The 57,671-nt window shown below is 63.6% G+C and carries 42 protein-coding genes and 1 pseudogene (1 of these 43 running past the window's edge); 10 read left to right on the top strand and 33 right to left on the bottom strand.

Annotated elements, in window-relative coordinates:
- The 3 genes from CKJ85_RS08240 to CKJ85_RS08230 form a co-directional block, all read right to left on the bottom strand.
- On the bottom strand, positions 1-8,559 hold the 5' portion of the coding sequence (locus CKJ85_RS08240; RefSeq protein WP_095554021.1) for a hypothetical protein. Its footprint begins 462 nt before the window's first position; 8,559 of the gene's 9,021 nt are visible here — the first part of the coding sequence; it begins with the start codon at positions 8,557-8,559; the stop codon falls past the left edge of the window.
- Positions 8,560-9,215: 656 nt separating this feature from the next.
- Entirely contained in the window at positions 9,216-10,298 is a 1,083-nt protein-coding gene (locus CKJ85_RS08235; protein WP_095554020.1) for an ATP-grasp domain-containing protein, read from the bottom strand.
- A 65-nt stretch (positions 10,299-10,363) separates the two neighbouring features.
- Positions 10,364-11,653: an adenylosuccinate synthase gene (locus tag CKJ85_RS08230; RefSeq protein WP_095554019.1), complete on the bottom strand. Its 1,290-nt coding sequence runs from the start codon at positions 11,651-11,653 to the stop codon at positions 10,364-10,366.
- Positions 11,654-11,703: 50 nt separating this feature from the next.
- Between CKJ85_RS08230 and CKJ85_RS08225 the strand changes: the two genes are divergently transcribed.
- A complete protein-coding gene (locus CKJ85_RS08225) occupies positions 11,704-12,627 on the top strand; it encodes a hypothetical protein (protein WP_095554018.1) in 924 nt (307 codons plus the stop codon).
- 381 nt (positions 12,628-13,008) lie between these two features.
- Entirely contained in the window at positions 13,009-13,887 is an 879-nt protein-coding gene (locus CKJ85_RS08220; protein WP_095554017.1) for a PRC and DUF2382 domain-containing protein, read from the top strand.
- Positions 13,888-13,979: 92 nt separating this feature from the next.
- Here CKJ85_RS08220 and CKJ85_RS08215 read toward each other — a convergent pair whose 3' ends face one another.
- The 8 genes from CKJ85_RS08215 to CKJ85_RS08175 form a co-directional block, all read right to left on the bottom strand.
- Entirely contained in the window at positions 13,980-15,173 is a 1,194-nt protein-coding gene (locus CKJ85_RS08215; protein ID WP_095554016.1) for an aromatic acid exporter family protein, read from the bottom strand.
- Positions 15,174-15,270: 97 nt separating this feature from the next.
- The gene (gene fbaA / locus CKJ85_RS08210; protein WP_095536080.1) at positions 15,271-16,305 is read right to left on the bottom strand and encodes a class II fructose-bisphosphate aldolase; all 1,035 of its coding nucleotides are present in this window, start codon (positions 16,303-16,305) and stop codon (positions 15,271-15,273) included.
- Positions 16,306-16,358: 53 nt separating this feature from the next.
- Positions 16,359-17,549: a glycoside hydrolase family 76 protein gene (locus CKJ85_RS08205; protein ID WP_233127003.1), complete on the bottom strand. Its 1,191-nt coding sequence runs from the start codon at positions 17,547-17,549 to the stop codon at positions 16,359-16,361.
- A gap of 104 nt (positions 17,550-17,653) precedes the next feature.
- Positions 17,654-18,319, bottom strand: a complete 666-nt coding sequence (locus tag CKJ85_RS08200; protein ID WP_095554014.1) for a TrmH family RNA methyltransferase — start codon at positions 18,317-18,319, stop codon at positions 17,654-17,656.
- The gene (gene pyrE, locus CKJ85_RS08195; RefSeq protein WP_095554013.1) at positions 18,312-18,845 is read right to left on the bottom strand and encodes an orotate phosphoribosyltransferase; all 534 of its coding nucleotides are present in this window, start codon (positions 18,843-18,845) and stop codon (positions 18,312-18,314) included. The genes CKJ85_RS08200 and pyrE overlap by 8 nt, the downstream gene beginning before the upstream one ends.
- Positions 18,838-20,100 (bottom strand): hypothetical protein, encoded by a 1,263-nt coding sequence (locus CKJ85_RS12020; protein WP_158221633.1) that lies wholly within the window; start codon positions 20,098-20,100, stop codon positions 18,838-18,840. The genes pyrE and CKJ85_RS12020 overlap by 8 nt, the downstream gene beginning before the upstream one ends.
- A 58-nt stretch (positions 20,101-20,158) precedes the next feature.
- On the bottom strand, positions 20,159-21,001 hold the full coding sequence (locus CKJ85_RS08180; protein WP_095554011.1) for a sulfurtransferase: 843 nt from the start codon (positions 20,999-21,001) through the stop codon (positions 20,159-20,161).
- A 48-nt stretch (positions 21,002-21,049) separates the two neighbouring features.
- A complete protein-coding gene (locus CKJ85_RS08175) occupies positions 21,050-21,463 on the bottom strand; it encodes a DUF4265 domain-containing protein (protein ID WP_095536075.1) in 414 nt (137 codons plus the stop codon).
- A gap of 146 nt (positions 21,464-21,609) precedes the next feature.
- Between CKJ85_RS08175 and adhP the strand changes: the two genes are divergently transcribed.
- Positions 21,610-22,641, top strand: a complete 1,032-nt coding sequence (gene adhP / locus CKJ85_RS08170) for an alcohol dehydrogenase AdhP (protein WP_095536074.1) — start codon at positions 21,610-21,612, stop codon at positions 22,639-22,641.
- A gap of 69 nt (positions 22,642-22,710) precedes the next feature.
- Positions 22,711-23,533, top strand: a pseudogene (panB, locus tag CKJ85_RS08165) (3-methyl-2-oxobutanoate hydroxymethyltransferase).
- A 3-nt stretch (positions 23,534-23,536) separates the two neighbouring features.
- Here the strand turns inward: panB and panC are convergent.
- The 5 genes from panC to CKJ85_RS08140 form a co-directional block, all read right to left on the bottom strand.
- Entirely contained in the window at positions 23,537-24,334 is a 798-nt protein-coding gene (panC, locus tag CKJ85_RS08160) for a pantoate--beta-alanine ligase (RefSeq protein WP_095554010.1), read from the bottom strand.
- A 28-nt stretch (positions 24,335-24,362) separates the two neighbouring features.
- Positions 24,363-24,857 carry a DUF4411 family protein gene (locus CKJ85_RS08155; protein WP_095275659.1) on the bottom strand — a complete coding sequence of 165 codons (495 nt, stop codon included), beginning with the start codon at positions 24,855-24,857 and terminating at the stop codon, positions 24,363-24,365.
- Positions 24,857-26,011 carry an ImmA/IrrE family metallo-endopeptidase gene (locus CKJ85_RS08150; protein WP_095554009.1) on the bottom strand — a complete coding sequence of 385 codons (1,155 nt, stop codon included), beginning with the start codon at positions 26,009-26,011 and terminating at the stop codon, positions 24,857-24,859. Before CKJ85_RS08150 ends, CKJ85_RS08155 begins: the two co-directional genes overlap by 1 nt.
- A gap of 233 nt (positions 26,012-26,244) precedes the next feature.
- Entirely contained in the window at positions 26,245-28,800 is a 2,556-nt protein-coding gene (gene clpB, locus CKJ85_RS08145) for an ATP-dependent chaperone ClpB (RefSeq protein WP_095554068.1), read from the bottom strand.
- A 119-nt stretch (positions 28,801-28,919) separates the two neighbouring features.
- A complete protein-coding gene (locus CKJ85_RS08140; protein ID WP_095537514.1) occupies positions 28,920-30,245 on the bottom strand; it encodes a sodium/glutamate symporter in 1,326 nt (441 codons plus the stop codon).
- 52 nt (positions 30,246-30,297) lie between these two features.
- Between CKJ85_RS08140 and CKJ85_RS08135 the strand changes: the two genes are divergently transcribed.
- Entirely contained in the window at positions 30,298-31,506 is a 1,209-nt protein-coding gene (locus CKJ85_RS08135) for a hypothetical protein (RefSeq protein WP_143340184.1), read from the top strand.
- Here CKJ85_RS08135 and CKJ85_RS08130 read toward each other — a convergent pair.
- Positions 31,503-32,660: an HNH endonuclease signature motif containing protein gene (locus CKJ85_RS08130; RefSeq protein WP_158221632.1), complete on the bottom strand. Its 1,158-nt coding sequence runs from the start codon at positions 32,658-32,660 to the stop codon at positions 31,503-31,505. The two genes, CKJ85_RS08135 and CKJ85_RS08130, sit on opposite strands and share 4 nt — an antisense overlap.
- A 414-nt stretch (positions 32,661-33,074) precedes the next feature.
- Complete coding sequence (locus tag CKJ85_RS08125) at positions 33,075-33,905, bottom strand: carbon-nitrogen hydrolase family protein (protein ID WP_095554006.1); 831 nt, start codon at positions 33,903-33,905, stop codon at positions 33,075-33,077.
- 321 nt (positions 33,906-34,226) lie between these two features.
- Here CKJ85_RS08125 and CKJ85_RS08120 point away from each other — a divergent pair, with 321 nt between their 5' ends.
- Together CKJ85_RS08120 and CKJ85_RS08115 are read left to right on the top strand one after the other, a co-directional pair.
- Entirely contained in the window at positions 34,227-35,390 is a 1,164-nt protein-coding gene (locus tag CKJ85_RS08120) for an alpha/beta hydrolase (RefSeq protein ID WP_095554005.1), read from the top strand.
- Between the two features lie 48 nt (positions 35,391-35,438).
- On the top strand, positions 35,439-37,208 hold the full coding sequence (locus tag CKJ85_RS08115; protein WP_095554004.1) for a pyruvate dehydrogenase: 1,770 nt from the start codon (positions 35,439-35,441) through the stop codon (positions 37,206-37,208).
- Positions 37,209-37,270: 62 nt separating this feature from the next.
- Here CKJ85_RS08115 and CKJ85_RS08110 read toward each other — a convergent pair whose 3' ends face one another.
- The 7 genes from CKJ85_RS08110 to CKJ85_RS08080 all read right to left on the bottom strand — a co-directional run bounded on the left by CKJ85_RS08110 (position 37,271) and on the right by CKJ85_RS08080 (position 45,971).
- The gene (locus CKJ85_RS08110; protein ID WP_095554003.1) at positions 37,271-37,681 is read right to left on the bottom strand and encodes a heat shock protein transcriptional repressor HspR; all 411 of its coding nucleotides are present in this window, start codon (positions 37,679-37,681) and stop codon (positions 37,271-37,273) included.
- A gap of 12 nt (positions 37,682-37,693) precedes the next feature.
- Complete coding sequence (gene dnaJ / locus CKJ85_RS08105) at positions 37,694-38,881, bottom strand: molecular chaperone DnaJ (protein ID WP_095554002.1); 1,188 nt, start codon at positions 38,879-38,881, stop codon at positions 37,694-37,696.
- Positions 38,882-39,018: 137 nt separating this feature from the next.
- Positions 39,019-39,675 carry a nucleotide exchange factor GrpE gene (grpE, locus tag CKJ85_RS08100; protein ID WP_095546650.1) on the bottom strand — a complete coding sequence of 219 codons (657 nt, stop codon included), beginning with the start codon at positions 39,673-39,675 and terminating at the stop codon, positions 39,019-39,021.
- An 18-nt stretch (positions 39,676-39,693) separates the two neighbouring features.
- Complete coding sequence (gene dnaK / locus CKJ85_RS08095) at positions 39,694-41,541, bottom strand: molecular chaperone DnaK (protein ID WP_095536061.1); 1,848 nt, start codon at positions 41,539-41,541, stop codon at positions 39,694-39,696.
- A 191-nt stretch (positions 41,542-41,732) separates the two neighbouring features.
- On the bottom strand, positions 41,733-42,533 hold the full coding sequence (locus CKJ85_RS08090) for a hypothetical protein (RefSeq protein WP_095554001.1): 801 nt from the start codon (positions 42,531-42,533) through the stop codon (positions 41,733-41,735).
- An 87-nt stretch (positions 42,534-42,620) separates the two neighbouring features.
- Positions 42,621-44,141, bottom strand: coding sequence for an aldehyde dehydrogenase family protein (locus tag CKJ85_RS08085; RefSeq protein ID WP_095554000.1), 1,521 nt, complete (start codon positions 44,139-44,141; stop codon positions 42,621-42,623).
- A gap of 102 nt (positions 44,142-44,243) precedes the next feature.
- Positions 44,244-45,971, bottom strand: a complete 1,728-nt coding sequence (locus tag CKJ85_RS08080; RefSeq protein ID WP_095546647.1) for a DUF5635 domain-containing protein — start codon at positions 45,969-45,971, stop codon at positions 44,244-44,246.
- A 307-nt stretch (positions 45,972-46,278) separates the two neighbouring features.
- Between CKJ85_RS08080 and CKJ85_RS08075 the strand changes: the two genes are divergently transcribed.
- Entirely contained in the window at positions 46,279-47,577 is a 1,299-nt protein-coding gene (locus CKJ85_RS08075; RefSeq protein ID WP_095554067.1) for an AI-2E family transporter, read from the top strand.
- A 69-nt stretch (positions 47,578-47,646) separates the two neighbouring features.
- Positions 47,647-48,171 (top strand): type 1 glutamine amidotransferase domain-containing protein, encoded by a 525-nt coding sequence (locus CKJ85_RS08070; RefSeq protein WP_095537503.1) that lies wholly within the window; start codon positions 47,647-47,649, stop codon positions 48,169-48,171.
- Positions 48,172-48,174: 3 nt separating this feature from the next.
- On the opposite strand, the gene CKJ85_RS08065 is transcribed toward CKJ85_RS08070, so the two are convergent.
- From CKJ85_RS08065 to CKJ85_RS08035, 7 genes are read right to left on the bottom strand one after another with little or no spacing between them, the layout of a single operon-like run.
- Complete coding sequence (locus CKJ85_RS08065; protein WP_095553999.1) at positions 48,175-49,116, bottom strand: sulfite exporter TauE/SafE family protein; 942 nt, start codon at positions 49,114-49,116, stop codon at positions 48,175-48,177.
- The gene (locus CKJ85_RS08060; protein ID WP_095553998.1) at positions 49,109-49,798 is read right to left on the bottom strand and encodes a sirohydrochlorin chelatase; all 690 of its coding nucleotides are present in this window, start codon (positions 49,796-49,798) and stop codon (positions 49,109-49,111) included. Before CKJ85_RS08060 ends, CKJ85_RS08065 begins: the two co-directional genes overlap by 8 nt.
- A 12-nt stretch (positions 49,799-49,810) precedes the next feature.
- Positions 49,811-51,100, bottom strand: coding sequence for a sulfate adenylyltransferase subunit 1 (locus tag CKJ85_RS08055; protein ID WP_095553997.1), 1,290 nt, complete (start codon positions 51,098-51,100; stop codon positions 49,811-49,813).
- A complete protein-coding gene (gene cysD, locus CKJ85_RS08050) occupies positions 51,100-52,032 on the bottom strand; it encodes a sulfate adenylyltransferase subunit CysD (protein WP_095546642.1) in 933 nt (310 codons plus the stop codon). Before cysD ends, CKJ85_RS08055 begins: the two co-directional genes overlap by 1 nt.
- A 36-nt stretch (positions 52,033-52,068) precedes the next feature.
- Positions 52,069-52,851: a phosphoadenylyl-sulfate reductase gene (locus CKJ85_RS08045; protein WP_095553996.1), complete on the bottom strand. Its 783-nt coding sequence runs from the start codon at positions 52,849-52,851 to the stop codon at positions 52,069-52,071.
- The gene (locus CKJ85_RS08040) at positions 52,848-53,114 is read right to left on the bottom strand and encodes a hypothetical protein (RefSeq protein WP_095546640.1); all 267 of its coding nucleotides are present in this window, start codon (positions 53,112-53,114) and stop codon (positions 52,848-52,850) included. Before CKJ85_RS08040 ends, CKJ85_RS08045 begins: the two co-directional genes overlap by 4 nt.
- A complete protein-coding gene (locus tag CKJ85_RS08035; protein ID WP_095553995.1) occupies positions 53,111-54,784 on the bottom strand; it encodes a nitrite/sulfite reductase in 1,674 nt (557 codons plus the stop codon). Before CKJ85_RS08035 ends, CKJ85_RS08040 begins: the two co-directional genes overlap by 4 nt.
- A gap of 283 nt (positions 54,785-55,067) precedes the next feature.
- Here CKJ85_RS08035 and CKJ85_RS08030 point away from each other — a divergent pair, with 283 nt between their 5' ends.
- Positions 55,068-56,444, top strand: a complete 1,377-nt coding sequence (locus tag CKJ85_RS08030) for an FAD-dependent oxidoreductase (RefSeq protein ID WP_095537495.1) — start codon at positions 55,068-55,070, stop codon at positions 56,442-56,444.
- Between the two features lie 290 nt (positions 56,445-56,734).
- Here the strand turns inward: CKJ85_RS08030 and CKJ85_RS08025 are convergent, their stop codons facing one another.
- On the bottom strand, positions 56,735-57,367 hold the full coding sequence (locus tag CKJ85_RS08025) for a response regulator transcription factor (protein ID WP_233127002.1): 633 nt from the start codon (positions 57,365-57,367) through the stop codon (positions 56,735-56,737).
- Between the last annotated feature and the right edge of the window lie 304 nt (positions 57,368-57,671).

Below are 57,671 nucleotides of genomic sequence, written 5' to 3'. Positions count from 1 at the left end.
GTTGTCGTCGATACCCGCAGCGTGGCCCAAAACCGGTACCTCAACTGTTGCCGGCTCATCCAGGGACGGATCCTCAACAGTCACGGTAATCGGACCATCAACGCCCTCACCCGGCGTCACGAGGACTTCACCGGTCTCCGGGTCAATCTTGACCGGAACACCCTTACCGTCCTCATCCTTGGCGGTCACCGTGGTCTTACCCGTCGGATTCTCTACCTTCACACCGGTCGACTGCTCATCATCAGTCGGCTCGACGGTGTTGGGCTCACCGGTTCCAACGACGGAAACCTTCGGCTGCTCGGCACCATCTTCGTCCTTAGCGGTCGGGTTGGTGCCGGCCTTGACTTCGTCACCGTCGTTGGTGTTGTCGCCGTCGGTATCAGCCGCATTCGGGTTGGTGCCAATCTCAATCTCGGTACGGTCAGTCAGACCATCACCATCAGAGTCAGCCTTGGTCGGATCCGTCGGCTGGTTGTCGTACTTACCGTTCTCGGAACCATCCAGCTCCTGCTTATCGGAAAGGCCATCACCGTCGGTATCAGCCTTGAGAGGATCAGTACCAAGCTCCTTTTCCTTGGCGTCAGTCAGGCCATCACCATCGGTGTCAGCCTTCAACGGGTCGGTGCCATTCTTGACCTCCTGGCCATCCTCGACTCCGTCGTCATCGGAATCGGCCTTGTTCGGATCGGTACCGCGATCCTTCTCCTCACCATCACTCAGACCATCACCATCGGAGTCAGCCTTGGTCGGGTCGGTGCCGTCAGCAGCTTCCTGCTCATCGGAGACACCATCGCCATCGGAGTCCTTCGCAGGCTCCTCCGGGGTTTCGTTTGCGGCGGTCGGGTTGGTGCCGGCCTTAACCTCGTCACCATCGTTGACGCCGTCACCGTCGGTATCAGCCTCATTCGGGTTGGTACCGATCTCAATCTCAGTACGGTCAGTCAGACCATCACCATCAGAGTCAGCCTTGGTCGGATCCGTCGGCTCATTGTTGTACTCACCGTTCTCGGAACCATCCAGCTCCTGCTTATCGGAAAGGCCATCACCGTCGGTATCGGCCTTGAGAGGATCAGTACCCTTCTCCTTCTCCTCGCCGTCGCTCAGACCATCACCATCGGTGTCAGCCTTCAACGGGTCGGTGCCATCGGTGACCTCATCACCATCGTTGACGCCATCGTCGTCAGAATCAGCCTTGGTCGGATCGGTGCCGCGCTCCTTCTCCTCACCATCAGTCAGGCCATCACCATCGGAGTCGGCCTTGGCCGGGTCAGTACCGTCAGCTGCCTCCTGCTCATCGGAAACACCATCACCATCAGAATCCTTCTCCGACTCATCGGTCGGGTCGGTCGGGGTGCCGCCAGTGCTCTCGGAGTCGCTATCGTCCCGGTCCTTCTCGTGGCCCTGAACCGGTACCTCAACTGTTGCCGGCTCATCCAGGGACGGATCCTCAACAGTCACGGTAATCGGACCATCAACACCCTCACCCGGGGTAACGAGAATCTCGCCGGTTGCCGGGTCAATCTTGGCAGGAACACCCTTACCGTCCTCATCCTTGGCGGTCACCGTGGTCTTACCCGTCGGATTCTCCACCTTCACACCGGTCGACTGCTCATTGGCAGTCGGCTCAACGGTGTTCGGCTTATCAGCACCGTCGACGGAAACCTTCGGCTCCTCAGGAGCATCCTCGTCCTTAGCGGTCGGGTTGGTGCCGGCCTTGACCTCGTCACCGTCGTTGACGCCGTCACCATCGGTATCAGCCGCATTCGGGTTGGTGCCAATCTCAATCTCGGTACGGTCAGTCAGGCCGTCACCATCGGAGTCGGCCTTGAGCGGATCCGTCGGCTTGTTGTCATACTCGGTGTTCTTCGAACCGTCCAGCTCTTCCTTATCGGAAAGGCCATCACCGTCGGTATCAGCCTTGGTCGGATCGGTACCCAGCTCCTTTTCCTTGGCGTCAGTCAGACCGTCACCGTCGGTGTCAGCCTTGGTCGGATCAGAACCAAGCCCCTTTTCTTCACCGTCGTTCAGGCCGTCACCGTCAGTATCAGCCTTCAGCGGGTCGGTGCCATCGGTAACCTCCTGGCCATCCTCGACACCATCACCGTCAGAGTCGGCCTTCGTCGGATCGGTACCGCGCTCCTTCTCCTCACCGTCGCTCAGGCCGTCACCGTCGGAGTCGGCCTTGTTCGGATCAGTACCGTCAGCTGCCTCTTGCTCATCGGAGACACCGTCACCATCAGAGTCCTTGGCAGGCTCTTCAGGAGTCTCATCCTTCACGATCGGGTTAGTGCCGGCCTTGACCTCATCACCATCATTGACGCCGTCACCGTCAGTATCCGCCACGTTCGGGTTGGTACCAATCTCAATCTCAGTACGGTCAGTCAGACCATCACCATCGGAATCCGCCTTAGTCGGATCCGTTGGCTTGTTGTCGTACTTAGTGTTCTTAGAACCGTCGAGCTCTTCCTTATCACTCAGGCCATCGCCATCGGTATCGGCCTTGAGAGGATCAGTACCCTTCCCCTTTTCCTCACCGTCATTCACGCCATCACCATCAGAATCAGCCTTCAGCGGGTCGGTGCCGTCCTCAATCTCCTGGGCGTCATCGACACCGTCGCCATCGGTATCAGCCTTGTTCGGATCGGTACCGCGCTCCTTCTCCTCACCATCAGTCAGGCCATCACCATCGGAGTCAGCCTGGTTCGGATCAGTACCGTCAGCTTCCTCCTGCTCATCGGTAACACCATCGCCATCGGAGTCCTTGGCAGGCTCTTCAGGAGTCTCATCCTTCACGATCGGGTTAGTGCCGGCCTTGACCTCATCACCATCATTGACACCGTCACCGTCAGTATCGGCCTCATTCGGGTTGGTACCAATCTCAATCTCAGTACGGTCAGTCAGACCATCACCATCGGAATCCGCCTTAGTCGGATCCGTCGGCTTGTTGTCGTACTTAGTGTTCTTAGAACCGTCGAGCTCTTCCTTATCACTCAGGCCATCGCCATCGGTATCGGCCTTAAGAGGATCAGTACCCTGCTCCTTCTCCTCGCCGTCGCTCAGACCATCACCATCGGTGTCAGCCTTCAACGGGTCGGTGCCATCGGTGACCTCATCGCCATCGTTGACGCCGTCACCGTCGGAATCAGCCTTGTTCGGATCAGTACCGCGCTGCTTCTCCTCACCGTCGGTCAGGCCATCACCATCAGAGTCAGCCTCGTTCGGATCGGTACCGTCCTTGACTTCCTGCTCATCGGAGACACCGTCACCATCAGAGTCCTTCGCAGGCTCAGAGTTGTTATCATCCTGGCCTTTCTCGTGGCCCTGAACCGGTACCTCAACTGTTGCCGGCTCATCCAGGGACGGATCCTCAACAGTCACGGTAATCGGACCATCAACACCCTCACCCGGGGTAACGAGAATCTCGCCGGTTGCCGGGTCAATCTTGGCAGGAACACCCTTACCGTCCTCATCCTTGGCGGTCACCGTGGTCTTACCCGTCGGATTCTCCACCTTCACACCGGTCGACTGCTCATTGGCAGTCGGCTCAACGGTGTTCGGCTTATCAGCACCGTCGACGGAAACCTTCGGCTCCTCAGGAGCATCCTCGTCCTTAGCGGTCGGGTTGGTGCCGGCCTTGACCTCGTCACCGTCGTTGACGCCGTCACCATCGGTATCAGCCGCATTCGGGTTGGTGCCAATCTCAATCTCGGTACGGTCAGTCAGGCCGTCACCATCGGAGTCGGCCTTGAGCGGATCCGTCGGCTTGTTGTCATACTCGGTGTTCTTCGAACCGTCCAGCTCTTCCTTATCGGAAAGGCCATCACCGTCGGTATCAGCCTTGGTCGGATCGGTACCCAGCTCCTTTTCCTTGGCGTCAGTCAGACCGTCACCGTCGGTGTCAGCCTTGGTCGGATCAGAACCAAGCCCCTTTTCTTCACCGTCGTTCAGGCCGTCACCGTCAGTATCAGCCTTCAGCGGGTCGGTGCCATCGGTAACCTCCTGGCCATCCTCGACACCATCACCGTCAGAGTCGGCCTTCGTCGGATCGGTACCGCGCTCCTTCTCCTCACCGTCGCTCAGGCCGTCACCGTCGGAGTCGGCCTTGTTCGGATCAGTACCGTCAGCTGCCTCTTGCTCATCGGAGACACCGTCACCATCAGAGTCCTTGGCAGGCTCTTCAGGAGTCTCATCCTTCACGATCGGGTTAGTGCCGGCCTTGACCTCATCACCATCATTGACGCCGTCACCGTCAGTATCCGCCACGTTCGGGTTGGTACCAATCTCAATCTCAGTACGGTCAGTCAGACCATCACCATCGGAATCCGCCTTAGTCGGATCCGTTGGCTTGTTGTCGTACTTAGTGTTCTTAGAACCGTCGAGCTCTTCCTTATCACTCAGGCCATCGCCATCGGTATCGGCCTTGAGAGGATCAGTACCCTTCCCCTTTTCCTCACCGTCATTCACGCCATCACCATCAGAATCAGCCTTCAGCGGGTCGGTGCCGTCCTCAATCTCCTGGGCGTCATCGACACCGTCGCCATCGGTATCAGCCTTGTTCGGATCGGTACCGCGCTCCTTCTCCTCACCATCAGTCAGGCCATCACCATCGGAGTCAGCCTGGTTCGGATCAGTACCGTCAGCTTCCTCCTGCTCATCGGTAACACCATCGCCATCGGAGTCCTTGGCAGGCTCTTCAGGAGTCTCATCCTTCACGATCGGGTTAGTGCCGGCCTTGACCTCATCACCATCATTGACACCGTCACCGTCAGTATCGGCCTCATTCGGGTTGGTACCAATCTCAATCTCAGTACGGTCAGTCAGACCATCACCATCGGAATCCGCCTTAGTCGGATCCGTCGGCTTGTTGTCGTACTTAGTGTTCTTAGAACCGTCGAGCTCTTCCTTATCACTCAGGCCATCGCCATCGGTATCGGCCTTAAGAGGATCAGTACCCTGCTCCTTCTCCTCGCCGTCGCTCAGACCATCACCATCGGTGTCAGCCTTCAACGGGTCGGTGCCATCGGTGACCTCATCGCCATCGTTGACGCCGTCACCGTCGGAATCAGCCTTGTTCGGATCAGTACCGCGCTGCTTCTCCTCACCGTCGGTCAGGCCATCACCATCAGAGTCAGCCTCGTTCGGATCGGTACCGTCCTTGACTTCCTGCTCATCGGAGACACCGTCACCATCAGAGTCCTTCGCAGGCTCAGAGTTGTTATCATCCTGGCCTTTCTCGTGGCCCTGAACCGGTACCTCAACTGTTGCCGGCTCATCCAGGGACGGATCCTCAACAGTCACGGTAATCGGACCATCAACACCCTCACCCGGCGTAACGACAATCTCACCGGTTGCCGGGTCAATCTTGGCAGGAACACCCTTACCGTCCTCATCCTTGGCGGTCACCGTGGTCTTACCCGTCGGATTCTCCACCTTCACACCGGTCGACTGCTCATTGGCAGTCGGCTCCACCGGGGTCTTGGAGGACTCGTCGACAGCTACCTGCGGACCTGCTGGCTTATCATTCGCATCGTTCGGATTGGTGGGGGCAGGGTTACCGTTGGCATCCTGGTTGTTGACCTCGTCGCCGTCGTTAACGCCATCTTCATCACTGTCGGCATTAGTCGGATCGGTCGGCTCGCCGTTGTTCTTGGAGCCGTCAACCTCTTCCTTATCGGTCAGACCATCACCATCGGTGTCGGCCTTCTTCGGATCAGTACCCTTCTCGGCTTCTTCCTTGTCCGTCAGACCATCCTTATCGGAGTCCGCGGAGGCGTCCTTGATCACGAGCGGGAAGGTCTGGGTACCGGTGCTGTCACCATCGGTGACCTTGACGGTCACGTTGTAGACGGCCTCGCCGTCCTCGGTCACAATGTCAGCGGTGTCCTTGTTATAAGCAGGGGTACCGGTGATCTTGCCGTTTTCATCGATGGTGATTCCCTCAGGTGCACCAACGAGCTCGTACGTGGGGTTGGACAGCTCCGCATCGTCAGCCGTCTTGGCAGAAACCTGAATCGGGTCGATGGCCTCATCGGACCAAGCCTCTTGACCTTGAATCTTGTCAACGACCAGATCCTTAGCAGCCGGCTTCTCATCACCAGCTGGTACCTGAACAACGATGGTGTCGGTGAACTCTTCGCCGTCGATAGTGGCGGTAACCGGCAGCTCAAAGACCTGAGCCGGGACACCCGGTTCCTGCTTCGGAACGGTGATGGTTGCAACACCATTCTCATCGAAGGTCACCTTTGTGCCCTCAGGGGCGTTGGTGGTATCTGCCGTGAACTTAGATCCCTCAGGCAAGGTATCCACGGGCTCACCGTTGAGAGTCAGCTTCGGAGAAGCCGTAGCAGTGGTGTTCTCGCCGTCCACGGCAAGGTTCTGCAGTGCCGGGTAGTCAACGCCGTAGGTCTTATCGGCCTCAGGGTCGGTTGGGGTCTCCGGCTCAGATGCGTCCGCAGCCTCAACCGTTACGGTTGCCGGCTCCGACGGCTTCTTACCATCCTCAGTTGCCACGGCCTTAATCTCATCATCGGCCTTGAGTTCTTCGCCCGCAGGAATATCTGCAGTGAAGGTGCCCGGCTTGTCCGCATCCTCAGTAGCGGTGACTTCCTTACCAGACGGCAGGGTTACCTTCACCTCGCTGCCTGCAGGAGCCGTGACAGTGACCTTGGTGTCATCAGCCTTTACCGGCTCGATGGACGGGGTCTCGGTTGCTTCGGTCGGGGCATTCGAGGTTGCCTTGAAAGCGCCACCCTTGGTGCGCTCGCCATTCGGGGACTCCGCAACAAGGGTGTACTCCGTACCGTCTTGCAGTTCAAGCTTGCCGGATTTGAACTCGCCCTTTTCGATGGCGGCGGCGTCATCAAGCGACGCAACGGCAATAGCGTCAGCATCCTCATAGTTCAGGTTGCCGTCTTCGTCTTCGCCCAGCTTGCCAGTCGGCACAGCCACAATCTTGACCGGTGCGGCGTCAGCATTCGTGACATCAAGCAGCGGGATGTCCTTGCCCTGAGTGTCCTTATCCTGCTCACGCTTAATGGTGCCCGACAAAGATTCGGGATTGAGAGGAACTTCCTTCTTAGACGGCTGCGGAGCGGCAGGGAGGAAGGACTTCGCGTCTACCGGATCGGTGTCATCGGTAAGAACCTCGACATCGTCGCGGACACCATCGCCGTCGGTATCCGCAGCCGACGGGTCGGTACCCAAGTCACGCTCGTAGTCGTCGGTGAGCCCATCCCCATCGGAATCCGCGATGTTGAGGAAGTCGGACTTCAGCGTGTTCTTCAGCAGCGTCGGCTTAGCACCGCCGTCTTGCTTTTTGTCGTTCGGCAGGGCCTTAGGCCACTTGTCCGTAAAGTCCACCGAGATCCAGGAGGTGGTGTCGATGCGTTTGCCGTCCGACGAGTTGGCGAGATTCTCTGCGCCCTCTTCAAGCTGGTACGCGATCGTATAGCTTCCGAAAGCGTTCATACCAAATCCGAAGGTGTTGTCCACACCCCTCCACACAGCGTCTTTAGTTTGCGCGTCAATACCGGGCTCGTGTGGGAGATAGGACAGTTCAGGGCGATTGGCGGTGGTCGCGAAACCAGTTTCCTTATCGAAGTCCACCTTCCACTTCGTCGCACCCTGAAGTGGATTACCTTCCTCGTCAGACTTGTAGATCGTCACGTCGGTGACGTATTTAGCAACATCGGGGCTGATCTGCTCGTTAAAAATCCAGTTCCAATATCCGTTTGCGGAATATCCGCCGTCCATAAACGATGCCGTAGTGGTGGACTTAATGGTTCGGTTGTCCTGATCGTACTTCAGCTGCTTGGCAAGACCTCGTTGGAAAATGTTCGCATTGTCGCCTTCAAAGGTTTCGGAAGGGACACCAGCTTCCTGAGCAAGCCGCTCCGGATCAATCATATTCACGTGCTGGACGGAGGTGTTGAAAATTCGACCATCTTCGCGGATCCAGTAGTAGTCAACCTGCGAACCTTCACTCGGCAAGTCGAGTTCGGAAATCGCCTTGCCGTCCTTCAGGAAAATCTGAATATACGAGGCGTACACACGTCCTGCAGCGCCCGGGAAATTGGGGGTATCAGCAAACTTCAAGCCCCACTCTGAGCCGTTGGGGTCACGCTTGGTAAATGACCCCTGTGGGTCGCCATTGTAACCAACCAATTCGATGCGGTCGATCTGGGAGTAGAGGTTCTCGTCGCGGAAACGGATGAACTGGCTGCTCGTGTCAAGGTCCCCCTCGGGAGCTTTCCCACCATTCCAATCAACCGTATGCCTATGAGGAACTTGGAAGACGTACTGCGGGTTATTTTGCTGCGCGTCCACGAACTCTGGAATGAGACCAGCGTATCGGAGGCCCTCTGATTGTCCATTGTCATTGATTCGCCCAGCATCCGCCGGAATGTAGTTACCGTCGGCGTCGATAATGTCGGCGGCCTGAGCCACCTGAACGGTGTTCGGTGCAGCGACCGGCTGCGCAAATGGAGCGACAAGCGCAAGCGAAAGCGCTGCTGCCGCGATCGACGTCCCGCGGCGGCGGGCAACATTGTGCTTCTTCATACTGTGAAATCTTCCTTCCACGAAGATGTTCTGAACAACTAGAAAGTCAGAGAGTGCGTAGGCACAACTCCCGTGTCAGCTCACAGCGGAAAACGCCACGCAGACTTTCACACCTGTCAATCTAGTGAAAAACACCCGTGCTAGGTCCAGATGTCCCCCACCGGACGTCCAGGCTCTAAGGTGCAATTATTTGGACGTTCAATTACCGACAAAAGGGCAACATTCATCATTGAGCTGCATTTTTGGGGCAGGGACACGTCTATACCAAAGGTCCACGAGCAAGATCCCTTTCGGCTATTACCAAGGTCGAGTACCCCCAAAAAACTCAGCAAAGCACTCAGCAAACATTGCGATATTGTTCGACTGGGTAAACCCCTCTCGTTCACCCGAAAGAAAAATATAGCCCGCTTTGGCGTTCTCTATACCCCCAGCCTAACTGCCACCATCGCCAACTGGCACGGTCAATGTGAGCCCCCATAGATACACAAATGTAGCAATACCAATTTTTCTAGACGAACGTTCAATATCCGAAGACTGTTCGAACTTAAATGTTGCCAAGAATTTTTGACTTAGCCACTTGGAATGCCCCCTTTAGTGGGAACAGCGAGGGAATCGAGTGCCACCGCCCCTCGCGGAACACTCCACAAATGCGCGAGCTACCGCTCCACTTCCAACTGCTTCGCTGCCTCTGCGGCGCGCTCGTGGGCCTCGTCGATCGTGTCCGCGGTGGCAAGCACCATTACGGCGTCTTCGTGAACCTCAACCGTCACCTCGTCGACAGCCATCGCCTGCGCAATCTGTGCGGTGGTGGGGTTCACGCCGTGGAGGAAGGCGGCGGCGCCGGGGGAGGTGAGCGTGACGTCGATAGGCAAACCTGCGGTCGCGCGCGCATGCAGATCGAACTGGTCCACACGCTGGGTACCCCGAGTGAGCAGGCCGTCCGCGTCTGGGCGGGGCGTGGCCTGGGAGAAGTAGACCTCGTCGCCGTCGACAAAGAGCTCGATGGAGTACACGCCGCGCCCGGCGATCGCACCGCTGATGCGCGCTGCGATCGAGCGGGCGTTGTCAGCCGCGGCCTGGGACAACGCCGCCGGCTGCCACGTCTCTACAAGCTTGCCGTGCTCGTGGCGGGTACCAATCGGCTCGCAGAACCACGTGGCCATAGCGCCCGTAGCCGGGTCAATCGAGCGGACGGTAAGGATAGTGACCTCGTAGTCAAAGTCGATGTACTGCTCCACCGCTACCGGCTCGCGCTCACCCGACTTGGATTCGGAAACGCTCTGCGCCTTGGAAAACGCTGCGCGTAGCTCCTTCGACTCGCGCACCACGGACTGGCCCTCGCCGGCGGTGGAGCGGCCTGGCTTGACCACCAGCGGGTAGCCCACCTGCTCCGCGCACGCCTCGAGGTCTTCCACGGTGTCGACGAACTTGTACGCCATCGTCGGCAAGCCAAGCTCTTCGGCCGCGGTGCGCCGCACGCCCTCGCGGTTGCGGGTCATCCGGCACGCCTCCACCGTGGGGAAAAGCTCGCAGCCCGAGGTATCCACCAGCTCACGCAGCTTGGCCAGGTCCGTGCCCTCTCCCGCCACGGTAATGTCCGGGGTCATCGCACCCGGCGCGCCCTGCTCAAACGTGCCCACCTGCGCTTCGTAGCCTAGGCGACGGAAGGAGGTTGCAAGCTCCTCCTCCACCGCGGACGTGCCAAGGATGAGCACCTTCGAGCGCTTCGCCGTATTCATAGGCGCCTACTTTATGTCCCGGCACTGCCCTGGGCAAACAGGCGCGCTGGGGAAACGGTGACGAGTTACCGCTCCATGACGTTGTTACGCACGATCGTCTGGTCGCGGCCCGGGCCAACACCGATGTAGCTCATCGGCGCACCGGAGAGCTCCTCGAGGCGCAGCACGTAATCCTTCGCCTTCTGCGGTAGCTCGTCGAACGTGGTGCAGCCGGTGATGTCCTCGTCCCACGCGGGCATGGTCTCGAAGATGGGCTCTGCGTGGTGGAACTGGGACTGGGTCAGCGGCATTTCGTCGAGGCGCTGGCCGTCCACGTCGTAGGCCACGCAGATCGGGATCTCGCCGATGCCGGTGAGCACGTCCAGCTTGGTCAGGAAGAAGTCCGTGAAGCCGTTGACGCGGGCAGCATAGCGGGCCACCACCGAGTCGTACCAGCCGCAACGGCGCTTACGGCCGGTGTTCACGCCGACCTCACCGCCGACTTCCTGCAGGTAGTCGCCCCACTTGTCAAACAGCTCCGTGGGGAACGGGCCCGCACCCACGCGGGTGGTGTACGCCTTCACAATGCCCAGCGACGCCGTGATCTTGGTCGGGCCAATGCCCGCACCCACACACGCGCCGCCGGCAGTGGGGTTGGAGGAAGTGACAAACGGGTATGTGCCGTGGTCCACGTCCAGCATGGTGGCCTGGCCGCCCTCCATGAGCACGTGCTTGCCCTCGTCCAGTGCCTTGTTCAGGGTGTACTCGGCGTCAATCACCATCGGCTTAAGGCGCTCGGCGTAGGACATGAAGTACTCGAAGATTTCGTCCGCCTCGATGGCCTTGCGGTTGTACATCTTCACCAGCATCTGGTTCTTCACATCCAACGCGGACTCGATCTTCTGGCGCAGGATCGACTCGTCAAAGATGTCCTGCACGCGCAATCCCACGCGCGCCACCTTGTCGGCATAGGTGGGGCCGATGCCGCGGCCAGTGGTGCCGATGGCACGCTTGCCCAGGAAGCGCTCCTGCACGCGGTCCAGCGTCTGGTGGTACGGCGCAACCATGTGGGCGTTGCCGGAAATGCGCAGGCGCGAGGCGTTCGCACCCCGAGCTTCAAGCCCGTCGATCTCCTCAAACAGCGCCTGGAGGTTGACCACCACGCCGTTGCCAAGGATCGGGGTGGCGTTCTCGCTGAGCACGCCGGCGGGCAGCAGTTTCAGCTCGTACTTCTCGCCGCCAACGACGACGGTGTGTCCGGCGTTATTGCCGCCATTCGGCTTGACCACGTAGTCAACCTTGCCGCCGAGAATGTCGGTGGCCTTCCCCTTGCCCTCGTCGCCCCACTGGGCGCCCACAATGACGATGGCGGACATTTTCACTCCTTATATAGGCAGTAATCCGCGCTTATTGTAGCGTGACCCCTATGCGGCTGATCCATTGCGCGTGCGCAACCACCACTTCAATCCCCGGTGCCGAGCACCACCAGCTCCCCGCCGTACCGACGCGCAAGGACCTGCGCTTCCTCGACGCCGCGGCGAAGGAGTGCCTGCCGGAAGACCCCACTCCGTCGCTCGCGGAGATCCAGGCCTCCCCCAACGTCGCGCACCTTGGCCAGCCGGCGCCTGCGCCGCAGCAGCCCGACCAGCGCTTGCGCATCGTCGTCTCCGGCACCGACAAGGCGCTCGCCGCCGTCCTCACCCGGATGATGCGCGGCGACTACCTATGGACGGAGATCGCTTACCTCCCCGTCGATCCCTCCTCGCCCGCAGCGGTGGCGTGGGGATTGAGCGGGCTCGACCGCGACGCTCTCATCTCCCTTGCCACCTCTGGGCCAGTCGTGCCGTCGCCGTGCGTGCGCACCGACACCGGCGAAGTGGTCGCGGGGGCAGCCGCGATCTACCACGACGACGGCGCAAGCGAGTACGTCGGCGAGATCGTCGTCGACTCGGAGCAGCTCCTCTACCGCAGCGGCTCCGAGCCCTCCGCGCGCTTCTACGGGCAGTTCGGCGCGCGCCTGGTACCTACCCCCGGCGCCCCGGGAATTGCATCCTCCGCCCTGACAACTCCGCTGGTGCCCACCGGGCCTGTCTCCAGGCGCTCACCGGCGCAACTAGAGCGGTTGCACCGCCTCCCCCTCCTCCGCGGACTCACCCGCAACGCGGGCGTTGCGCCCGGTCAGACGGATTCCTCGCGCGTCCTCACCGGCCGCGCGCTGCAGTCCGGTGGCGACGCCATCACCGTCGAGCTCGACGGGGTGGTACGCCCCCGCACGGTGGAGCGGGTGACCTTTTATCGGCACCTCCGCGACATCCAGAGCGTCAAAATGGGGGCAAATTCTGGGATGTGACACATCTCACATAGGCGATTTCTTTACGCCCATACTGAGGTGGCCGTTATCACTTCGAGACGTTTACCCAGCGCGCACACAGCACCTCAAGTCATCCAAACGTCACGTTCTTGCAGGTCACCGCCAGCGGCCAGGGGATTGTACCGGCGGTCCGTGAATCCGTCATTCGTTCATATGTTCCACTTGCCCCGAACGGGCCGACCTGAGACGGCCGTTCAAGCGAGAATCTCAAATCCGCTCTACATTCGTTCTTGTTCGCAACGCAGCGAAGCGCGAGCCAAGTGCTCGCAGGCTTCGTCGCTAAGCGAGACAGTCCGCACAATGGGCTGAGTTAGATAGACCCCTGAACGAACTCGAATCACGAAGGAGCTTTTCAGCACCATGGCTAACACCAACCGCATCGAAGATCTGGCAAACGCCACCGCATACGACGTTGACGGCGACAAGATCGGCGGCGTCAAGGACGTCTACGTCAACGACACCTCCGGCCAGCCGGACTTCGTGTCCGTGAACCACGGCCTGTTCGGCGCCGGTACCTCCATCGTTCCGCTGCGCGGCCACACCCTGCGTGACGGCGAGCTGCACCTCGCATTCCCGAAGGGCCGCATCGAGGACGCTCCGGATCTGGACGAGAACGGCCACCTCACCACCGAGGACCAGGATGCGTTCTACCGCCACTACGGCCTGACCGACACCAAGGACGTCACCACCTACGACACCGGCCGCCACGCCGCTGCTGGCACCGGCGCCGCTGCTGGTGCTGCAGGCGTCGCAGGCGCTGGCGCTGCCGCTGGTGAGCGCGAGGTGACCACCGACGAGACCGCTCGCGCAAACGCTGCTGCCGGCACCCGCGAGAACGTCGCTGACACCGACAAGGACGCGATCATCCGCTCCGAGGAGCAGCTGAACGTGCAGAAGGACCGCGTTGAGTCCGGCCAGGTCCGCCTGCGCAAGTACGTCGTGAACGAGACCGAGACCGTCGAGGTCCCGGTTGAGCGCGAAGAGGTTCGCGTTGTCCGCGAGCCGATCACCGACGCTGACCGCGCCAACTACGACGGCAAGATCGGCGAGCAGGAAGCTTCCGTCACCCTGCACGAGGAGCGCGTCAACGTCTCCAAGGATTCCGTCCCGGTGGAGAAGGTTTCCCTGGAGAAGGACACCGTTCAGGACACCGAGCGCGTCTCCGAGGAGCTGCGCAAGGAGCGCTTCGACACCGACGGTGTCGAGGGCGTCGTCGACGGCAAGAACACCAAGAAGTAAGCCCCTCCGCCGGTAGGTAACCGGCACACCCTTTCACGAGAGCCCGGTGGGTATCACTCCCCACCGGGCTCTCGCACGTCTTCGGTTGGACGCTATTCGTCGTAAAGCTCGGGCGGGTACTTCGGCGAAGACGACGTCGGCGCGAGCACCGACGCCGCGGACTCGTGAGACATGCCGCTGACTTCGAGCAGATCGACGATGAGCGAGCGCGTCTGCGCCAGGATGGCGTACGCCGAGAGCACCGCATCCTCCGGCACTGCGTCCATCGACGCGCGCTGGCCCGCCACGCGCAGCTCGTTGACGATGCGGGGGATGGCAATCGCCTGCGCGCGGCGCGAATCAACCCCGTAGACCTCGGAGAACTCCATGCAGATGTGCGAGAGCGTATCGATGAGCTCCACCTGCTGCTCCGTCACCGCATCCCCGTCCTCGCACAGCACGTGCGCGCGGCGCGCCAGCACGCGAGTCGTGCGGACCGCGTTATCCACCGGCGGGATGACCAGCGAGAGCGAATTGATGTAACGGCGCACGCTCCACAGGAACGGGGAAATGCGGATCGACTCCTTGCCGGACTTCACCGCCGACGCCATCTGGTCAATATCCGTCTGCGAGCTACGGATGGCCTCGAAGGCTTCGTCGATGATCTCGGGATCGCGCTCGCGCAGCCCGTTCGCAACGTCGTTAAGCACCGAGCACAAAATGCCCATCACCTTCGAGATCTCCGACCTCGCGCTCTGCATCGGCGCCTGAGGAAGCAGCGCGAGCGTCACCATCGAGACCACGACGCCGACGATCGCGTCGAGCGTCCTATCAATGCCGGTGACCTCCGCGCCCGGCGGCATGATCGTGGCAATGAGGACCGAACCGATCGCGACCTGGTTAATTGCCAGCTGCGACTTGGTAAAAAACGACGCGATCGCGAGCGATCCGGAGACGATCAGCGCGATCTGCCAACCGCCCTCGCCCAGCCGGTAGAAGAGAAGGTCCCCCACCAGCACGCCGATCGTGCCGCCGATAGCCAGGTCCCACGCCTTGGAGAGGCGCTCTCCGCCCGTCATGCCGATCATGATGATCACGGAGATCGGGGCGAAGAACGGGCGCTGGTGGCCGAGCAGGTCCTTGGCAATCCAGTACGCGAGGCCCGACGCGATGCCGATCTGCAGGATGGGCAGTAGGCGCTTCCGAACGCGCAGCAGGCGCGACTGCACCGACTGGTCGACCTGTTTCAGCCGTTCCTTCGTAGTCAGCCGGTGCTTCGTGCTTCCGGCGTCCTTCTGTTCCTCCATGGTGCCTACATTAGCCACCGGGCGGGCGCACGCACGAGAAAACGCCGCCCCACCGCGACGAATCAGCGGGGGACGGCGCTACTGGCCTGCGAAAGCCTTACTTGGACACGGTGTGGCCCACGGAGCGCAGGTCCTGGCAAGCCTCGATGACGCGCTGGGTCATCGCAGCCTCTGCCTTCTTCATGTAGGAGCGCGGGTCGTAGACCTTCTTGTTACCCACCTCGCCGTCGATCTTCAGGACGCCGTCGTAGTTCTCAAACATGTGCGACGCGACCGGGCGGGTGAACGCGTACTGGGTGTCGGTGTCAACGTTCATCTTCACAACGCCGTAGCCCAGCGCCTGCTCGATCTTCTCCTTCTCGGAGCCGGAGCCACCGTGGAAGACGAAGTCGAACGGCTTGGAGCCAGCGTCCTGGCCCAGCTTCTTCGCGGCAACCTTCTGGCCCTCGTCCAGGACCTCGGGGCGCAGCTCGACGTTGCCCGGCTTGTACACGCCGTGGACGTTGCCAAAGGTAGCGGCCAGCAGGTAGCGGCCCTTCTCGCCGGTGCCCAGGGCATCGATGGTCTTCTCAAAGTCCTCCGGGGAGGTGTAGAGGTTTGCGCCGTGCTTTGCCTGCACGCCGTCCTCCTCGCCGCCGACGACGCCGATCTCCACCTCGAGGATGATGTTGGCGTTGTGTGCCTTCTCCAGCAGCTCCTGCGCGATCTCCAGGTTCTCATCGATCGGGATGGCGGAGCCGTCCCACATGTGGGACTGGAACAGCGGCAGCTCGCCGCGGTCGACGCGCTCCTGCGAGATGGCAATCAGCGGACGGACGTACTCGTCCAGCACTTCCTTCTGGCAGTGGTCGGTGTGCAGCGCGATGTTCACGTCGTAATGCTTCGCAATCTCGTGTGCGAATGCTGCCAGCGCCTGCGCACCCGCGACCTTGTTCTTCACGCCCAGACCGGAGCCGAACTCAGCACCGCCGGTGGAGAACTGGATGATGCCGTCGGACTCAGCCTCGGCAAAACCCTTGATGGCTGCGTTGATGGTCTCGGAGGAGGTGCAGTTAATGGCCGGGAATGCGTACCCGCCCTTCTTGGCACCGTCCAGCATCTGGTTGTAGATCTCGGGGGTTGCGATTGGCATGGGGAATGTCCTCCCTTGTTGCTCTTGGTAGTACGTAGCCCAGTATGCACCTTTTACAGTCCGGTTGCACGAGAAATTCTCGCAGCTGCCTCGAGCAGCATCCATCCCGACAGTTGCACGGAGAGATCGCGTTCGTCGATACGCACTAAGCCCACGGCCTCGCTTATCGACGCCGGCCCAAACCCATAGTTATGCGGCAGCAGCGCATCCTCTGTCCACTCCGCGGCGAACACGGGCAGGCCATCGACTTCCAGCCGGTGCTGCCACAGCGATTCCGCCGAAGCGCGGACCAGCCGCGCGGCGATCTTCCTCGTCGCAATGTTCTCCCGGCTGTCCCGCGGCAGGCGCACCGCCACCTCCGCCAGGTAGCGGGCGAGGATCCCCTTGAACAGGCCGCCGTCGCCGTCGCCCGACTCGTACTTCGGGCTGATGATCACGCCCTGCGGGGTGGCCAGGTGCAGGGCGATGGCCTGCACGATCGCGCGGATGTGCGTGATGTAGAACACGGAGGCGTCAGCGCGCTCCGAGTTGGCAAAGGAGTCGATCGGTTCGTCGTGGTCCAACCCCGCATCGTCGCGTAGCGCAAGGGCGACCTCGAGGCTGGCACCGAGCACCGTGCCCTGGTTATAGGTGTAGATTTTCTCCACGACCTCGGGGCCGTGCATGCGCATGCGGATCCCGTCCTCAAGCAGGCCGTTCTCGCGCACCAGGTTGTCAAAGATCCAGTCCAGGATCTCCCGCGACTTGTCCAGCCGGCCGGTGCGCGCGAACAGGATCGCTGCCGGGCCGTTGGACGGCACGTTGAAGAAGGTCTCGGCGCGGCGCCACGGCAGGACACCGGTGACGGGGTCGATGCCCTCGAGCAGGTCGAACTCGAGCTTGTCCAGCGCCTTCGACCGGTGAATGCCGTCGAGCTGGAGCGCGCGGTTCCAAGCGAGGGCCAGCCAGGCCTTGTCGTCGTAGTACTTGTTGGCGGTGAGCCGCCACGCCGAGCGCACGCTCATCGCGCGCAGCGTGTCCTGCAGGCGGTGGCGGCGCTCCAGCGACGGCTGGCGCAGCGCCGCATCAACCTGGCAGTCGATGTAGTGTGCCTGCCACCAGAAGTGCCAGTGCCAGTACAGGCGGTCCTTCACTCCCGGCGGCCAGGTCACGACGGCGAGGTTGGTGCCGGGCATGCCCCACAGCTTCTGCGAGTGGCGCCTGTGAATGGCCTGCTCCGCCAGGTCGGCCCGATGCGGCCACACTGACCCGGATTCTGACACCTACTGCTCCAATCACGCGCGACTAGCTCGTACTCCCTATATATTGCCAGAGCACCCAGAAGCGTTTCAGGAGAATCGGAGAATACCTACCACGCCTGGCTCAGGTCCGCGTGCTGGCGCACCCACGCGTGCATCGCAATGCCCGCGGCGACGCCCGCATTGATGGAGCGCGTCGAGCCAAACTGCGCAATCGAGCAGGTCATGCTGGCCGCGTGCGCCGTCTCCTCCGTAATGCCGGGGCCTTCCTGCCCGAAGACGAGGACGCAGCGCTCGGGCAGCTCCGCCGTTTCCAGCGGGACGCATCCGGGGGTGTTGTCGATGGCCACGACCGGGATGTCCTCCGCGCGCGCCCACGCGGCAAAGTCCTCCACCGTCGCGTGGTGGTGGATGTGCTGGTAGCGGTCCGTCACCATCGCGCCGCGGCGGTTCCAGCGCTTGCGGCCAATGATGTGCACCTCCTTGGCCAGGAAGGCGTTCGCGGTGCGCACCACAGTGCCGATGTTCATGTCATTTTCAAAGTTCTCGATCGCCACGTGAAACGGGTGCCGCTTGCGGTCGAGGTCCGCGACGATCGCCTCCATGGACCAGTAGCGGTAGGCGTCGACCACGTTGCGGCGGTCACCATTGGCCAGGAACTCTGGGTCCAGGCGGGCGTCGTCAGGCACGGGCCCCTCCCACGGCCCGACGCCGTGGCGGCCCTCATTCCACTCGGTGGGTCCCTTCGCGGACTCCGTGTCCGCGGGATCAGGCAAGGCCGAGGTCCTCGAGGCCGAGGAGGAAGCGGTACTCCAGGCCGGCGTCCTTGAGCACGGCGTCCGCGCCCGTCGCGCGGTCCACCACGGTGGCGACAGCGACGACCTCGGCGCCCTCCTCGCGGCAGGCCTGCACCGCGGTGAGCGGGGAATTGCCGGTGGTGGTCGTGTCCTCGACCACGAGCACCTTCTTGCCCACGATGCTCGGGCCCTCAATGCGGCGCTGCATACCGTGCTTCTTCGCCTCCTTACGCACCACGAAGGCGTCGATGTCGCGCCCGTCCGCGTGCATGATGGCGGTGGCGACCGGGTCCGCGCCCAGGGTGAGGCCACCGACGGCGTCGAACTCCAGGTCCTTGGTCAGCTCGCGCAGTTGCGCGCCGATGAGGCGGGACGCCTCGTGGTGCAGGGTCGCGCGGCGCAAGTCCACGTAGTAGTCGGCCTCCTTGCCGGAGGACAGCGTCACTTTGCCGTGGACGACGGCCAGTTCCTTGACCAGTTCTGCCAGCCTTGCTTTGTCACTCATCAGTGTTCCTTTCCATGTGCTGTTCAGGGTCTGTGTCCGGCCTGGTGCTCGGGCGCGAGTCGTCGAAGATGGACGGCGGCCGCTGCTCGCGACGCACCCGAGTCAGGTCCGCCGGCGCGTCGCCCTCGGCGGGGTGGCCGTCGGCGATGGGCGCGACCTCATCGCCGCCCAGGTCGCTGTAGTCAATGTCGCCGCGGCGCGCCCCGGTGATGCGGGTGGGCATCTCCAGCGGCTCGTCCGGCCGCTGCACGGACTCCGTGCTTGGCGACGCCTCCTCCACCAGCGCCGGAGCGGGAGCCGGCATCTCGCGGGTGGGGTAGCCGAAGCTGAGGGGTTCGGCGGATTCGGGCGGGAGGGTGCGGGCGGCGTCGGCAAGCAGCGCGAGCGGAGCGAGCGTCTCGTCCCACTCGTCGGCCGCGGAGGCGCGATCCATCTCCGCGAGCACCCAATCCGACTCGAACCAGGCGGCGGTGACGCTCTGCGGCAGCTTGGACAGCGCCGTGCGCACGCGGACGTCCATGAACCGCTCGACCGGGCCCTCGTGGGTACCCAGCACCGTAAAGCCCTCGGCGTGCGTCACTTCCACCAGGTCAGCGGAGGAATCCGCGTGGAAGCCCTCGCGGCGCATATCCACTACGACGTCGCTGACACGGCCGGTGTCCATCGCGATAACAGTCACGCCGCCCAGGTCCATGACGTGCACGGTGTGGCCGTAGATCGCGCCAGAGGCGATGTCCTTGGGCACCGCACCTGCCGACGCCGCACCACGCTGCCACTCCCCCGCCAGCTCGTCGGAGTGCTTGGCAAAGTCGAAGCCGTGCCCCTCGGCCCACGCGCGGCGCTCGCGCCTCGACGCCCCGGGGAACTGCAGGCCAGACTTCCGGTGCGCCCGGCGCGCGGGCTGCGGTGCGGGTTCTGGTTCAGGCGCTGGTTCTGGTTCTGGTTCGGGCTCGGGCTCCGGTTCTGATTCCGGTGCAGGTTCTGGCTCTGGCGCCGGCTTGGGCTCCGGCGCGGGCTCGGGTTCCTCGCGCGATTCTTCCTCGTGGAGCGGAACCCAGCGCTCCGAGGCGGGCTCGGCCGGCTCCGCTGGCTCCGCCGGTTCAGCGGGTTCCGCCGGTTCGGGGCGCTCGTGCGCGGGAGCCGGGGCGGGTGCTGCGGCGCTTCCGCGGTCGCTGGAATCGCGGGAGTCGGCGAACATGAGGTAGCCGCCGGCTGCGAGCGCGATCAACGCGAGAACAAAAAGTAAAGGTGCCATCGCGTCACGATATTACTGCGTCGGCCCAACGTCCGGGCGGTTGAGGGGACGGCGCGGCCTACAGGTCCGTGGCCACCGGATTGGTCTTGTTAGCGCTCCACTGCGACCAGCCGCCGACGTAGTGGGTGACCACCGGCAGACCCACGTGCTCCATCACGGCGAGCAGGAGGGCCGAGTGGTTGCCGGAACCGGAGTAGGCGATGACCTGTGCAGGGTCCGTGTTCTGGGTCAGGCCCACCTGCGCGAAACGATCGCGGATCTGGTCCTCCGGCAGCAGCGTCTGCGACTCCTTGTCAAAGAGGTCGTAGACGGGCAGGTTGATGGCACCCGGGATGTGGCCGGCGCGGAGGTCCAGGATCTCCCTGCGGCCGTCGAAGCGGTCGGCCCCGCGGGCGTCGATAAGCATGCCCTCGAAATCGCGGACGTCCTGCATGGAGGCGGTGGGGAGGTTGCCCGGCTGGACTGCCTTACTGCGCTTGACCACGGGGCTGCCCGGACCGGCGAGCGAGTCGAAGCCGTTGCGGTCCCAGGCAGCGAACCCACCGTCGACGATATGGACGTCCTCGACACCCATCCAGCGCAGGATCCACCAGGCGCGGGCTGCGTAGAGGCCAATGCCCTGGTCGTAGATGAAGACGGGGCGGCCGTCCTCGATGCCCCAGCTGTGGATCGCGTGCTCCGCCACTTCCGGCTTGGGCAGTGGGTTGCGACCTTGGCGGCTGCCCGGCATGCCTGCGAGCTGCGCAGCCGGATCGCAGAACTGCGAGGTCGGGATATGCTCGGAGAAGTACTTCGACAGCGCCTTCCCCTCCTGCGGTTCCCACAAAGACGCCAAGATGGTGTACTTCCTGCCGGTCTGAATTCGTTGCCGAAGGTCGTCGGCGGAGACAAATACGCTCATGGGCGCCAGTGTAGCGCCGGGACGCGAGGCACACAGCGCGTAAGCGCGTTAGGCCATGTAGCCCGGCGCTTGTTGGATCGCGCCCTCCGCCTCGAGCCCGTCGAGCCACTCGCGGATCCCCTCGCGCGGGCAGTCCGGGCCGATGCTCGCGGCGAGCATGCCGCCGGGGCCAAGTTCGACGCGGCACCCAAACGCGAGCAGCGTCTCCGCAATCTCGTGCGGCTGCTGGGTCTCGGGCAGGATGCGCATTGTCGACGCCCCACCCCTGACCACCACGGTATCCACATGCCAGTTGCCGCCAACGCGCACGCACTCGACGATGTCGCCGACCGCCAGGGACGTATCCACAAACGGCACACTCGCCACAACGAAGTGGTTCCCACCCAAACTGTGCGCGGCCAACTGCTCGTTTTCCACACCCGGCATGGCAACGCGGGCGAGGATCTTCGTTGGATACTGCATATCTCGGAGCCTACCGCCCGCGTCAAATGCGTGAGTGCGTTTTGGGACGAGCGGGTGCCGGGGACACCTCGTTACCCCCAGCACATATTCAGCCGTACAATGGTTCGCGTCACATCCATTCTCCGATCCTGAGGAGGCAGACCTTCATGACAACCGCTACTTCCATGCGCGCCGCCGTGGTCAAGGAATTTGGCCCCAAGTTGCACGTAGAAGACATCGACCTACCCACTCCGGGGCCCTTCCAGGCGCTGGTGAAGCTGCACGCCTCTGGCATCTGTCACACCGACCTGCACGCAGCGGAAGGCGACTGGCCGGTGAAACCCGCGCCGCCGTTCGTCCCCGGCCACGAAGGCGTCGGCGAGGTTGTCGAGCTCGGACCGGGCGAGCACCCCGTCCAAGTCGGTGACATGGTCGGCAACGCTTGGCTCTGGTCTTCGTGCGGGGAGTGCGAATTCTGCCGCACCGGGCGCGAGACCTACTGCGCTAAAGCCGAGTACGGCGGCTACACTGTCGACGGCTCCTTCGGTCAGTACATGCTGGTAGACACCCGCTACGCGCCGCGCATCCCCGACGGCGCAGACCCGGTGGAGGTCGCGCCGATCCTGTGCGCGGGTGTGACCGTCTACAAGGCGCTCAAGGTCACTGAGACCAAGCCCGGCCAGTTCGTGGTGATCTCCGGCATCGGCGGACTCGGCCACGTCGCCGTGCAATACGCCGTCGCGATGGGCATGCGCGTGATCGCCGTCGACATTGCCGACGACAAGCTGGAGCTGGCAAAGAAGCTGGGCGCAGAATTCACGGTCAACGCGAAGGAGCAAGACCCCGCCGAAGCGGTGCAGGCATACACCGAAGGTGGCTCGCACGGGATCGTGGTGACCGCCGTCCACCCGGCCGCCTTCGGTCAGGCCATCGGCATGTGCCGCTCTGGCGGCACCATCGTCTTCAACGGCCTGCCGCCGGGAGACTTCCCCGCCTCCATCTTCGACATCGTGCTGCGCGGCATCACGATCCGCGGCTCCCTGGTTGGCACCCGCCAGGACATGGCCGAGGCGCTGGACTTCTACGCGCGCGGCAAGGTGGCGCCGCATGTGACCGCCTGCGAGCTTGACGACGTCAACGATGTCTTCGAGCGCATGCGCCAGGGCAAGATCGACGGGCGCATGGCGATTAAGTACTAGGTGCGCCGCTGGCTGAGGTCCTTCGGGGCTTCAGCCGGAACTAAGTGTCACTCAATTAGACTCCCAAGGGTGACTGGTTATCTTGCTCCCACGAAAAAGGTCCGGGTCGCCGACCTTGCGCAGAAGAAGGCGTCCGGTGAGAAGTAGGCGATGCTCACCGCCTACGACTACTCCACCGCCCGCGCGTTCGCCCAGGTCGACATCGAGTGCTTGTTGGTAGGAGACTCGGCCGCGAACGTCGTCTACGGCTACGGGTCCACCAACCAGATCGGCGTTGACGAGATGGTCCACCTCGGCGCCGCAGTGGTGCGCGGGGCGGGCAACGCGCTCGTTGTGATCGACCTGCCCCTTCGGCACCTACGAAGCGAGCGACGAACAGTGCGTGCACACCGCCACCGACATGGTGCGCCGCACCGGCGCGCACATGGTCAAGCTCGAGGGCGGCGTGCGCATCGCCCCGCGCATCCGCGCGCTCAAAAACGCGGGCCTCGCGGTATGCGCACACGTCGGATTCACCCCGCAATCCGTCGATAGCCTCAGCGGCTTCAAAGTCCAGGGCCGCGATGCGGGGGCGGAGCTTTTGCTTGACGACGTCCACGCAGTCGTCGACGCAGGCGCGGACCTCGTCGTCTTCGAAATGGTTCCCGCGGCGCTCGCCGCGAAGATCACGCGCGAGTGTCCGATCCCCACCGTCGGCATCAGGGCCAGCCCGGACACGGATGCGCAGGTTCTGGTCTGGCACGACATGGCTGATCTGCCCGCGGGCGATCACCGCGCGCGCTTCGTCCGCCGCTTCGGCACGATCGGCGCCGACCTCACGGCTGCTGCCGCCAACTACAAGCGCGCGGTACACACCGGCGAGTTCCCCGCCGAGGGGCACACCTTTTCGTAGCCGTTAGCTAATCTGGATCGGCGCGTTGTCGAGCAGGCGCGTCGAGCCAACCTTGGCGGCCACCAGCAGGCGGGCTTCGCCGGTAAATCCGGCCGGGAGCTCGGCGAGGTCTGGTGTGGTGGCGACGAGGTAGTCGAGGTGGAGGTCGGGCGTGGCGTCGAGAAGCGAGCGAGCGGAATCGACGCTGCCGGCAGCGATTGCCCTGGGGATGGCAAGGGCGACCTCGCGCTCGGAGACACTGAGGTAGCGGTTGCGCGACGACAGGGCGAGACCATCGGCATCGCGCACAATCGGACATCCGTGGACGCGGACCGGGAGATGCAGATCATCCACCATCTGGCGGATCAGCGCGAGCTGCTGGTAATCCTTCTCGCCGAAGAACGCGTCGCTAGCTCCCGTGAGCGCGAACAGCTTCGCCACCACCGTGAGCACGCCCGCGAAGTGTGTCGGGCGGGTCGCGCCCTCCAGCACCTCGCCGAGGGGACCCGGCTGGATCGTCGTGCGCGGGCCGTGGGGGTACATCGTCTCAGCCGAAGGCGCGAACACAGCCTCGACGCCCTCCGCTTCCAGCTTCTCTACGTCCTCGGCGAGCGTACGCGGGTAGGCGTCCAGGTCCTCGCCCGGCGCGAACTGCAGCGGGTTGACGAAGATACTCACCACCACCGGGTTGCCCAGAGACTTTGCCTGCCTGACCAGAGCGAGGTGGCCCTCATGCAGCGCCCCCATCGTCGGCACCAGGGAAACAGGGCCGTGGCCGATGGCGTCGGTGAGGGACTCAGGGGTGTGGACCAGATGCGTCATGTAGATGATTATGGAACGTGCCAAGCAATTACGGGGATTTCTGCAGGTGCAAGGTGACGCCCGTCTCGCGCATCATCTCAAATGTGTCTGCTGTATCCACACCCATCGCCAAACAGGCATCCGGAATAAGAATCCTTTTCCGTGAGTGCGGTTGTGAGCGCTCATGGGTTACGACCGTATGTTGATGCTCACGAGCGTAAGCAACGAGAAGATAATCGGCGTGATTTCCTACAAAAGCGTTGATGGCTTCCTCCCGGTACGCTCCTGAAACAGCCCACTGAGAAAGCGGCTGGAAGTGCTTCGTCGTTGGCTGATCAATCGCCCTGAACAAACCAGGATTTGCACGCGTCCACTCAGCGAGCTCATCATTGCCCTGTAGGAGTTCATCCCGGACGGCTTCGATACTGCACACCAAATCTTGCCGATACGCGCCTTCGAGCCAATCCCAGAATCCCGGCGCGAGGTCGAAAGCGTAATACCGGTTCTTCGCCTCAATGAGGATGTTGGCGTCGATCAGGAACATCAGGCAACCCCCAATTCTTCCGCAAGATTCTCAAACGTTGCATGTTTTTTCGCACCAAGCAACTGGTACGCGTCCCGGTACGCAGTGGAGCCTTCCAAAGCGCTCGCGATCACCGCTCGAGAGAAACTGCGACTGAGGCGCAGTGGCTGGGTGTAGTAATAGTTGCCGCCGCCATCGCTGCGTCGCGTATCAAAAAAAGACATGACACGCCGCTTCTCTACTTCATACGCCTTGGTGTATTCATTCCAAGGAAGCACCTTGGCATCATAAAGACGTTTAAGGATCACCAGCGTACTGACGCGATAGGTCCTAGCAAGGCGTTCCAACTCCTCTACGTTCACGACGCCCTGAAATTCCTCAATCAAAGCATGCATCGGCACAAGCACCTCTGCAGCGACTTGGTTGCACCAGAGCTCAGCCTTAGGACCATCCTTAGCTGTCATGGCGGCATCCGAGAGTGCGCTGCCACCTAACCAAATGTGTGCCAGCTCGTGAATCAGCGTAAAGATTTGGGCTGCTTTAGTGTCCGCTCCGTTGACAAAGATCAGTGGGGCGAGGGAGTCCGCCAAAGCAAATCCTCGGAACTCACTAGGATCCAGTCTCCGGTGCGGATCGGAACCAACGACACCACTTACCATGACCAAGACGCCGACTCCCTCGATCCGGTCAATCAACTGACGCAAAGCCTGTTCCCAATTGGGGAAGGTGGCGCGTGCATCAAGAACAAAATCTAACGCGTTCCGAATCTGGCTCGCGACTTTTTCAACTGGCGAATTCAACGTGGCAGCACCAACAAAGGAGACTTCGTCGAAATCGTTCATCAAGGCATGTTCGCGATACCAGTCTTGACGCTGCTGACACTGGTAGATCGTGTCAAGGAGATCTGCCGAGGGTTGCTGAACCCCAATGTTGCCCAACGTCCTCATATCCGGGATTGGAATCGCCTCTACCGGCGGTTCCGGAAGAAAAAGCAAACCCAAAGGCGTATGCGTAGCGTTTGCAAACTTCTTTAATTGTTTGAGTGTGGGGCGTTCTTCTTGAGAGAGCCATAAGTCAAGCTTCGGAGCACGACGAACAGTAGTGTCCTCATCCCAACCACTCCGCCGAACAGCCCAACGAAGAACCTCTGGGGCAACATCCACCCGCACTACCATTCCACTCACCTCCACCGACTTTGTGGATCGACTACGTAGGCATCATCATACGTTTCTTTGACATCCGCCCAGGGGGCCGCAGGCTCCTAAATGGAGCTAGCTCCATTTGACCGACCAGTCAAACCGCGACCTGCGGTTTTGCACTGCCACAGGGTGCAAATGGAGCTAGCTCCTTGTGGACGACAGACGGACTACGGCCCGGAGGCCTGCTCGGCCCCGCCGCCGACACCGACTTACGCAGCGTCGACGGTGAGGTGCTCCCCGCCCTCTGCGACGTCCACGTTGACGGTGTCGCCGTCGCGGACGTAGCCGGCGAGCAGCGCCTTCGCCAGGCGGTCGCCGATGGCCTGCTGGATCAGGCGGCGCAGCGGGCGGGCACCGTAGGCCGGGTCGTAGCCGCGCTCCGCCAGCCAGGCCTTCGCGGCGTCGGAGACGTTGAGCGTGAGGCGCCTGGAAGCGAGACGCTCCGCCAGCGAGCCGAGCTGGATGTCCACGATGCCCACGAGCTGTTCGGACGACAGGGCGTCGAAGACGACAACGTCATCGAGGCGGTTGATGAACTCGGGCTTAAAGTGGTGCTTCACCGCTTCCATGATCTGGTCGTGGCTGCCGCCCGCGCCCAGGTTGGAGGTGAGGATGACCACCGTGTTGCGGAAGTCCACCGTGCGCCCCTGGCCGTCGGTGAGGCGGCCCTCGTCGAGAACCTGCAGGAGGATGTCAAAGACGTCCTGGTGGGCCTTCTCCACCTCGTCGAAAAGCACGAGCGAGTACGGGCGGCGACGAACAGCCTCGGTGAGCTGGCCGCCAGCATCGTAGCCGACGTACCCCGGAGGGGCGCCGACCAGACGGGAGACGGAGTGCTTCTCGCCGTACTCGGACATGTCGATGCGAACCATCGCCGTCTCGTCGTCGAAGAGGAACTCCGCGAGCGCCTTCGCCAGCTCGGTCTTACCCACGCCGGTAGGGCCGAGGAAGAGGAAGGAACCAATCGGGCGGTTCGGGTCGGCAACGCCGGCGCGAGAACGGCGCACCGCGTCGGACACCGCGTTGACCGCGTCCTTCTGGCCGACCACGCGCCCAGCCAGCAGCTCCTCCATGTGCAGGAGCTTCTCGGTCTCGCCCTGCATCATCTTGCCCGCCGGGATGCCGGTCCAGGAGGACACGACCTCCGCGATCACGTCCGGGGTGACCTCCTCGGTGAGCATCGTCTTCTGGGTCTCGCTGGCGCTCGCCTCCGCGTCCGCGAGCTGCTTCTCCAGCTCGGGGATGCGGCCGTAGCGCAGCTCGGAGACCTTGGCGTAGTCGCCGTCGCGCTCCGCGATCTCGGACTCGTTGCGCAGCCGCTCCAGCTCCTCCTTCGCGGACTGGACCGAGTCGATCTCCGCCTTCTCATTGGACCAGCGAGTTTTCAGCTCGTTCAGCTTTTCACGCTGGTCAGCGAGCTCCTGACGCAGGTCCGCCAGGCGCTGCTGCGAGGCTGCGTCCGACTCCTTCTGCAGCGCGATCTCCTCAATCTCCAGGCGGCGGACCACGCGCTCGAGCTCATCGATCTCCTGCGGCGAGGAGTCGATCTCCATGCGCAGGCGAGAACCGGCCTCATCCACCAGGTCGATCGCCTTGTCCGGCAGGAATCGGTTGGTGATGTAGCGGTTAGACAGCTCGGCGGCCGAGACCAGCGCGGAGTCCTGGATACGCACGCCGTGGTGCACCTCGTAGCGCTCCTTCAGGCCACGCAGGATGCCAATCGTGTCCTCCACGGTCGGCTCGCCCACGTACACTTGCTGGAAGCGGCGCTCCAGGGCGGCGTCCTTCTCAATGTGCTGGCGGTACTCGTTCAGCGTGGTCGCGCCGACGAGTCGCAGCTCGCCGCGGGCCAGCATCGGCTTAATCATGTTGCCCGCGTCCATTGCGCCCTCGCCGCTCGCGCCGGCGCCAACAATGGTGTGCAGCTCGTCGATGAAGGTGATGATCTCGCCGTCTGCCGACGTAATCTCGTCCAGCACGGCCTTCAGCCGCTCCTCGAACTCGCCGCGGTACTTCGCGCCCGCGACCATGGAGCCGAGGTCGAGGGAAATCAGCGTCTTGCCCTTCAGCGACTCCGGGACGTCGCCCGCGACGATGCGGCGGGCTAGGCCCTCCACGATCGCGGTCTTGCCCACGCCGGGTTCGCCGATCAGGACCGGGTTGTTCTTCGTGCGGCGGCTCAGTACCTGGACCACGCGGCGGATCTCCGAATCGCGGCCGATCACCGGGTCAATCTTGCCCTCGCGGGCGCGTGCGGTCAGGTCGGTGGAGTACTTCTCCAGCGCCTGGAACTGGTCCTCCGGCGCCTCGGTGGTGACCTTCTTGTTGCCACGCACGGACTGGAAGGCTGCCTTAATCGCATCGTAGGTAGCGCCGCGCTTGGTCAGCAGCTCCGCGGCCTCATCGGTGCCGCGGGCGATGCCGGCGAGAAGTACCTCGGTGGACACGTATTCGTCGCCAAGCTCCCCGGCGAGCTCTTGCGACGCATTAAGCGCGTTGAGCGCATCGCGGTTGAAGTTGGGGTTGGCCATGTTCTGGCCCTCCGCCTTGGGGTAACCGGCGACCAGCTCGCCCGCCTCGCGCGCCACCGTCGCGGGGTCAACGCCCGTCGCTTTGAGGACGGGGGCGGCGATGCCGTCCTCCTGCGTGAGGATTGCCTGCAACAGGTGCGCCGGGCGAATATCCGGGTTCCCTGCCGCGGAGGCCTTCTGCAGCGCCTGCTGGATGGCCTCCTGCGTCTTGGTTGTGGGGGTAAAGGATGCCATGGTCAACATCGTCCTTTCCGTGTGCGTCTATTTTGTAGCGTTTATCTCCCGTTTTACTCGGGTCACTCTCTATAACGCACCGGAAGTTGAGTCTGTTCCACTCAACCCTGTTTTGTTGTTTACTCCCGCTTTGCCGGCACCCACTTCGAAGCAAAGGACAGAATCACCACGCCCACGGCCACCGCGAAGGCGATCCAGCCTAAGCCCGTGACAAAGCCGGCGATCACCGCGATGGGCGCGAGGATGGTCATGCCGATCTCAAACGGGGCGAAGCCGACGTACGCCACGCCGTACTCGTTGAGCGTGCCGGACTTCAGCTTCGGGTCGACCATCTTGAGCAGTGCGATACCGGTGGCCACTGCCGCGGTCGCCCAACCCCAGCCGAACAGGCCACGCTCGAGCCAGTTGGTGCCAAAGAACAGCGGGCCCGCCCACAGCATCCACACCACACAGAACACGGTGCCCAGGACGAACAGGAGCAGGAGCGCCTGCCAGTACCCGGCGAGCGCCGCGGGCACGATCGACGCGATACCGAAAGCAATCATGTAGTCGGTGGCTGCGCCGGAGATGGAGCTAATGGTGTCGCGGTCCAGGTAGTTCGGCCGCCCGACAGCCTTCAGCAGGCCGCGGCCAATCAGGCCCACCACGCACGCCATCGCGAACAGGGGGATGGACACGTTTTCCCACTGCGACTTCACCAGCTGGTTCAGCATGTACGCGATGAGCACGGTAAACACCACGAAACCACCGTGCAGCGCCAGCGGCTCGATGGAGGACGGGTTGGTAGTCGCCTTGCCGATGGAGGGGCGCTCAGATTCGTCGTCAATATAGCCAGTGCGCAGCTCGCGGGGCAGGTCGCCGCTCAGCTCAGCCGCCTTGCCCTTGCGGATGCCCCAGTTTGCCACGATCACGCCGCCAACGATGGCCACCAGTGTGCCCACGGTCGCGGACGTAAAGCCGATGGACGAGGCGTTTTCCACCCCGACCCCCTCCAGCGCGGAACCGACCGCCGCCGCGGTGCCGAACCCGCCGACGAAGCCGACCGGCAGCATCATGCCGAACCAGGGCTCCGTGCCAAACAGCGGCGCAAACAGGTACAGGCCCAGCAGGATGAACAAACCCCACTGCCCCATGAACATCGAGGTCGTATACGCCCACATGTTGCGCGCACCCGCGGCCACGGAGCCGCCGAGCTCCATCGAGTACGCCATTGACGCGAACACCACGGCGATCAAAAGTGTCGTGTATGTGCCCACGCTGTCAGACCAGTTGATCACCCCGAGCACTTCCTGCCCGAGGACAAGACCGATCAGCCCCGCCGTGATCGGCGCAGGCAGCAGCAATGCCTGTAATACTTTCAGCCGGTTGCGGAGTACGTTGCCAATGATCAGAAGCACCGAGATCCAGCCAATATCAGTCAGCATTGTGTACGGCGTAAATTCCATTGCTGCCACCTACCTTTCCCATTGTTTTAGATGTCACATTACCCTGTAACGCATGAGCTCTTTCCGCACCGCCTCCCGCGAAGCAGCCCAAGTTTTGCTTAACGACGAATCGCTGTCCCGGTCCACACTCTGGACCTACTTCGTTGCTGAATTCCCTGAGGCAACCGGTCTTCTCCCGGCCGGCGTGACGGAAGCAACGCACTCCATGGTGTCCGTGCCGGGGAAGGCACTGCTGCGCGTCGCCGACACCGCGCCGGACGACGAGTCGGTGGACCCCACCGCTCTCGCCCCGGCCGTCGAGGGGGGTCTGCGGGACTGGGCCCTGCACATGCGCAGGACCGGCTTTCCCTCCGCCGAGTACCCGCGCGCGGCAAAGCTGTACCAGGACCTGATCGCTTCCATGCTCGGCCACGAGCTCGACGAGCGAGTCGCCCGGACGCTGGAGGAGTTCGGTGAGGTCATGCGCAGCGCGGCCGAGCAGGCTGACCAGAAAGGTATTCCGGCGGCCTCCGCCGCCCAGGTCACCTCGGTCATCGAGGCCTCGTCCTTCGAGGGCGCCCCCGCCGCAGCGCGCACCCGCATCGTGCGCCTGGAAACCAGCACGCCCATTCCGTACGAGCCCGGGCAAGTGGTGCCGGTGCTGCAGACGAACCGCCAGGGCGTGTGGCACGACCTGGCGCCAGCGTTGCCGTACAACGAGCTCGGCCAGCTGGAGTTCCACGTCCGCGAGGAGTTGGACGTGGAAGTGGGCGACTACGTCACGCTCGGCGCAGCTTACGGGACTGCTCCGCTGCGTGGCGTCGATAAGCGCCCTGGCCACAGGCTCCTCATTGTCGCCGACGGCACAGGCCTGGCGGCGGCGAAGGCGATGGTGTTCGACCTGATGGAGCGCGACGAGCGTCCCGAGGTTGAGCTGATGATCGGCGTGGAGCACGAGGACGAGTTCTATGACCTGCACACGTTTGCTTCGCTGACCTCGAGCTCCGAGGTGCACGATTGGCTCACCATCACCTGTGTTGCGGAGCAGGTGATCGACCCGGAGGACCCGGAGTCGCCCGCGATTGTGGAGGGGCTGCGCCGCGTGTGGATCGGCGTCGAACGGCTCGCATCGGCGACGGGCACTTGGTGGGGCCGCGACGTCGTGGTCTGCGGCAGCGTCGCCCGTTGCACGCTGATCACGGATGCCATGAAGGAAGCTGGCGCGCCGGCACCGACCGTGGTTGCCATGGACGAGGAAGCCGATTGGTTTAACGAGCACTAGCCGAGCCTCTCGTATTCCTCAATCCACAGGTCCTCGTACTCCCTCATCGTCATCGCGTTGTCGTCGCGGTACGGCCGCTGGTACGAGGGCGAGATAAACCGCGTGCCGTCCGGGAAGACGAAGTGCACGTCGTCGGCGTCTTTGATAATCCGCGTGTGCCCCTCCGTCACCAGTGAATGACACGCAGAGCACAGCGGCAACAGGTTTTCCATCGTCGTTTCGCCGCCCAGCGCCCAGTCCTCCACGTGGTGAACCTCGATGAACCTGGTATGGGTGCACCCCGGCACCGCGCATTCACTGCCCCACATTGTCATGAGCGCGTTGAGCTGCGCGTCGTTGGCAAGCCGCGCCGACTTCGACGTGTTGATGATCAGCCCCTGGTCATTCACCTCGTTCACCCGCACGATGGCGTTCGACACGGCGTGGGCAATGCTTATCGACGCCTCTCCCACCCCATTCGGCATATAGGCCCGCCCATCCGTCGTCGTCACGATATTCACGTGCGCTCCCGGCGCGCGCAGTGGGTTCTTCGGCTTGCTGCGCACCACATTGACCATGCCCATAAACGCCGCGAGCATGGCTTTCCCCACCGGCAGGCCGAAGCCGGATTGGTTAGTCATCTCCTTCAGGGCCTCGTCGACGCCGTCCTGTTCCACCACCTCCGCGAGGTCGACGTCGTAGTAGGACAGTTCGCCGATCTTGAGGGCCGCGGCGACCTTCGCGCCTTCCAGCGGGCTGAGGTCCGCCCACAACCCGAATCTGCCGTTCTTCCGCTCCGCAATGCGGACATACGAGGAGGGTTTGCTCTCTCCCTCCTCGCCCTCACGCTGGCGCCACGCGAGCTCGGCTTCAAGCTCGTGGTAGCCGAGCTTGATGGCCAACTCGACGAGCTCGGCCTCATCATTGTGCTTGAGATACGGCAGGAGTAGCCGCACTTTGGAGTAGTTCACGTCTCCCTCGTTGAACGCCTCCGCGAGGAGCAAGTAGCACATGAGATCACGCGCGATGGAGACGTATTCGTGCGCGGTGGATTTTGAAATACCTAGCCGCCGAATGAGCCACTGAGCCGTCGTTGTTGCGCCGAGGCGACGCGCGAGTCGCAGCTTGTCAAAGATGCCGATGTCGCGCAGTAGCGCCGCCTTCTGCCGAGTCATTCGCCCGAAGGTCGATGCAATCCGGTCTGCTAATTGCGTGATTGCGCAGGAGCTAGTAGGTGGATCCTGTTCGACAGCACCATCATCAGCGATAGCATTTTCGATATTTTCAGGACTGGGATGCTTTGGTGATTCGGTCATGATGCGTGGCTCCGTTCATGGGTTGTCGGGGTGTTGGCAATGAAGATAGCACCCCCACCGAACATCGACCTGACCTGCCCTTTTATCAAGTTAAGTACGTTAACAACGTTGACGTTCGCTAGCGCGTTGAGTCGCGGTAACCAACGACTGAAGGAAGTCCGCATTGCGGACTTTTCTCAGCATTCTACGTTCGAACAACATGGATTTCGCGCACACCCATTCCAACGTGACTGAACGGAGTCCGCATTGCGGACTTTTCTCAGACGGCGGGCTCTACGACATTCGCGTCGATGCCTCAATATCCACCACCGGAAGCGCGCGGCGGGTTGCGCCAACGGCATCGAGATCAATGTCCGCGACGAGAATTTCCGGTCCGTATCCCGTCTCCTCAACCACGACGCCATCCGGCGCGACGACCACCGAGTGCCCGATCCCGGTCGGCCCCGACTCCTGCCCAGCCTCTCGCTCAAAGTCGGGACGGGCCTGTCCCGCTGCTGCAAGGAATACGCCCGAATCAAGTGCGCGCGCACGGGTGAGCAAGCGCCACTGCTCGAGCTTGCCGCCCCCATCCGCCCAGCTCGTTGGTACGACGATCACCTCGGCGCCGCGGCGGGCCAGCTCGCGGAACTGCTCCGGGAAACGAATATCAAAGCAGATAGCTACCCCTACGCGTACGCCATCGCACTCGAAAGTCACGAGCCGTTCCCCCGCTTTGACGGTGTCAGATTCGCGATAGTCGAACGCGTCGTAGGTATGAATCTTGTCGTAGCCCAGGTGCACGCCTTCACCCGTAATGAGCGCCGTGTTGTAGACCCGGTTGATCGTCTTCCCGTCCACCTCGCGGGAATCCGCAGGACGAAACATCCCCGCCACAATGGTTACCCCAACGTCCGCCGCGAGCTGCCGGAGCGCGGTGGCGAACTCGCCATCCAGCCCCTCGGCCTGCTCATCCAAGCGCCCCTGCCCGAAGGCCTGGCTCGTCGCCTCCGGCAACACAATCAGGCTCGCCCCCTGCTCGGCCGCCTCTCGAATGAGCGGCGACACCTTAGCCAGGTTTTCGCGCACGTCAGGGCCGGTGGTGGTTTGAATGCAAGCAAGTTTCATGCATCCAATGCTAAACATTTTCAAATTTGTTTGCCCTACCCATTGATTCGGTTGTTACGGTTGTATAGGGTTACACCATGAACTTTTTACACCTTACGCAATCCACAGCTTCCACCGCCCGCGCTCACACACCGCCGGACCTCACCCATTATGACCCACGCCTTTCCCCATCATCCACCGCAAACGCGTTATCCGCAGTCTGTTCACACCACACGTTAGCCATGCAGCACACCACCGGCGGGATCCACGCACACCTCGACGAGGTTGCCCGCTTTGCCGACCGCGTCTGCGACCTCGACAGCACCATCGCGGGGAGGCTCGATGCGCACCGATAGCACCGTCTACCAGCCCGCCCTCTTCCCCGACGAGTTGCGCCGGGCGGCGGATGAGGTGTGGGAGGGGCTGTGCGGCGTCGATAGGCAACTACTCAATGCGCGCCAGGCCAGCGAAGCTTTGGTTCGATCCGGCTTCGAAGGCCCTGCGGCGAACGCATCGAATGCGACCCTCAACGCCTACGCGGCCGAGCTGGAAACGCAACGCGCGGACCTCGAGCGGGTTCGTACAATTCTGCAGGTTGCCGCGCTGGCACACGCCTGCTTGGACGCGGTGGCGGAGGTGGCGATTCGGGCGGGGCACCACCAACTCATCCAGTGGCTCAACCGGCGATCCCAGGCGCTCGACCGCGAAACCGCGGACGCGCTGCGCACGAACGTGCCGCTCCATACTATCGACGGACTCTTCGCCCACCCCGACGACTCACTCGAGCAGGTCCACGCGCGGCACGCCGCGACTGTCCCCGCCGCGACGCTGCAGACCGTCGAAGCCAGCGGCGGCACCATCCTGGAAGCCGGGCCGGCGAGCACCACCGTGATGATTGGTAACACCGTCGCGCCCGAGCGGGTGATCACCATGGTCGCCGGCACGCACACCGGCAAGCCGGAGGACTTGGGCGGCGAGCTCGACAAGGCACAACGCATCGCCGCGCGCACCGGCGCGTCCGTCGTCGTCTGGCAGGGCTACGGCCCGCCCGCCAACATCCCCGACGCGGGCGCGCAGATCAACGCCGTGCGCGGCGCGGACAACCTCGCGCAGTTCCAAGCCGCCCTCGAATCTCGCTTCCCCAGCGCCCAAAAGACGATCGTCGCGCATAGCTACGGCACGCTCGTCCCCACACTCGCCGCCGCCGAGCACGGATTGCTTGTCGACGACCTGTGGCTCCTCGGCAGCGCCGGGGTCGCTGGCAACAGCGTGGACGACTTGGCGCTTGCGGGGCCGGACTCCACAGTGTTCGTCGTGGACTCGCCGGACGACATCATCCTCACCCTGCGGTCGGGCCCGGATGCTGCGCTGGGGGCCTCGCCGTCGTCGCCAAGCTATGGCGCCACCCCTATCGAGGGCGTGACCGGAAGCCATACGGACTATTTCACAGACTCGGCGTTCCTGTCTGCCTTAGCACAAGAAGGCGGACAATATGGGCGTTTTTAGGTATCATGTTTTGCGTTTAGTGATTCATCACCCAATAGGAGGGAATCCATGGCACAAAACTTTGCAGAAAACGTCGTAGCTAAGCTCGAAGAACTCGGCATCAAGCGCATCTACGGGCTGGTCGGCGACTCGCTAAATCCGCTGTCGGATGCAGTGCGCCAGAGCGACATCGAATGGGTCCACGTCCGCAACGAGGAGGCCGCCGCGTTCGCCGCTGGCGCTGACTCGCTCGCCGCCGATGAGCTCGCCGTCTGCGGCGCTTCCTGCGGCCCGGGCAACACCCACTTCGTGCAGGGCCTGTACGAGTCGCACCGCAACGGCTCCAAGGTCCTGGCAATCGCCTCCCACATCCCGACCATGGAGATCGGCTCCTCCTTCTTCCAGGAGACCCACCCCGAGCTGCTCTTCCAGGAGTGCTCCTCCTACTGCGAGGTCGTCCACAACCCGGACCAGGGCATGCGCGTGTTCCACAACGCTGTACAGAACACCCTGGCCGGCAACGGCGTGTCCGTGATGGTCGTGCCCGGCGACGTCTTCGCCGCCGACGTCACCGACGGCCCGCACACCGCGGACTCCGTCTACGCCACCGGCGCGAAGAAGCGCGTGTTCCCGGATCCGCACGAGGCCGCTCGCCTCGTCGAGGCCATCAACAACGCCGAGAAGGTCACCATCTTCGCCGGCTGGGGCGCTCGTGACGCCCGCGACGAAGTCTTCGCCCTGGCGGAGAAGATCAAGGCGCCGATCGGCCACTCCTTCCGCGGGAAGATGTACTTCGAGCACGACAACCCGTACGACGTCGGCATGTCCGGTCTGCTCGGCTACGGTGCGTGCCTGGACGCCATGGACGAGTCCGACCTGTTCATCATGGTCGGCACCGACTTCCCGTACTCCGACTGGCTGCCGGACGAGAACGTCGCGCAGATTGACATCGACGGCAGCCACATCGGCCGCCGCACCAAGGTCGACTACCCGGTCGTCGGTGACGTGAAGAGCGTCATTGAAAACATTCTCCCGCACATCGAGGAGAACAAGGACCGCAAGTTCCTGGACAAGATGCTCAAGCGCCACTACCAGCTGCTCGAGCACGTGGTGAACAACTACACCAAGAAGGCAGCCGAGTCCACGAAGCCGATCCACCCGGAGCTGGCAGCCTCCGTGCTGGACGAGCTGGCTGATGACGACGCCTACTTCACCGTCGACACCGGCATGTGCAACGTCTGGTCCTCGCGCTACCTCACCCCGAACGGCAAGCGCGACGAGGCCGCGTCCTTCCTCCACGGCACCATGGCCAACGCACTGCCGATGGCCATCGGCGTGCAGGCAGCCTTCCCGGACCGCCAGGTCATCTCCTGGTCCGGCGACGGCGGCCTGGGCATGCTCATGGGCGAGCTGCTCACCATCAAGCTGCACCAGCTGCCGGTGAAGGTCATGTGCTTCAACAACTCCTCCCTCGGCATGGTCAAGCTCGAGATGATGGTTCAGGGCATGCCGTACTTCGGCACCGACCACGAGGAAGCCAACTACGCCGAGATTGCCAAGGGCGTTGGCATCAAGTCCTTCCGTGTGGAGGACCCGGACGACCTCAAGCCGGTGATCAAGGAGGCCCTGGAGTACGACGGCCCGGCCCTCGTTGACATTGTCACGGACCCGAACGCGCTCTCCCTGCCGCCGGGGATTACCTGGGACATGATGAAGGGCTTCACCAAGTCCGGCGCCCGCACCGCCTTCCTCGAGGGCGGCGTCGGCCGACTGTTTGACCTGGCCAAGTCCAACCTGCGCCACATCGGCGGCGCAGCGGCCATCGAGTTCGGCGGCTAGTCCGGACGCACGAAAAAAGGGGACGCGGTCAGATCGACTGCGTCCCCTTTTTGCTGTCGCGGTTAGGGTTGTGCGCGGCGGCGTCGAGAAGCTGCGGGCTCCCACGTCACCACCGCTGTCGAGCGCGGCACGTGCACGAGCTCGCCGCCGCGGGCGGGGCGGGACTCGAGGCGCTTGCGCAGCTGGGTGTTCTCCTCGTGCTTCGCGGCCAGCTCTTCCTGCAACTCATCGATCTGCTCGGTGAGCTGGATAATCGTCTTGATGCCGGCCAGGTTCACGCCGTCCTCCTGGGACAGCTGCTGGATCCGGCGCAGCAACGAGATGTCCCGGCGCGAGTAGCGGCGCCCGCCGCCGCGCGTGCGCATCGGGGTGACTAGGCCCATCCTGTCGTAGGTGCGCAGCGTCTGGGCGTGCATGCCGGTGAGCTCCGCGGCAACGGAGATTACGAAGTACTGCTCGGTTTCCCTCGACACGTGGCTCACCTCCTACTGTGCGCCGGCCCACCCGGCGCGCGGGTCAAAGCCGGAGTCCCGCTCCGCCTGGTGGTAGGCGCGCAGCGCGCTGGTTGCGGCCGCATCCAGGTCGTCGGGCACCTTCACCTCGACGGTGACCAGCAGGTCGCCGGCCTTGCCAGACTTCTTCGGCACACCGCGGCCCTTCACGCGCAGGGTGCGCCCGTTCGGGGTGCCCGCGGGGATCTTCACGCGGACGCGCTTCTCCAACGTCGGCACCGTCACGGTGCCGCCGAGGGCGAGCTCGCCGAAGGACACGGGAACCGTGACTTCCAGGTCGTCGCCGGAGCGGGTGAAGACGGCGTCGTCACGCACGTGCACGCTGACAAACAGGTCGCCCGCTGGCGTGCCGTTCGGCCCGGCCTCGCCCTGGCCGGCCAGGCGCACCTTCTGCCCGTCGACCACGCCGGCGGGGATCCGCACCGTGATCGTGCGGGCCCGACGCACGGTGCCGGTGCCGCGGCAGGTGGTGCAGGGGTCCTCGATGATCTCGCCCGTGCCCTGGCACTCCGGGCACGGCCGGGCCATGCCGAACGCGCCGTTGTTCTCCCGGATGTAGCCCGAGCCGGAGCAGTGGCTGCACCGGTGGGTCTTGCCGTCCTTGGAGCCGGAGCCGTGGCAGGTGGTGCACGGCGCGTCGCCAGTCAGCTCGACGGGGAAGGTGGTGCCCTTCGCCGCCTCGCGGAAGTCGAGCGTTATTTCCGTTTCGACGTCGGCCCCCCGCGACGGCCGAGCGTTCCTGCCAGCACCGCCGCCGCGGTTAAAGAGGCCACCGAAGAGATCACCAATGCCGCCGTCTCCAGCTTGTCCAGCACCGGCGTTTCCGAAGATGTCTGAGAATCCGGAGTAGTCCGAGAAGTCCGTCTGCGTCGTGCGAAACCCGCCGGGAAACCCGGTACCACCTCCCCCGAAGCGCCCAGCACCCATCATGGACTTGAACTGGTCGTATTCCTTGCGTCGCGCCTCGTCACCGAGGACGTCGTACGCCTCCGCCACGCGCTTGAACTTCTCCTCCGCAGCTTTGTCGCCGGGGTGAGAATCCGGGTGGTTTTCGCGTGCGAGTTTGCGGTACGCCTTCTTAATGTCTGCAGCCGAGGCGCTTGAGGAGACCCCGAGGTCACCGTAGTAGTCCTTGCCTGCCCATTCCTGTTGCATTGCCATCTCGCACCCTCCTTTCACGCAATGTTAGTGCGTTGCTCTCGAGTCATTCTGTTGTTCTACGAAAAGGGCCGGGGAAGAGTCCGCTTCGTTGTCGCTTCCTCGTTCCCCGGCCTCGAGCCGTTGGGCCGATCGTGGCCCTAGGCGTTATCTGCTGCGTTATCTGCTGCGTCGCCCTCAGCGTTTTCCGCAGGGTCCGCGATGATCACCATCGCGTTGCGGATCAGGCGCTCGCCGACGCGGTAGCCCTTGCGCAGCACCGTCCCGACGACCTGCTCGCCGCCGGAGGACAAGTCCTGCACCGCCTCGTGGATCTCCGGGTTGAAGGGCTCGCCCTCCGCGCCGAAGGCCTCGACTTTTTGGTTGGCCAGCACGCCGCGGAACTTGTCGGCGAAGGACTTCAGCGGCCCTTCGTTCAGGTCGCCGTGCTGGTCGGCCAGGTCAAGGTCATCCAGCAGCGGCAGCAGCTCGCTGGCAAACTTCGCCTTCGCGTGGTCCGCGATCTGGCCGCGCTCGCGATCGGTCCGGCGGCGGTAGTTCGCGTACTCGGCGCTCACTCGCTGCAGGTCCTCGGTGCGCTCGGCCAGTTGCTTTTCGACGGAGTCGCCCTCCTCGACAACCTCCTCAGCGGCTTCGCCGTCAAGGCTGGCCTCAATGTCGGCGAGTTCCTCGTCGACGCTCTGGGCGCCCGCGGCTTCTTCCGCGGCCGCTTCAGCCTCGTCGGGGGTGACGAACTGCTCGTCGGTGTTCTCCGGTGCGCCCGGATCTTCCGGCATCTGCGGGTTCGGGTTCGTCATAACCTGACCACTCCTGACTTACTTGTTGTCGGAGTCGTTGGACTCCTCAGCGTCGTCCTCAACAACCTCGGCGTCAACAACGTTGTCGTCGCCTGCGGCGGCGTCGGCCTGGGTTGCGCCCTCGTTGGCCTGTGCCTCGTAGAGGACCTTGCCCAGCTCCTGGGACTCGGTGTTCAGCTTCTCCACGGCGGACTTCACGGCCTCGAGGTCGTCGCCCTTGAGCGCCTCGTCCACGGCATCCGCAGCCTCGGTGACGCGGGTCTTCAGGTCCTCCGGCAGCTTGTCGGAGTTCTCATCCATGAACTTGCGCGTCTGGTAAGCGGCGGTCTCCGCGTTGTTGCGGGTCTCCTGCTCCTCGCGGCGCTTCTTGTCCTCCTCCGCGTGCTGCTCGGCGTCCTTGACCATGCGGTCGATCTCCTCCTGGGACAGACCGGAGCCGTCCTGGATCTTGATCGTGTTCTCCTTGCCGGTGGCCTTGTCCTTCGCGGACACGGAGACGATGCCGTTTGCGTCGATGTCGAAGGTGACCTCGATCTGCGGCACACCGCGCGGCGCCGGAGCGATGCCTGCCAGCTCGAAGGAGCCGAGCAGCTTGTTCGCAGACGCCATCTCGCGCTCGCCCTGGAAGACCTGGATCTGCACGCTGGGCTGGTTGTCCTCAGCGGTGGTGAAGGTCTCGGAACGCTTCGTCGGGATGGTGGTGTTGCGCTCGATCAGCTTGGTCATCACGCCGCCCTTGGTCTCGATACCGAGGGAGAGCGGGGTGACGTCGAGAAGCAGCACGTCCTTGACGTCGCCACGGAGCACGCCAGCCTGCAGGGCTGCGCCGAGGGCCACAACCTCGTCCGGGTTCACGGACTTGTTCGGGTCCTTGCCGGTCAGCTCCTTGACCAGGTCGGTCACGGCCGGCATACGGGTGGAGCCACCGACCAGGACGACGTGGTTGATGTCGCCGACCGAGAGGCCAGCGTCCTTGATCACCTGGTTGAACGGGGACTTGGTGCGGTCCAGCAGGTCAGAGGTGATCTTCTGGAACTCGGTGCGGGTCAGGGTCTCGTCCAGGAAGAGCGGGTTCTTCTCGGAGTCAACGGTGATGTACGGCAGGTTGATGGAGGCCTGCTGGGAGGAGGACAGCTCGATCTTTGCCTTCTCCGCAGCCTCGCGCAGACGCTGCATTGCCATCTTGTCCTTGGACAGGTCCACGCCCTGTGCGGACTTGAACTTGTCTACCAGCCACTCAACGATGCGGTTGTCCCAGTCATCGCCGCCCAGCTCGTTGTCGCCGGCGGTAGCGAGGACCTCAACGACGCCGTCGCCGATCTCCAGCAGGGAGACGTCGAAGGTGCCGCCGCCCAAGTCGAAGACCAGGATGGTCTGCTCGGAGTCGTTCTTCTCCAGGCCGTACGCCAGCGCAGCCGCGGTCGGCTCGTTGACAATACGCAGGACGTTCAGGCCCGCAATCTGGCCGGCCTCCTTGGTGGCCTGGCGCTGTGCGTCCTCGAAGTATGCCGGGACAGTAATGACCGCGTCAGTCACCTCGTCGCCCAGGTACGCCTCCGCGTCGCGCTTCAGCTTCATCAGCGTACGAGCGGAGATCTCCTGCGGGGTGTAGTCCTTATCATCAATGTTGATGGTCCAGTCATCGCCCATGTGGCGCTTGACGGAGCGGATCGTACGGTCAACGTTGGTCACCGCCTGGTTCTTTGCGGACTGACCAACCAGCACCTCGCCGTTCTTCGCAAACGCGACAACGGACGGGGTGGTGCGGGAACCCTCGGCGTTCGCGATAACGACCGGCTCGCCGCCCTCCAGGACGGAGACGACCGAGTTCGTGGTGCCAAGGTCAATACCTACTGCGCGTGCCATGTTGCATTCCTCCTGTAAACGTGGGGTTTATCAATAAGTTGATGTGCTGTGACTCAACTTCACGGCAACCACTGTAACAGATGATCTGCCGCTCTTGAGTCCGTCGCACTCAATCCTTACAACGGCACGCGGTATAAAGTTGTTCCCACCCGACTCAACTTTTTATGTTGCGGCAGGTCAGTAGACTTTTTTCACGGCTGGAATTGCGCCAAGGCGTCGTCAACAAACGGTCGCGCCGCGTAGCCCAGGCCGACGAGCGCGAACAGACCGAGCACGACGCCCGCGATGCCGAGCCCGGTGGTCTGGCTCGACGTCATGGAGCTTGCTGGCAGGACCGAGCTGCCGCGCGTCTTGCCGTCGGCGCAGTCCGAAAACGCCTGACTGTAGGACAGGATCGGCGCGGCGAACTCGGGCGCGTGGGTCTTGGCGGCGTCGATGATTCCGTCGCGGATGTCCACAAGGCTCGTGCCAAACAGGATGCCGCCGACGGTCCCGCCGACCACGGGACCGAAGTCCACGCCGTGGAGCGGCCCCTCCTCGTGCGCCTTGGCCGGAGTGATCGTGATCGTTTGGTCCGTAATCACGTCCTTCTTGGCGGCGTTGAGGAATCCGACCATGCGCCAGTACTTATCCTTTTGCTTGCCAAGCGCGAGCGCCGCCTGCGCGTCGGAGACCTTCTTGTCCGCGGGGACGGGCAGGTCGCTGGCGCTTGCCACGTCCTTTCGCACGCCGTATTCCCAGACGATTTCGGCTTGCGCCTGGGCGTCGTCACCCTCAACGCTGTCGCGGACCTGCTCGCCCAGCCGGGTGAACAGCGCGGAGTAGGCGCCGTTGACGCGCTCGGTGTCCGTGTCCGTAAAAGTGATGGTGCACTGGCCTTTGTCGGAATCGTGGGTGGTTTCGTAGGCGTTCGCGTGCGGGGCGACGAGCGCCGAGGCGGAAAGCGCAGCGGCGAGGGCGGCGCCGGCGCAGCGCCTGGTGGTGTAGTTCACGTAGAGTGCTCTTTTCTTGAATGCAGGTTGGCCCCGCGGTCCGCGCATGGGGAGCGGGACGGCGGGGCGTCGATAAGCGAGGGGCTCTTAGAACAGCCCAGTCTCGTTCTCGTCGTAGGAGACGAGCAAGTTCTTGGTCTGCTGGTAGTGGCCCAGCATCATGAGGTGGTTCTCGCGGCCGATGCCGGACTGCTTGTAGCCGCCGAACGCCGCGTGGGCCGGGTAGGAGTGGTACTGGTTTACCCACACGCGACCAGCCTGAATGGCGCGGCCGGCGCGGTAGATTGTGTTCTGGCTGCGGGACCACACGCCGGCACCGAGACCGTAGATCGTGTCGTTGGCAATGCGGATCGCCTCGTCGTAGTCCTTGAAGGTGGTCACGGACATGACCGGGCCGAAGATCTCGTCCTGGAAAATCTTCATGTCGTTGGTGCCCTTGAACACGGTCGGCTCAATGTAGAAGCCGTTCTCCAGCCCCTCGAGCTTGTTCACGTGGCCGCCGGTGAGCGTCTCCGCACCCTCCTTCGGGCCGAGCTCCAGGTAGCTGGTGATCTTGTCCATCTGCTCCTGCGACGCCTGGGCACCCATCTGCACGTCCGTATCCAGCGGGTTGCCCACCTTGATCTGCTTCACGCGCTGCACGCCGAGCTCGAGGAACTCGTCCGCGATGGACTCGTGGATCAGGGCGCGCGACGGGCAGGTGCAGACCTCGCCCTGGTTCAGCGCAAACATTGCGAAGCCCTCGATGGCTTTCTGCTTGAAGCTGTCATCGCGCGCGAGCACGTCCTCAAAGAACAGGGACGGGGACTTACCACCCAGCTCCAGGGTGACCGGGATGATCTTGTCCGCGGCCGCCTTGTTGATGATCTTGCCCACCTGGGTCGAGCCGGTAAACGCGATCTTGGCAATGCGGTCGGAGCCGCTCAGCGCCGCACCCGCCTCGTCGCCGTAGCCGTTCACCACGTTGACCACGCCAGCCGGGATGAGGTCGCCCACCAGGTCCATCAGGTAGAGGATGGAGGCCGGGGTCTGCTCCGCCGGCTTCACCACCACGGCGTTGCCCGCAGCCAGGGCCGGGGCGAGCTTCCACACCGCCATGAGCAGCGGGAAGTTCCACGGGATGATCTGGCCGACCACGCCGAGCGGCTCGTTGAAGTGGTAGGCGACCATGTTGTCATCGATCTGGCTGAGGCGGCCCTCCTGGGCGCGGATCGCGCCCGCAAAGTAGCGGAAGTGGTCAATCGCCAACGGGATGTCGGCGGCGAGCGTCTCACGCACAGCCTTGCCGTTCTCCCAGGTCTCGGCCACCGCGATGTCCTCGAGGTGCTCCTCCATGCGGTCCGCGATGCGGTGCAGCATGAGCGCACGCTCCGCCACCGAGGTCTTCCCGAACGCGGGCGCCGCCTTGTGCGCGGCGTCCAGCGCCAGGTTGATGTCCACCTCCTTGCCACGCGCGACGCGGCAGAAGGTCTCACCGGTGACCGGGGTGATGTTGTCAAAGTACTCGCCGTCCACCGGCGCGACCCAGTCGCCGCCAATGTAGTTGTCGTACTGCTCGCGGTACTTCACGCTGGAGCCGGCGGTGCCGGGGTTGGGGTAGACAGTCACGTTCTGTTTCCTTTCGCGGTTTAGGGATGGAATGTGACCCACCCTACACCACAGGACAGACGAGAGCTAGGGCATAGCGCCTATCGACGCCCCGCCAACCCCTCACACCTGCTCAAAACGGGATGCACGCCCCTGCCCCTTCGGGACTATGTCGCCCCTGTCCGCTATCCCATCCAAGAGGCGCTTCGACGTCCCCCGAGCGACGCCGGTAAGACGCATAAAATCACCAGTAGTGATCGCTTCGTGGACGCTCAGCCAACGCTCGACAGTGCACGTCGCCTCCAACGGGTCAGTGGTTCGGTACGGCAGCAACTCGCGCACCGGATCTTCGTTGCGATGCCGCTCAATTCGGTCCACCGTGGTCTCCCCGAGCACCCACACATCGTTGTACTTGGCAACGATCGGGGTAGCGTCGACAAGCGTCTGCTTCGCCACATCGAGCGCTGCCTGTGCAGACTCCACAGAAGCCTGGAGCTGCTCTGCGAGCTGAGACGGAGTGATAAACGGGTGATAAAGAAGGTGGTAAAGCAAAATGCTCAGGCGATAATCCTCCTTGCGCTCCGCAGGCCGCAAAGCGTTCATAACCTCCAGCACGGGTGTGGAAGGCATGCCGCCACGCAACGTGACTTCAACGGAAACACCACTTACCTCTTCAATCTGCGGCGGGTTGTGCCCGAGCGCGATCATCGCCCGGTACATACGGTCAATGCCGACCCCCTGCTTATCCACAAGCCCGGTCGCGCGGAACAAGTCCGCAAGCGCCGGGTACCTCGCTTCACGCTGCGTGAGAATGTTTGACGCATTTACATGTCCTACGAATCCGCCCGGACTGTGGACTTCCAGCATCGCGTCCGAATCAGTCCACCGCACCTCCGTCGGCCCGGACCTGTTCCAATCTCGGTGAATAACACCGTTGAGGACCGCTTCACGCACCGCACTGCGCGGTAACTGCCGGATCGGCACGTGGCTAAAACCGTGTTCCACCGTGACCTGAGAGTTGAGCACATCCAGTGCGGTTTCTACTTGATAGATTTGCTCCGCCAACGACTGTTCCGGCACCGGCGCCACTCGGTTGCGCACGCTTCCACTTGGGACATCGAACTGCGTGAGCTCTAGGCCAACGGTTCCCAGGCTAGTTACCAACATCGCTGCAGCAGCAGAAAGTCGACCATCACTGCGGAGCGCCCCAAGAGAGCGGAGGAGCTCCTCATCGGTCTGCTCCCATGGTTCTGCCTGTCGCCACTTTCGCAGGATCGAAAGCGCCTCTGGTCGTGCGTCGGCAGCAGTGCGCTCGGAAGCAATTGCCGTTAGGTCGAAAGACTGCATCGACGCACGATGCTGCCACCACTCCGAGCGATCAACCGGCTGACACGAATCACCTACACGCCAGCGCAAACGATCAGACGTATCCTCAACAGGTGCCGGAGCCTGGCTGACAAGGATAACCAACAACCGAAACCCCTCGACTTGACGCGCCGAAATATCCGGAGCCACCCCGACCCGTGAGTTAATCTCCTGCCTCAGCCAATCAATGCTCAGCTCTGTGCCGAGTAAGCGCCCTGTGCCGTCTTCCACACCTACGATCAGGGCACCACCGCCGGGAGAATTCGCCATGCACGCCACTTCATCGGCAAGCTTGGTGGCAGCATCCGGATTCTCAGGCCGCCCCGGCAACAGCTCGCGCCCCTGCCTACGTCCAGCTTCTTCCTTAAAATCGATCGCCTGGGTTTCTTTTGTCCCCCTGAGACAGCCATCTTCTACCGAATCGAGAATCTGGGCAACCTCGCGCAGCAAGAATGCGCGGTGTTCCATTCCGCCGATCACTGCCATGTCCATCCTCCTCGTGTGCGAATCTCACAACAATCGCCAAAATAGCAAAAGATTGATAGATTAGACACCCCCTTAATCTGTCAATAACTCGCCAAATGACAAAACGCTGACAGATTAGGCACCCCCTTAATCTCACAATGAATCGTCATTCCAAGAGACTCCGGATGATTCTGCGTTCAACTCGACGCCGCGCCCAGCCCGGCCGACTCATGCGTTTCCGCGTATATCTGGCAGAATCAACGGGGTGAACAAGAAGAATTCCCACGACTTCGTCGGCGCGCTCGATACAGAGGCCCACGACGTCGACATGAAGCCCACCCCGGCCGACGCCGCCCAGGAGCTCTCCCAAGAGCCCACCGACCGCGGCGAGGTCATCGCCGCAGATGGTCGCACCGCCGCCGCATGGGCGCTGCGCTTCATCATCATCGTCGCCGCCACCGCGCTGGTGCTCTACCTGCTCAAGTTCGTCTGGATGGGCCTCCTGCCCATCTTCCTCGCCCTCATCGTGTCCACGGTCCTCTGGCCGCCGGTGCGCTGGCTGCGCTCCAAGAAGTTCCCCGCAGCGCTGGCCACCTTCACGGTGATCATCGGCTTCTTCGGCATCATCGGCGGCATCTTCGCTGCGATGGGCCCGACCGTGAAGAAGCAGGGCACGCAGCTCTACGACCAGGCCGGACAGGGCGTCTACCAGATCATCGCCTGGGTCAACGAGCGGGTCGACCCCTCCATCATTGACCCGAACAAGATCCGCGAGCAGATCTCGCAGGTGACCGACGCGCTGCGCGGGCAGGCGTCGAATATCGCTTCCGGCGTCTTCTCCGGCATCGGTGCGATCGCCTCGGTGGGTACCACCCTGGTGCTCACGCTGATCCTCACCTTCTTCTTCCTCAAGGACGGCGACGGCTTCCTCCCCTGGCTGCGCAAGTACGTCGGCGTGAAGGCCGGCTGGCACCTCACCGAGGTCTGCATGCGCTCGTGGAACACGCTCTCCGGATTCATCCGCACGCAGGCAATCGTCTCGGGCGTGGACGCCGTCTTCATCGGCATCGGCCTCCTCGTCCTGGGCGTGCCGCTGTGGCCGGTCCTCGCCGTGGTCACCTTCTTCGCCGGCTTCATCCCGATCGTCGGTGCGTTTACCGCTGGCGCCTTGGCCGTGATCATCGCGCTTGTGTCCAACGGGTTCATGAACGCCGTGTTCGTGCTCATCCTCATCATCGCCGTGCAGCAGATCGAGGGCAACGTCCTCCAGCCGATCCTGCAATCTCAGGCGATGGGCCTGCACGCCGCGATCGTACTGCTCGCTGTCGCACTCGGCGGCACCATCTTCGGCATCGTCGGCGCGTTCCTCGCCGTCCCCGTCGCGGCGGTCGTCGCCGTGTGGTTCCGCTACTGGGCCGAGATGGTCTCGCTGAGGACCGGCGAGATCACGGCGGACGACATTCAAATATCCACCGCGCAGAGCGAGAGCCTGGATTCTAGGGAGGCGTTCCTGGCCGTCCGCAAGCGCATGGCAAGCATGGCCAAGCTGCAGAAACCAGGCCAGAAGGCAACCTTGGGCTCGACGAAGGTGCCGCTTGACGACGCCGCACCCAAGGATTCCGACTAAAAGGTGGACAGATCACGCATCGGTGCTTACCCTGCGCGCCGTACTGATACCGACGAACGAAGGAGCATCGTGGCTGACCTGAACGGTAAGAAGATCGCAATCATCTCCACCAACGGTTTCGAGGATTCCGAGCTGACCTCCCCGAAGGAGGCCGTTGAGGCCGCGGGCGCTACCACCGCCGTCATCGCTCCGGAGACCGGCGAGATCACCGGCAAGAACGGAACGGCCGTGAAGGTGGACCTCACCACCGCGGATGCCAACGCCGCTGATTACGACGCACTCATCCTCCCCGGCGGTACCGGCAACGCCGACGCCATCCGCGTCGATGCCCCGGCCGTCGCACTGGTCAAGGAATTCAAGGCTGCGGACAAGGCCATCGGCGTCATCTGCCACGGTGGCTGGATCCTCACCGACGCCGACCTGCTCAAGGGCGTCAAGCTCACCTCGGTGGCGAACGTGAAGACCGACCTGGTCAACGCCGGCGCCAACTGGGTCGACGAGGAGGTCGTGGTCGACTCCGGCTTCATCTCGTCGCGCACCCCGGCCGACCTCGAGGCCTTCAACGCCGCGCTGGTTGAGGAGTTTGCCAAGTAAACCCTAGGCCGCGTGCACGGTAGCGGGCGCTGCCGGTTTCTCAACGGGAACCGGCGCGCCCGCTTCCGCTTTTTTCGCTTCTCGCGCCTTGCGCACACCGCGCCAGGACAACGCCGCCCCCACCACAAGCACGGCGGCGCGTGCGGCCCACAGCGCCCAGTCGGGCGTGTCGAATGCGGCGAGCACCTTCGGCAGGTTCAACGCCACGATGAGCGTGCCCACGACGCCGCCGAGCAGAATGGGATTCAGCCGCGAGACAAGCCACGCTCCGATCGGGGCGGCGATCACGCCGCCGATCAGCAGCGCAACCACGGCAGCCAGGTTGGCCACCAGGTCGTGCCACATCCCGATGGCAAAGCCGACGGTCGCGGCGGCGGTGACCAGGAACTCCGCGGTGTTCACGGTGCCCACGATGCGGCGCGGTTCGCTCCGGCCCGCGGCCAGCAGCGTGGAGGTGGTCACCGGGCCCCAGCCGCCGCCACCGGTCGCGTCCACGAACCCGCCGAACACGCCCAGCCCGCCGAGGAACGGCACCGAGTGCGGTTTCGCGGAAAGCTTTCGCTGCGTGATCCCGCGGGAGAAGCGGATCATCAGGTTCAGGCCGATGAGCGCCAGGATGAGCGACATCACCGGCTGCGCGGCGTTGGCGGACAGGTTGGAGAGCACGGTCGCGCCGATGAACGCGCCGACCGCGCCCGGCACGCCGATCGACGCCACGACCTTCCAGTCCACGTTGCCAAAGCGCCAGTGCGCCACGCCCGCCGCCAGGGTGGTCCCCAGCTCTGCGGTGTGCACCACCGCGGACGCGCCGGCGGGCCCGAGCCCGGCAAGCATGACCAGCATGGTGGTGGAGGTAGCGCCGAAGCCCATGCCCAGGCCGCCGTCTACAAGCTGCGCCGCCAGGCCGGCGACCGCGATGAGCAGCAGCGTGCTGAATTTATACATGGGGTTCTCCTTCCAGCGCCGCGCGGTAGCGGTCGGCCACAATGTCCGCGAGCGCCGTGGTTAGGGGCTGCGAGGCCGTGGCCTCGGGGAACGGGTGCAGGGCGGCCCGCGCCTGGTCCAGGAGCAGGCCGTCCGAGACGAAGAGCGGGAGTAGGTGGATGGGGGTCTGCGCCGCGCGCTCGGCCAGGGTGTCCGGCCCGCCGCGCGTCGCGGCGATGAGGGACGTTGGGCGCCCAGTTCGCTTTTCGACGCCACCGCGCACCCCCTCGTACCGCGCCGCCTGCTCCGCGTCGGACGTGCCGACTGGGTAGATGACGAGGTGGGCGTGGGGAGGGGCGTCGGCAAGCGCTTGCTCGGCGAGCACCCCGACGAGGTCCTCCCCCAGCCCGATGCTGGAGGCGCGGGTGAGCGGAAGGGACTCGGCGGCGGCCCGCATGTGCGCGGGGACGTCGTTGCGGGCGTGGAAGGCGTTGGTGAATAGGAGCGGGACCACGATGGCGCGGTCCTGGCCAAGCGACGCAAGGTGCCGCGCGGCACCCTCCAGATCGGGCTCGTCGAACTCGAGGTGAGCGTCCGCGCCGGTGACGCCGAGCCGGTCGGCGGCCGCCGTGGTCAGCGCGCGCACGCCGTCGCGGGCCCGCGGGTGGCGAGAACCGTGCGAGAGCGTGAGCAGGGCGACCATGGCGACACCGATCTAGCGCAGGCGCGCGCCCACCAGGCCCGCGGCGAGCGTGTTGCCGGAGGACTGGTCGATGAGCAGGAAGTTGCCCACCGCGCCGCGGGCGGCGTAGTCCTCCACCGGGAGCTCGGCGGCGGTCTGGATGGTCACGTGCGCGATGTCGTTGAGGCGCACCGCGTCCGGGTCGAGGACATCCTTGTCCGCGGAGTCCAGGTCCAGCACGCGGTCCACGCTGACCACGCGGGCGCGCTCGAGGGCCGTGCCGTAGCGCAGCTTCACGGCCTTGCCCGGGGTGACGTCCTTTTCCGAGAGGCCGACCACGGTGGCGGTGAACTCGCGCACGGACTCCGGGCGCGTCCCGGCGGCGAGGAGGTCGCCGCGGACCAGGTCGATCTCGTCGGTAAGCCGCAGCGCGACGGACTCGCCCGCGCGGGCGGACTCCACCTCGCCGTCGGCGGTGTCGATGCCCGCGACGGTGGTGGTGCGGCCGTGCGGCGCGGTCACCGTGTCGCCGACGTGGATGGTGCCGGCGTTAATGCGGCCCGCGTACGCGCGGTAGTCGCTGGCGTGCTCGCGCAGCACGTACTGGATGTTGAAGCGGAAGTCCAGGTCAAGGGCGCGGCCGGAGTTCACCGGCACGTCCTCGAGCACCTCGAGTACCGTCGGGCCGGTGTACCAGTCCATGTTGGTGGAGCGCTCGGCCACGTTGTCGCCCTTGAGCGCGGAGATCGGCACCACGATGGGCTGCTCGATGCCCAGCTCGTGCGCCTTCGCCTCAAAGGTGTCCTTGATCTGGGTAAACGTGTCCTCGGAGTAGTCGACCAGGTCGATTTTGTTCACCGCGAGGATCACGGTGCGCACGCCCAGGAGCTTCGCCACGGTGAGGTGGCGGATCGTTTGCTCGACGACGCCGTTGCGGGCGTCGACAAGCAGGACGACCACCTGGGAGGTGGACATGCCGGTCACCGTGTTGCGGGTGTACTGCACATGCCCCGGGGTGTCGGCGAGGATGAAGGTGCGCTTGTCGGTAGCGAAGTAACGGTAGGCCACGTCGATGGTGATGCCCTGCTCGCGCTCGGCGCGGAGGCCGTCCACGAGCAGGCTCAGGTCCAGGCCCTCGAAGCCGCGGTCCGCCGAGCTCTGCTCAACGGAGGCGAGCTGGTCGGCGAGCACGGACTTCGTGTCGTGCAGGAGGCGGCCGACGAAGGTGGACTTGCCGTCGTCGACGGAGCCGGCCGTGCACAGGCGCAGCGTCTGGCGCGAAGCCAACAGGTCGGTGGCGGTGGTCGGGGTTGCGGCAGTCATCAGAAGTAACCTTCCTTCTTACGGTCCTCCATGGCGGACTCGGACAGGCGGTCGTCGGCACGCGTTGCGCCGCGCTCGGTGAGGGTGGAATTGGCGATCTCGGCGAGGACCTCGTCGATCGTGGTTGCGTCGGAGTCAACGGCGCCGGTGCAGCTCATGTCGCCGACGGTGCGGTAGCGCACGCGGCGCGTCTCAAGCGTCTCGCCCTCGCGGGGCCCGCCCCACTCGCCGGCGGTGAGCCACATGCCGTCGCGGTTGAACACCTCGCGGTCGTGCGCGAAGTAGATCGGCGGCAGCTCGATGCCACGCGCGCCGATGTACTCCCACACGTCCGCCTCAGTCCAGTTGGAGATGGGGAACACGCGCACGTTTTCGCCGGGCAGGATCGCACCGTTGTACAGATCCCACAGCTCGGGGCGCTGGCGGCGCGGGTCCCAGCCGCCGAAGGAGTCGCGCACGGAGAAGACGCGCTCCTTCGCGCGGGCGCGCTCCTCGTCGCGGCGCGCGCCGCCGAGCACGGCGTTGTAGCCCACCTCGGCGATCGTCTCTACCAGCGGCACGGTCTGCAGCGGGTTGCGCGTCCCGTCGGGGCGCTCCTGCAGGTCACCGCGGTCGATCCAGTCCTGCACCTCGGCCACGCGCAGGCGGAGCCCATGCTTTTCGACGACCCTGTCACGGAACTCCAGCACCTCCGGGAAGTTGTGGCCCGTGTCCACGTGCAGCAGCTCGATCGGCGCCGTCGCCGGCGCGAAGGCACGCAGCGCCAGCTCCAGGACAACGCAGGAGTCCTTGCCGCCGGAGAACAGCAGGCCAACCTTGTCGAATTGGCCAGCGACCTCCCGCAGGATGTGGATCGACTCGTCTTCCAGCTCTTTCAGGTGCGGCGAGAGCGCACCGCTGCCGGCGCGCTCCCCGTTCGTTGCAACAGTCATGTGGTCCTTCTACTCCTTGTCCCAGGTTCCAGCGATCTAGTCGGTGTGCAGGCCGCACTCGGTCTTCTGCGCAAACGCCCAGCGTCCCGAGCGGGGGTCCTCGCCCTCCGCTACCGGCAACGTACAGGTCTCGCAGCCGATCGAGGGGTAGCTCTGAGTGGTCAGCGGGTGGACAATCAGGTCATTGTCGGCGATGTAGGCGTCGGTGTCCTCCAGCGTCCAGGTCACCAGCGGCGAAATCTTCAGCCGGCCCGTCTTGTCCAGGCTCAACGCGGGCGCCTCGGCGCGGGTCGGGCCGTCGTCGCGGCGCACGCCGGTGATCCAGCCGACGTAGGGGCTCATGTGCACCGCCAGCGGCTCCACCTTGCGCATCCGGCAGCAGGCGGTGGGGTTCCGGCGGTACAGGTTCGGCCCGTACACCTCGTCCTGCTCGGAGCGGCTCAGCTGCGCGGTCGCGCGGACCAGGCGGTTGTCCGGATAACGCTGCTCCACCTTGTCCGCCACTTCGAGGGTCTCCGCGAAGTGGTACTCGGTGTCCAGGAAGAGGAAGTCGGCGCCCGGCAGGAACTGCTTGGACAGCTCCGCCAGAACCGTGTTCTCCATGGACAGCGTGACCACGAGCGGGCCCGGCGCGTGTTCGTGGGCCCAGGTGAGGATGTCGGCCGCGGTGGCGTCGTAAAGCGATGCGGCGTACTTGTCCACGAGCTCGGCGTTGCGCGCGGCGGTAGCCTCGTCGAGCGGTGCGGTCGTGGTCGGGCCGTCGGGGCTGACCTCGGGGTTTTTGTACTGCGAGCTGTCGCCCTGCAAAAGGTTGATCATTTCGTGCCTCCAGTGTTGCGCGCCACCGCGGTGTGCCCGTGGCGAGCGAGTGAATCTTGCAGTGCCTGCGGGGTGGACGGCGCGGGCGCGGGGGCGTGGTCCGGGTCATCCTGCCCGTAGAACTTCACCTCGAAGATACGCAGGCAGGCATCGCACTTCCATGCGAACTCGGTCTCCTCATCCGGCCACAGCCCCTCGCCCGAGCAATATGGGCAGAAGGTCGGGTGGTTGCGGTTCGGGTTCGGCTGGCGGCGAAAGCTCATCGCAGCTGCTCCTCGTCGGCCCGCAGCAGGTACTCGCGGAAGAGTTCGCCCTCTTCGCGGTTGTCCACGTAGTTCTGCACGACGCGGGTGACGTACTCGGTGAGCTCGGTCGACGCCACCTTGTGGCCGCGCAGCTTGCGGCCAAAGTTCGCGCCCTCGCCGACGGTGCCGCCCAGGTGCACCTGGAAGCCCTCGACGCGCTCGCCGTCCGCGTTGGTCACCGTCTGGCCCTTCAGACCGATGTCGGAGACGTGGTGGCGGGCGCAGGCGTTTGGGCAGCCGTTGAGCGAGATGGTGATCGGGCTGTCCAGGTCGCCGAAGCGCTCCTCCAGCTCGTCTGCAAGCTCGATGGCGCGGGACTTGGTGGTCACGTGCGCGAGCTTGCAATACTCGAGCCCGGTGCAGGAGAGCAGGCCGCGGCGGAACTCGCTGGGTTTGGAGTACAGGCCCAGGTTCTCCAGGTCCGCCTGCAGCGCCTCGGCCTTACCCGGGGCGATGTCAAGGATCAGCAGCTCCTTGAACGGGGTGAAGCGCATGGAGGCGGAGCCGTAGCGCTCGACCAGCTCGGCGACCTCGATGAGCTGCTCGCCGGACATGTGACCAAGGGTGGGCTTGACGCCGACGTAGACGTTGCCGTCGCGCTGCTCGTGCACGCCGATGTGGTCGCGGTCGATGAGGTTGGTCGGCGCCTTCGGGCCGTCGGGAAGCGCGTAGCCCAGGTACTCGTTCTCCAGGACCTCGCGGAACTTGGACACGCCCCACTTGGCCACCAGGAACTTCAGGCGGGTGCGGTTGCGGAGGCGTCGGTAGCCGTAATCACGGAAGATTCGAACCACGCCGGCCCACACCTCGGGGACCTGCTCGAGGGCGACAAAGGCGCCGAGGGACTGCGCGAGCATCGGGTTGGTGGACAGGCCGCCGCCGACGTAGCACTCGAAGCCGGGGCCGAGCTCCGGGTGCTCGACGCCGATGAAGGCGAGGTCGTTGATCTCGTGGACGACGTCCTGGCGCGCGTTGCCGGAGATGGCGGTCTTGAACTTGCGCGGGAGGTTCTGGAACTCCTCGTTGGTGACGATCTCTTGGATCTTGCGGATCGCCGGGGTGGCGTCGATGATCTCGTCCTTGGCAATGCCCGCGACCGGCGAGCCCAGGACCACGCGCGGCACGTCGCCGCAGGCGTCCCACGTATTCAGGCCGACAGACTCGAGCTTCTCCCAAATAGTCGGCACATCCTCGATGCGCACCCAGTGCAGCTGGATGTTCTGCCGGTCGGTGAGGTCCACGGTGGAGCGCGCGTAGTCGCGCGAGATCTCGCCGACCACGCGGGCCTGCTCGGTGGAGCAAATGCCGCCGTCGAAGCGGATGCGCATCATGAAGTACTTGTCTTCCAGCACCGAGTTGTCCTCGCCGGTGTGCTCGCCGCCAAGGTTCTGCTTGCGCTGCGTGTACAGGCCGAGCCACTTGAAGCGCGGGTACAGGTCCTCGCGGTCAATCGAGTCGAAGCCACCCTTGGCGTAGGTGTCGATGACGCGCTGCTTGACCTCCAGGACGGGTTCGCGCTGCTTGAGCTCCTCGTCGTGGTTGAGGGGCTCGGTGCCGTCGATAAGCCACTGCCCCTCTGGCTTCTTCGCGCGCTCCTTCACGGCGCGGGTCGCCGTCGATGCTGGCATGCCTTCCTCCTTACTGCACAGACCGAACGGTCTATGGTGTGCGGCACTAAATTTCCGTGCGGTCGAGTTTGCCGTACTGAGCGGTCTACGGCAAGTACTATTTCCTTTCCCCAGCCCATCCAGCGGTTTTTGCCTGAATGTTTTCCAACTTGCACCGATCAGTTCGCTTATCGACGCCACGCCACCCCCACACCCCTTGACACCAACCCATTTTTAGACCAAGCTGTCTGTACGCTATATTGGTCCAATATTAACGGTTCCCTACCTTGAAAGGACACCCTCAATGAGTTTGCGCGTCGCCGTCGTCGGCGCCGGCCCCGCCGGCATTTACGCCTCCGACCTCCTCCTCCGCAACGATGAGCACGACATCCACGTCGACCTCTTCGAGCAGATGCCCGCCCCCTTCGGGCTGATCCGTTACGGCGTCGCGCCCGACCACCCGCGTATCAAGGGCATTGTGAAGTCCCTGCACAAGGTGCTGGACAAGCCGCACCTGCGCCTGCTGGGTAACATCACCATCGGCCGCGACATCACCATTGATGAGCTGCGCGACTACTACGACGCCGTCGTGATCTCCACCGGCGCCGTGCGCGATCGCGAGCTGCGCATCCCGGGCGGCGAGAAGTCCATCGGCGCCGGCGAGTTCGTCGGCTTCTACGACGGCAACCCCCGCTTCGAGCGCGACTGGAACCTGGACGCCCGCGAGGTCGCCGTCATCGGCGTGGGCAACGTCGCACTCGACATCTCCCGCATCCTGGCCAAGACCGGCGACGAGCTCCTGGTCACCGAGATCCCGGACAACGTGTACGAGTCCCTGAAGAACAACAAGGCGGAGACGGTCCACATGTTCGGCCGCCGTGGCCCCGCGCAGGCCAAGTTCACCCCGAAGGAGCTGCGCGAGATGGACCTCTCCGACACCATCCAGGTGCTCGTCGACCCGGAGGACATTGATTATGACGCCACCAGCGAAGAAGTCCGCCGCGCCGACAAGTCCGTCGACCTGAACTGCCAGGTCCTGGAGCAGTACGCCATGCGCGAGCCGGACGACGCGCCGCACAAGATCTACATCCACTTCTTCGAGGAGCCGGTCGAGGTGCTTACCGACGACTCCGGCGCCATCACCGGCCTCCGCACCGAGCGCCAGGAGCTGGACGGCAATGGCGGCATCACGGGCACCGGCAAGTTCACCGACTGGCCAGTCCAGCAGGTCTACCACGCGGTGGGCTACCGCTCCGAGCCCGTCGACGGCGTGCCCTTCGACGTGGAGCGCAACGTCATCCCGAACGACGGCGGCCACGTTCTGGAGACCATCGAGGACGGCGCCGGCTTTGAGGACAAGCTCTACGTCACCGGCTGGATCAAGCGCGGCCCGATCGGCCTGATCGGCAACACCAAGTCCGACGCGAAGGAAACCACCGACATGCTCATCGCCGACGCGGACGCCGGCAAGCTGGCCACCCCGTCGCACACCGGCCCGGACGAGATCCTCGAGCTGCTCGACGAGCGCAACATCCCCTACACCACCTGGGACGGCTGGTACCGACTGGACGAGGCCGAGCGCAAGCTGGGCGAGCAGTCTGCCCTGCCGCGCGAGCGCAAGAAGATCGTCGAGTGGGAGGAAATGGTCGAGCACGCCCGCAACGTGCCGCAGGTGCCCTAGGTATCTCTGGGAGGGCCGGCGAGTGCCGGCCCCTTGAGGTACAAGGCCCCGCCTGATCCGGTGCTAGCATTGCACCGTTTCTATTCGCCGTTGTCGTTTCCGCGCGCAAGGGGCCCAAATGCTTCTCATCCGTCTGCTCGGCAGGTATTCCAAGCAGTACTGGCCGGCCGCGCCCTTCTCAGGATCGGTTTCGGATCTCAAACCCGAGGTCAGCTGCGAATACCCAACCTGGGGGATCTGCACAAAGTAGCAGAAGTCCAGAGGCCGAGGAATGTGGATAGGGCCGCACTTCAGATAAGCTCAGCTTCCCTCACCAAGAGTGCCAGTTGAACGCGGTTATTGATTCCGAGTTCATCAAAAATCTTCGTCAAGTGGGTTTTGACCGTAGCGGTTGATAACAACATCGCTCTCGCTATCTCCTGATTAGTTAAGCTCTGTGCAACTAAGATCGCTATTTCCGTTTCCCTTTCGCTAAGGCCCGCTAGGGCCTGTTGAGCTTGAACCCGCCGATTAACCTGGCCGTCCCGGGTGTACGCGTCAAGCAGGATGCGAGTATGACGAGGGGAAAGAGTGACCTTGCCAGCGGAGGTGTCCCTAATTGCTTGGATTACGGATTCAGGAGGCGCGTCTTTCAATAGGAACCCGATAGCACCGGCCTCAAGGACCTCCATGACGGTCGATTCGTTATCGAATGCAGTCATCATCAATATTGCTTGGCTATGCCCAGTCTTGAGAATCGATTCGGCAACTTGAAGGCCTGCAACGTTTGGCATCCGGACGTCCAGAACAACCACGTCGGGACGCAGACTCGGAAGCTGATCAATAGCCTCAGCACCGCTTCCTGCTTCGCCGACAACTTCGATATCGTCGGTCGCTTGGAGTATGAACTTCAAGCCCCGGCGAACCATCGGATCATCATCCACTAGGTACACACGTATCATCCGATGGTTTCCCTACGCGATCACCGATTTGGGCCAAGGGACTATAACGTGTAGTTCAAAGCGACCGGACCGTTCTCCAAACCGCACAACGCCACCGAACTTGCTTACTCGCCGTTCTACCCGTTTCAAACCCGTCCCACGGCGCTTCTTAACTAGATCTGTCATGTCTAGGGACTTTTTGGACAAGGAGTCCAGGAAGTTTTTGGACAGGATGTCTAGTAGCTTTTTGGACGCCTGCAGCGGTGGAATAGCCGGATGGCTATTCCACTACACAAGCGCAGAAAGG

Source organism: Corynebacterium sp. NML 150383 (assembly GCF_002285085.1).
GTDB lineage: Bacteria > Actinomycetota > Actinomycetes > Mycobacteriales > Mycobacteriaceae > Corynebacterium > Corynebacterium gottingense.
This window is presented reverse-complemented; position numbering and strand designations above follow the sequence as displayed.

Excerpts from the sequence above, each read along its gene's own strand:
- grpE (WP_095546650.1), bottom strand. The coding sequence starts at position 39,675 with ATGACGAACCCGAACCCGCAGATGCCGGAAGATCCGGGCGCACCGGAG.
- CKJ85_RS08135 (WP_143340184.1), top strand. The coding sequence starts at position 30,298 with ATGAGCTCTTTCCGCACCGCCTCCCGCGAAGCAGCCCAAGTTTTGCTT.
- CKJ85_RS08040 (WP_095546640.1), bottom strand. The coding sequence starts at position 53,114 with ATGAGCTTTCGCCGCCAGCCGAACCCGAACCGCAACCACCCGACCTTC.
- adhP (WP_095536074.1), top strand. The coding sequence starts at position 21,610 with ATGACAACCGCTACTTCCATGCGCGCCGCCGTGGTCAAGGAATTTGGC.
- CKJ85_RS08180 (WP_095554011.1), bottom strand. The coding sequence starts at position 21,001 with ATGAGCGTATTTGTCTCCGCCGACGACCTTCGGCAACGAATTCAGACC.
- CKJ85_RS08035 (WP_095553995.1), bottom strand. The coding sequence starts at position 54,784 with ATGCCAGCATCGACGGCGACCCGCGCCGTGAAGGAGCGCGCGAAGAAG.
- CKJ85_RS08075 (WP_095554067.1), top strand. The coding sequence starts at position 46,279 with ATGAAGCCCACCCCGGCCGACGCCGCCCAGGAGCTCTCCCAAGAGCCC.
- CKJ85_RS08080 (WP_095546647.1), bottom strand. The coding sequence starts at position 45,971 with ATGGCAGTGATCGGCGGAATGGAACACCGCGCATTCTTGCTGCGCGAG.
- CKJ85_RS08225 (WP_095554018.1), top strand. The coding sequence starts at position 11,704 with ATGCGGCTGATCCATTGCGCGTGCGCAACCACCACTTCAATCCCCGGT.
- clpB (WP_095554068.1), bottom strand. The coding sequence starts at position 28,800 with ATGGCATCCTTTACCCCCACAACCAAGACGCAGGAGGCCATCCAGCAG.
- dnaK (WP_095536061.1), bottom strand. The coding sequence starts at position 41,541 with ATGGCACGCGCAGTAGGTATTGACCTTGGCACCACGAACTCGGTCGTC.
- panC (WP_095554010.1), bottom strand. The coding sequence starts at position 24,334 with ATGACGCATCTGGTCCACACCCCTGAGTCCCTCACCGACGCCATCGGC.
- CKJ85_RS08175 (WP_095536075.1), bottom strand. The coding sequence starts at position 21,463 with ATGCAGTATCCAACGAAGATCCTCGCCCGCGTTGCCATGCCGGGTGTG.
- CKJ85_RS08060 (WP_095553998.1), bottom strand. The coding sequence starts at position 49,798 with ATGGTCGCCCTGCTCACGCTCTCGCACGGTTCTCGCCACCCGCGGGCC.
- cysD (WP_095546642.1), bottom strand. The coding sequence starts at position 52,032 with ATGACTGTTGCAACGAACGGGGAGCGCGCCGGCAGCGGTGCGCTCTCG.
- CKJ85_RS08215 (WP_095554016.1), bottom strand. The coding sequence starts at position 15,173 with ATGGAGGAACAGAAGGACGCCGGAAGCACGAAGCACCGGCTGACTACG.
- CKJ85_RS08065 (WP_095553999.1), bottom strand. The coding sequence starts at position 49,116 with ATGTATAAATTCAGCACGCTGCTGCTCATCGCGGTCGCCGGCCTGGCG.
- CKJ85_RS08045 (WP_095553996.1), bottom strand. The coding sequence starts at position 52,851 with ATGATCAACCTTTTGCAGGGCGACAGCTCGCAGTACAAAAACCCCGAG.
- dnaJ (WP_095554002.1), bottom strand. The coding sequence starts at position 38,881 with ATGGCAATGCAACAGGAATGGGCAGGCAAGGACTACTACGGTGACCTC.
- CKJ85_RS08230 (WP_095554019.1), bottom strand. The coding sequence starts at position 11,653 with ATGTCCGCCATCGTCATTGTGGGCGCCCAGTGGGGCGACGAGGGCAAG.
- fbaA (WP_095536080.1), bottom strand. The coding sequence starts at position 16,305 with ATGCCAATCGCAACCCCCGAGATCTACAACCAGATGCTGGACGGTGCC.
- CKJ85_RS08055 (WP_095553997.1), bottom strand. The coding sequence starts at position 51,100 with ATGACTGCCGCAACCCCGACCACCGCCACCGACCTGTTGGCTTCGCGC.
- CKJ85_RS08030 (WP_095537495.1), top strand. The coding sequence starts at position 55,068 with ATGAGTTTGCGCGTCGCCGTCGTCGGCGCCGGCCCCGCCGGCATTTAC.
- CKJ85_RS08155 (WP_095275659.1), bottom strand. The coding sequence starts at position 24,857 with ATGTTCCTGATCGACGCCAACATCCTCATTGAGGCGAAGAACCGGTAT.
- CKJ85_RS08150 (WP_095554009.1), bottom strand. The coding sequence starts at position 26,011 with ATGGTAGTGCGGGTGGATGTTGCCCCAGAGGTTCTTCGTTGGGCTGTT.
- CKJ85_RS12020 (WP_158221633.1), bottom strand. The coding sequence starts at position 20,100 with ATGGCACCTTTACTTTTTGTTCTCGCGTTGATCGCGCTCGCAGCCGGC.
- CKJ85_RS08130 (WP_158221632.1), bottom strand. The coding sequence starts at position 32,660 with ATGACTCGGCAGAAGGCGGCGCTACTGCGCGACATCGGCATCTTTGAC.
- CKJ85_RS08125 (WP_095554006.1), bottom strand. The coding sequence starts at position 33,905 with ATGAAACTTGCTTGCATTCAAACCACCACCGGCCCTGACGTGCGCGAA.
- pyrE (WP_095554013.1), bottom strand. The coding sequence starts at position 18,845 with ATGAGTGACAAAGCAAGGCTGGCAGAACTGGTCAAGGAACTGGCCGTC.
- CKJ85_RS08120 (WP_095554005.1), top strand. The coding sequence starts at position 34,227 with ATGCGCACCGATAGCACCGTCTACCAGCCCGCCCTCTTCCCCGACGAG.
- CKJ85_RS08140 (WP_095537514.1), bottom strand. The coding sequence starts at position 30,245 with ATGGAATTTACGCCGTACACAATGCTGACTGATATTGGCTGGATCTCG.
- CKJ85_RS08235 (WP_095554020.1), bottom strand. The coding sequence starts at position 10,298 with ATGAATACGGCGAAGCGCTCGAAGGTGCTCATCCTTGGCACGTCCGCG.
- CKJ85_RS08220 (WP_095554017.1), top strand. The coding sequence starts at position 13,009 with ATGGCTAACACCAACCGCATCGAAGATCTGGCAAACGCCACCGCATAC.
- CKJ85_RS08115 (WP_095554004.1), top strand. The coding sequence starts at position 35,439 with ATGGCACAAAACTTTGCAGAAAACGTCGTAGCTAAGCTCGAAGAACTC.